Source organism: Mammaliicoccus sp. Dog046 (genome assembly GCF_034039665.1).
Lineage (GTDB): Bacteria > Bacillota > Bacilli > Staphylococcales > Staphylococcaceae > Mammaliicoccus.
In genome coordinates this window covers 749,731-807,401 of sequence record NZ_CP120131.1, presented here as the reverse complement: position 1 = coordinate 807,401, position 57,671 = coordinate 749,731, and the positions used below count along the sequence as shown (strand labels likewise).

General features: G+C 32.4%; 60 protein-coding genes (2 of these 60 only partly in view). 19 read left to right on the top strand and 41 right to left on the bottom strand.

Features of this window, described 5'->3' with window-relative positions; genetic code table 11:
- Positions 1–358, top strand: partial view of an aldehyde dehydrogenase gene (locus P3U32_RS03990; RefSeq protein WP_323704342.1) — the 3' end only. 1,019 nt of this gene lie to the left of the window's left edge; 358 of the gene's 1,377 nt are visible here — the last part of the coding sequence; its start codon lies off the left edge, out of view; the stop codon is at positions 356–358.
- 474 nt (positions 359–832) lie between these two features.
- Here the strand turns inward: P3U32_RS03990 and P3U32_RS03985 are convergent, their stop codons facing one another.
- From P3U32_RS03985 to P3U32_RS03970, 4 genes are all read right to left on the bottom strand, one after another.
- A complete protein-coding gene (locus P3U32_RS03985) occupies positions 833–1,591 on the bottom strand; it encodes an ABC transporter permease (protein ID WP_323704341.1) in 759 nt (252 codons plus the stop codon).
- Entirely contained in the window at positions 1,588–2,313 is a 726-nt protein-coding gene (locus P3U32_RS03980; protein ID WP_323704340.1) for an ABC transporter ATP-binding protein, read from the bottom strand. The genes P3U32_RS03985 and P3U32_RS03980 overlap by 4 nt, the downstream gene beginning before the upstream one ends.
- Before the next feature lie 133 nt (positions 2,314–2,446).
- Positions 2,447–3,226, bottom strand: a complete 780-nt coding sequence (locus P3U32_RS03975; protein WP_323704339.1) for a carbon-nitrogen family hydrolase — start codon at positions 3,224–3,226, stop codon at positions 2,447–2,449.
- A gap of 9 nt (positions 3,227–3,235) precedes the next feature.
- The gene (locus P3U32_RS03970) at positions 3,236–4,273 is read right to left on the bottom strand and encodes a 6-phosphogluconolactonase (protein ID WP_323704338.1); all 1,038 of its coding nucleotides are present in this window, start codon (positions 4,271–4,273) and stop codon (positions 3,236–3,238) included.
- Between the two features lie 474 nt (positions 4,274–4,747).
- Between P3U32_RS03970 and P3U32_RS03965 the strand changes: the two genes are divergently transcribed.
- The 5 genes from P3U32_RS03965 to P3U32_RS03945 all read left to right on the top strand — a co-directional run bounded on the left by P3U32_RS03965 (position 4,748) and on the right by P3U32_RS03945 (position 8,624).
- On the top strand, positions 4,748–5,323 hold the full coding sequence (locus P3U32_RS03965) for an accessory gene regulator AgrB (protein ID WP_323704337.1): 576 nt from the start codon (positions 4,748–4,750) through the stop codon (positions 5,321–5,323).
- Positions 5,320–5,460: a cyclic lactone autoinducer peptide AgrD gene (gene agrD, locus P3U32_RS03960; RefSeq protein ID WP_323704336.1), complete on the top strand. Its 141-nt coding sequence runs from the start codon at positions 5,320–5,322 to the stop codon at positions 5,458–5,460. Before P3U32_RS03965 ends, agrD begins: the two co-directional genes overlap by 4 nt.
- Before the next feature lie 22 nt (positions 5,461–5,482).
- Positions 5,483–6,799, top strand: a complete 1,317-nt coding sequence (gene agrC / locus P3U32_RS03955) for a quorum-sensing sensor histidine kinase AgrC (RefSeq protein WP_323704335.1) — start codon at positions 5,483–5,485, stop codon at positions 6,797–6,799.
- Entirely contained in the window at positions 6,796–7,512 is a 717-nt protein-coding gene (gene agrA / locus P3U32_RS03950; RefSeq protein WP_323704333.1) for a quorum-sensing response regulator AgrA, read from the top strand. Before agrC ends, agrA begins: the two co-directional genes overlap by 4 nt.
- A 173-nt stretch (positions 7,513–7,685) precedes the next feature.
- The gene (locus P3U32_RS03945; protein ID WP_323704332.1) at positions 7,686–8,624 is read left to right on the top strand and encodes an LPXTG cell wall anchor domain-containing protein; all 939 of its coding nucleotides are present in this window, start codon (positions 7,686–7,688) and stop codon (positions 8,622–8,624) included.
- Here the strand turns inward: P3U32_RS03945 and P3U32_RS03940 are convergent.
- Together P3U32_RS03940 and P3U32_RS03935 are read right to left on the bottom strand one after the other, a co-directional pair.
- Complete coding sequence (locus P3U32_RS03940; RefSeq protein ID WP_323704331.1) at positions 8,621–9,181, bottom strand: hypothetical protein; 561 nt, start codon at positions 9,179–9,181, stop codon at positions 8,621–8,623. The genes P3U32_RS03945 and P3U32_RS03940 overlap by 4 nt on opposite strands.
- 71 nt (positions 9,182–9,252) lie before the next feature.
- A complete protein-coding gene (locus P3U32_RS03935) occupies positions 9,253–9,420 on the bottom strand; it encodes a hypothetical protein (protein WP_323704330.1) in 168 nt (55 codons plus the stop codon).
- A gap of 250 nt (positions 9,421–9,670) precedes the next feature.
- Here P3U32_RS03935 and P3U32_RS03930 point away from each other — a divergent pair, with 250 nt between their 5' ends.
- Positions 9,671–10,639 carry a bile acid:sodium symporter family protein gene (locus tag P3U32_RS03930; protein WP_323704329.1) on the top strand — a complete coding sequence of 323 codons (969 nt, stop codon included), beginning with the start codon at positions 9,671–9,673 and terminating at the stop codon, positions 10,637–10,639.
- A gap of 382 nt (positions 10,640–11,021) precedes the next feature.
- The gene (locus tag P3U32_RS03925) at positions 11,022–12,059 is read left to right on the top strand and encodes a C45 family autoproteolytic acyltransferase/hydrolase (protein ID WP_323704328.1); all 1,038 of its coding nucleotides are present in this window, start codon (positions 11,022–11,024) and stop codon (positions 12,057–12,059) included.
- A gap of 98 nt (positions 12,060–12,157) precedes the next feature.
- Here P3U32_RS03925 and P3U32_RS03920 read toward each other — a convergent pair whose 3' ends face one another.
- Together P3U32_RS03920 and P3U32_RS03915 are read right to left on the bottom strand one after the other, a co-directional pair.
- Complete coding sequence (locus P3U32_RS03920; RefSeq protein ID WP_323704327.1) at positions 12,158–12,997, bottom strand: DUF4097 family beta strand repeat-containing protein; 840 nt, start codon at positions 12,995–12,997, stop codon at positions 12,158–12,160.
- Positions 12,997–13,554, bottom strand: coding sequence for an HAAS signaling domain-containing protein (locus tag P3U32_RS03915; RefSeq protein WP_323704326.1), 558 nt, complete (start codon positions 13,552–13,554; stop codon positions 12,997–12,999). Before P3U32_RS03915 ends, P3U32_RS03920 begins: the two co-directional genes overlap by 1 nt.
- A gap of 154 nt (positions 13,555–13,708) precedes the next feature.
- Here P3U32_RS03915 and P3U32_RS03910 point away from each other — a divergent pair, with 154 nt between their 5' ends.
- The 3 genes from P3U32_RS03910 (at position 13,709) to P3U32_RS03900 (ending at position 17,322) form a co-directional block, all read left to right on the top strand.
- A complete protein-coding gene (locus tag P3U32_RS03910) occupies positions 13,709–14,746 on the top strand; it encodes a S66 family peptidase (RefSeq protein WP_323704325.1) in 1,038 nt (345 codons plus the stop codon).
- An 80-nt stretch (positions 14,747–14,826) separates the two neighbouring features.
- The gene (locus tag P3U32_RS03905) at positions 14,827–15,378 is read left to right on the top strand and encodes a thioredoxin family protein (RefSeq protein ID WP_323704324.1); all 552 of its coding nucleotides are present in this window, start codon (positions 14,827–14,829) and stop codon (positions 15,376–15,378) included.
- Positions 15,379–16,083: 705 nt separating this feature from the next.
- Complete coding sequence (locus P3U32_RS03900; RefSeq protein WP_323704323.1) at positions 16,084–17,322, top strand: L-lactate MFS transporter; 1,239 nt, start codon at positions 16,084–16,086, stop codon at positions 17,320–17,322.
- Positions 17,323–17,577: 255 nt separating this feature from the next.
- On the opposite strand, the gene P3U32_RS03895 is transcribed toward P3U32_RS03900, so the two are convergent.
- The 12 genes from P3U32_RS03895 to P3U32_RS03840 all read right to left on the bottom strand — a co-directional run bounded on the left by P3U32_RS03895 (position 17,578) and on the right by P3U32_RS03840 (position 28,652).
- Positions 17,578–17,892 (bottom strand): hypothetical protein, encoded by a 315-nt coding sequence (locus P3U32_RS03895; RefSeq protein WP_323704322.1) that lies wholly within the window; start codon positions 17,890–17,892, stop codon positions 17,578–17,580.
- Between the two features lie 289 nt (positions 17,893–18,181).
- Positions 18,182–19,540: a gluconate:H+ symporter gene (locus P3U32_RS03890; protein WP_323704321.1), complete on the bottom strand. Its 1,359-nt coding sequence runs from the start codon at positions 19,538–19,540 to the stop codon at positions 18,182–18,184.
- Positions 19,541–19,552: 12 nt separating this feature from the next.
- Positions 19,553–21,088: a gluconokinase gene (gene gntK, locus P3U32_RS03885; protein ID WP_323704320.1), complete on the bottom strand. Its 1,536-nt coding sequence runs from the start codon at positions 21,086–21,088 to the stop codon at positions 19,553–19,555.
- A gap of 9 nt (positions 21,089–21,097) precedes the next feature.
- The gene (locus tag P3U32_RS03880) at positions 21,098–21,805 is read right to left on the bottom strand and encodes a GntR family transcriptional regulator (protein WP_323704319.1); all 708 of its coding nucleotides are present in this window, start codon (positions 21,803–21,805) and stop codon (positions 21,098–21,100) included.
- 204 nt (positions 21,806–22,009) lie between these two features.
- The gene (locus P3U32_RS03875) at positions 22,010–23,203 is read right to left on the bottom strand and encodes an amidohydrolase (protein WP_323704318.1); all 1,194 of its coding nucleotides are present in this window, start codon (positions 23,201–23,203) and stop codon (positions 22,010–22,012) included.
- A 38-nt stretch (positions 23,204–23,241) separates the two neighbouring features.
- Entirely contained in the window at positions 23,242–23,460 is a 219-nt protein-coding gene (locus tag P3U32_RS03870) for a hypothetical protein (RefSeq protein WP_323704317.1), read from the bottom strand.
- 61 nt (positions 23,461–23,521) lie between these two features.
- Positions 23,522–24,250, bottom strand: a complete 729-nt coding sequence (locus tag P3U32_RS03865; protein ID WP_323704316.1) for an ABC transporter permease subunit — start codon at positions 24,248–24,250, stop codon at positions 23,522–23,524.
- Positions 24,250–25,119, bottom strand: a complete 870-nt coding sequence (gene pmtC, locus P3U32_RS03860; protein ID WP_323704315.1) for a phenol-soluble modulin export ABC transporter ATP-binding protein PmtC — start codon at positions 25,117–25,119, stop codon at positions 24,250–24,252. The genes P3U32_RS03865 and pmtC overlap by 1 nt, the downstream gene beginning before the upstream one ends.
- A gap of 64 nt (positions 25,120–25,183) precedes the next feature.
- The gene (locus tag P3U32_RS03855) at positions 25,184–25,846 is read right to left on the bottom strand and encodes an ABC-2 transporter permease (RefSeq protein ID WP_323704314.1); all 663 of its coding nucleotides are present in this window, start codon (positions 25,844–25,846) and stop codon (positions 25,184–25,186) included.
- Positions 25,847–26,716 (bottom strand): phenol-soluble modulin export ABC transporter ATP-binding protein PmtA, encoded by an 870-nt coding sequence (gene pmtA, locus P3U32_RS03850; RefSeq protein ID WP_323704313.1) that lies wholly within the window; start codon positions 26,714–26,716, stop codon positions 25,847–25,849.
- A gap of 1 nt (position 26,717) precedes the next feature.
- Complete coding sequence (pmtR, locus tag P3U32_RS03845; RefSeq protein ID WP_323704312.1) at positions 26,718–27,095, bottom strand: PSM export ABC transporter transcriptional regulator PmtR; 378 nt, start codon at positions 27,093–27,095, stop codon at positions 26,718–26,720.
- A 273-nt stretch (positions 27,096–27,368) separates the two neighbouring features.
- Positions 27,369–28,652, bottom strand: a complete 1,284-nt coding sequence (locus tag P3U32_RS03840) for an aminotransferase class I/II-fold pyridoxal phosphate-dependent enzyme (RefSeq protein ID WP_323704311.1) — start codon at positions 28,650–28,652, stop codon at positions 27,369–27,371.
- A gap of 163 nt (positions 28,653–28,815) precedes the next feature.
- On the opposite strand from P3U32_RS03840, the gene P3U32_RS03835 reads away from it, so the two are divergent.
- Both P3U32_RS03835 and P3U32_RS03830 read left to right on the top strand, forming a co-directional pair.
- Positions 28,816–28,986 (top strand): hypothetical protein, encoded by a 171-nt coding sequence (locus P3U32_RS03835; RefSeq protein WP_323704310.1) that lies wholly within the window; start codon positions 28,816–28,818, stop codon positions 28,984–28,986.
- A 103-nt stretch (positions 28,987–29,089) separates the two neighbouring features.
- Positions 29,090–30,231, top strand: a protein-coding gene (locus P3U32_RS03830; protein ID WP_323702460.1) for an IS3 family transposase whose coding sequence is annotated in 2 segments (ribosomal slippage) — positions 29,090–29,360 and positions 29,360–30,231 — 1,143 coding nt in all. Because the reading frame shifts where the segments join, the coding sequence is not laid out codon by codon here.
- 68 nt (positions 30,232–30,299) lie between these two features.
- On the opposite strand, the gene rsgA is transcribed toward P3U32_RS03830, so the two are convergent.
- The 6 genes from rsgA to groES all read right to left on the bottom strand — a co-directional run bounded on the left by rsgA (position 30,300) and on the right by groES (position 36,247).
- Positions 30,300–31,349, bottom strand: a complete 1,050-nt coding sequence (rsgA, locus tag P3U32_RS03825) for a ribosome small subunit-dependent GTPase A (RefSeq protein WP_323704309.1) — start codon at positions 31,347–31,349, stop codon at positions 30,300–30,302.
- 326 nt (positions 31,350–31,675) lie between these two features.
- Positions 31,676–32,239 carry a GNAT family N-acetyltransferase gene (locus P3U32_RS03820; RefSeq protein WP_323704308.1) on the bottom strand — a complete coding sequence of 188 codons (564 nt, stop codon included), beginning with the start codon at positions 32,237–32,239 and terminating at the stop codon, positions 31,676–31,678.
- Positions 32,240–32,365: 126 nt separating this feature from the next.
- Complete coding sequence (gene merA, locus P3U32_RS03815; RefSeq protein WP_323704307.1) at positions 32,366–33,688, bottom strand: hypothiocyanous acid reductase MerA; 1,323 nt, start codon at positions 33,686–33,688, stop codon at positions 32,366–32,368.
- Positions 33,675–34,109 carry a redox-sensitive transcriptional regulator HypR gene (gene hypR / locus P3U32_RS03810; protein ID WP_323704305.1) on the bottom strand — a complete coding sequence of 145 codons (435 nt, stop codon included), beginning with the start codon at positions 34,107–34,109 and terminating at the stop codon, positions 33,675–33,677. Before hypR ends, merA begins: the two co-directional genes overlap by 14 nt.
- A 174-nt stretch (positions 34,110–34,283) precedes the next feature.
- The gene (groL, locus tag P3U32_RS03805; RefSeq protein WP_323704304.1) at positions 34,284–35,909 is read right to left on the bottom strand and encodes a chaperonin GroEL; all 1,626 of its coding nucleotides are present in this window, start codon (positions 35,907–35,909) and stop codon (positions 34,284–34,286) included.
- 53 nt (positions 35,910–35,962) lie between these two features.
- Entirely contained in the window at positions 35,963–36,247 is a 285-nt protein-coding gene (gene groES, locus P3U32_RS03800) for a co-chaperone GroES (RefSeq protein ID WP_323704303.1), read from the bottom strand.
- 173 nt (positions 36,248–36,420) lie between these two features.
- Here groES and mroQ point away from each other — a divergent pair, with 173 nt between their 5' ends.
- Complete coding sequence (mroQ, locus tag P3U32_RS03795; RefSeq protein WP_323704302.1) at positions 36,421–37,191, top strand: intramembrane glutamic endopeptidase MroQ; 771 nt, start codon at positions 36,421–36,423, stop codon at positions 37,189–37,191.
- A 266-nt stretch (positions 37,192–37,457) separates the two neighbouring features.
- Here the strand turns inward: mroQ and P3U32_RS03790 are convergent, their stop codons facing one another.
- The 10 genes from P3U32_RS03790 to P3U32_RS03745 all read right to left on the bottom strand — a co-directional run bounded on the left by P3U32_RS03790 (position 37,458) and on the right by P3U32_RS03745 (position 47,480).
- Positions 37,458–38,888 (bottom strand): phosphate--AMP phosphotransferase, encoded by a 1,431-nt coding sequence (locus P3U32_RS03790; RefSeq protein ID WP_323704301.1) that lies wholly within the window; start codon positions 38,886–38,888, stop codon positions 37,458–37,460.
- A 121-nt stretch (positions 38,889–39,009) separates the two neighbouring features.
- The gene (locus P3U32_RS03785) at positions 39,010–40,140 is read right to left on the bottom strand and encodes an SdrH family protein (protein WP_323704300.1); all 1,131 of its coding nucleotides are present in this window, start codon (positions 40,138–40,140) and stop codon (positions 39,010–39,012) included.
- Between the two features lie 191 nt (positions 40,141–40,331).
- The gene (locus P3U32_RS03780; protein ID WP_323704299.1) at positions 40,332–41,813 is read right to left on the bottom strand and encodes a sucrose-6-phosphate hydrolase; all 1,482 of its coding nucleotides are present in this window, start codon (positions 41,811–41,813) and stop codon (positions 40,332–40,334) included.
- Between the two features lie 59 nt (positions 41,814–41,872).
- Positions 41,873–42,826 (bottom strand): LacI family DNA-binding transcriptional regulator, encoded by a 954-nt coding sequence (locus tag P3U32_RS03775; RefSeq protein ID WP_323704298.1) that lies wholly within the window; start codon positions 42,824–42,826, stop codon positions 41,873–41,875.
- A 135-nt stretch (positions 42,827–42,961) separates the two neighbouring features.
- A complete protein-coding gene (locus tag P3U32_RS03770) occupies positions 42,962–43,792 on the bottom strand; it encodes a formate/nitrite transporter family protein (protein ID WP_323704297.1) in 831 nt (276 codons plus the stop codon).
- A gap of 173 nt (positions 43,793–43,965) precedes the next feature.
- Entirely contained in the window at positions 43,966–44,190 is a 225-nt protein-coding gene (locus P3U32_RS03765; protein ID WP_323704296.1) for a sulfurtransferase TusA family protein, read from the bottom strand.
- Between the two features lie 18 nt (positions 44,191–44,208).
- The gene (locus tag P3U32_RS03760) at positions 44,209–45,276 is read right to left on the bottom strand and encodes a YeeE/YedE family protein (protein ID WP_323704295.1); all 1,068 of its coding nucleotides are present in this window, start codon (positions 45,274–45,276) and stop codon (positions 44,209–44,211) included.
- Between the two features lie 479 nt (positions 45,277–45,755).
- Positions 45,756–46,538 carry a twin-arginine translocase subunit TatC gene (gene tatC / locus P3U32_RS03755; protein WP_323704294.1) on the bottom strand — a complete coding sequence of 261 codons (783 nt, stop codon included), beginning with the start codon at positions 46,536–46,538 and terminating at the stop codon, positions 45,756–45,758.
- Positions 46,539–46,611: 73 nt separating this feature from the next.
- Positions 46,612–46,836 carry a twin-arginine translocase TatA/TatE family subunit gene (locus P3U32_RS03750; RefSeq protein WP_323704293.1) on the bottom strand — a complete coding sequence of 75 codons (225 nt, stop codon included), beginning with the start codon at positions 46,834–46,836 and terminating at the stop codon, positions 46,612–46,614.
- Between the two features lie 11 nt (positions 46,837–46,847).
- Positions 46,848–47,480 (bottom strand): redox-sensing transcriptional repressor Rex, encoded by a 633-nt coding sequence (locus tag P3U32_RS03745; RefSeq protein ID WP_323704292.1) that lies wholly within the window; start codon positions 47,478–47,480, stop codon positions 46,848–46,850.
- A gap of 162 nt (positions 47,481–47,642) precedes the next feature.
- Between P3U32_RS03745 and P3U32_RS03740 the strand changes: the two genes are divergently transcribed.
- Positions 47,643–49,571, top strand: coding sequence for an ABC-F family ATP-binding cassette domain-containing protein (locus tag P3U32_RS03740; protein ID WP_323704291.1), 1,929 nt, complete (start codon positions 47,643–47,645; stop codon positions 49,569–49,571).
- Positions 49,572–50,069: 498 nt separating this feature from the next.
- Positions 50,070–50,213: a hypothetical protein gene (locus P3U32_RS03735; RefSeq protein WP_323704290.1), complete on the top strand. Its 144-nt coding sequence runs from the start codon at positions 50,070–50,072 to the stop codon at positions 50,211–50,213.
- A 111-nt stretch (positions 50,214–50,324) separates the two neighbouring features.
- Here the strand turns inward: P3U32_RS03735 and P3U32_RS03730 are convergent, their stop codons facing one another.
- The 5 genes from P3U32_RS03730 to tsaE form a co-directional block, all read right to left on the bottom strand.
- Positions 50,325–50,756 carry a VOC family protein gene (locus P3U32_RS03730; protein WP_323704289.1) on the bottom strand — a complete coding sequence of 144 codons (432 nt, stop codon included), beginning with the start codon at positions 50,754–50,756 and terminating at the stop codon, positions 50,325–50,327.
- Positions 50,757–50,822: 66 nt separating this feature from the next.
- Complete coding sequence (gene tsaD, locus P3U32_RS03725) at positions 50,823–51,836, bottom strand: tRNA (adenosine(37)-N6)-threonylcarbamoyltransferase complex transferase subunit TsaD (RefSeq protein WP_323704288.1); 1,014 nt, start codon at positions 51,834–51,836, stop codon at positions 50,823–50,825.
- Entirely contained in the window at positions 51,829–52,296 is a 468-nt protein-coding gene (gene rimI, locus P3U32_RS03720; RefSeq protein WP_323704287.1) for a ribosomal protein S18-alanine N-acetyltransferase, read from the bottom strand. The genes tsaD and rimI overlap by 8 nt, the downstream gene beginning before the upstream one ends.
- Positions 52,269–52,934: a tRNA (adenosine(37)-N6)-threonylcarbamoyltransferase complex dimerization subunit type 1 TsaB gene (gene tsaB / locus P3U32_RS03715; RefSeq protein ID WP_323704286.1), complete on the bottom strand. Its 666-nt coding sequence runs from the start codon at positions 52,932–52,934 to the stop codon at positions 52,269–52,271. Before tsaB ends, rimI begins: the two co-directional genes overlap by 28 nt.
- Complete coding sequence (gene tsaE, locus P3U32_RS03710; RefSeq protein WP_416361242.1) at positions 52,915–53,373, bottom strand: tRNA (adenosine(37)-N6)-threonylcarbamoyltransferase complex ATPase subunit type 1 TsaE; 459 nt, start codon at positions 53,371–53,373, stop codon at positions 52,915–52,917. Before tsaE ends, tsaB begins: the two co-directional genes overlap by 20 nt.
- Before the next feature lie 449 nt (positions 53,374–53,822).
- Between tsaE and ilvD the strand changes: the two genes are divergently transcribed.
- The 3 genes in view from ilvD to ilvN are tightly spaced (at most 12 nt apart) and all read left to right on the top strand, a layout consistent with a single transcriptional unit that may run on beyond the window.
- Positions 53,823–55,511 carry a dihydroxy-acid dehydratase gene (gene ilvD, locus P3U32_RS03705; protein ID WP_323704284.1) on the top strand — a complete coding sequence of 563 codons (1,689 nt, stop codon included), beginning with the start codon at positions 53,823–53,825 and terminating at the stop codon, positions 55,509–55,511.
- 12 nt (positions 55,512–55,523) lie between these two features.
- Positions 55,524–57,257, top strand: a complete 1,734-nt coding sequence (ilvB, locus tag P3U32_RS03700; protein ID WP_323704283.1) for a biosynthetic-type acetolactate synthase large subunit — start codon at positions 55,524–55,526, stop codon at positions 57,255–57,257.
- Positions 57,257–57,671, top strand: partial view of an acetolactate synthase small subunit gene (gene ilvN / locus P3U32_RS03695; protein ID WP_323704282.1) — the 5' portion only. Its footprint extends 59 nt past the window's final position; 415 of the gene's 474 nt are visible here — the first part of the coding sequence; the start codon lies at positions 57,257–57,259; its stop codon lies off the right edge, out of view. Before ilvB ends, ilvN begins: the two co-directional genes overlap by 1 nt.

Here is a 57,671-nt window from a genome sequence, read left to right as displayed (position 1 = left end):
ATTACCAATCATGACTTATGAAAGCTTTGGCGATGCTATACAATATATTAAAAGTAAACCAAAACCATTAGCTTTATATTTATTTAGTGAAGATGAAAATCATACAGATGAAGTTGTAAATCGCTTGTCATTTGGTGGAGGTTGCATCAACGACACTTTATTACATGTTGGTAACTTTAACTTACCATTCGGTGGCGTTGGTCATTCAGGAATTGGAAAATATCATGGCAAATCCTCATTCGAACTATTTAGTAATGTAAAAGGCATGATGTTTAAAACGACTAAACTCGAGACAGGAGTGTTGTTCCCTCCTTATAAAGGTAAGGGAAAATATGTACGAGCAATGTTTAAGAAATAAAGAATATAGACTATACGTTACTAACAAAAAAAATTGCGTTAACGAGATTGTTTTCTGAAACTATCCTGTTAGCGCATTATTTTTTTGGATTTCATTGCTATTTCTCACTTCTGGACACCATTTTTACCCGCTAACGAGATTGTTTTTACTTTCTATCTCGTTAGAATTTCTAAGAGGATTGTTTACTTGAACTATCTCGTTAGAGCACTATTTCTTTGGATTTTACCTCTATTTCCCTCTTCTGAATACCCTTTTTACCCGCTAACGGGATTGTTTTTACTTTCTATCTCGTTAGAATTTCTAAGAGGATTGTTTTCTGAAACTATCTCGTTAGCCAGGATCAATGTTGCTTGTCACCCCTCACTTGCAATGTTCGACCGCTCAATGTTGCTTGTCAGCCCTCACTTGCAATGTTCGACCGCAAAAAAGGAGAATCTGTAAAAAGGACCCATTAAAATTAATGGGTCCTTTCTTTTATTTAATACGACTTTCAATCAGCTGTAAGTGTTTGTTAAACAATGTTGGGTATGAAAGAAATCCTAAAATAACACTTGTCATTACTGCAGCTGTTAATAATACAAATACAATTAATATTTGGAATAGTACCGCTTCTAATGGATCAGCTCCTGCTATAATTTGTCCACTCATCATGCCGGGTAACTGTACTAAACCTATTGTCTTCTGTTGTTCAATCGTTGGTATGATACTTGACTGTATAGAGGTAATCAGTTGTTTATGTACTGCTTGTTTAGGTGTACCTCCTAAACTTAAAATAAGTTTTACTACATTTTCATTTTGTTTTATTTCAGACATAAATCGATTTAAAAACAAAATACTTAATACCATTGAATTACCGATAATCATTCCACTGATTGGAATCATATATTGAGCCGTTGCCGGTGTGATTTTAAATCCTATCAATATGCCTTGTGTAATAATTTCAACTGACACATATGCGAGCAATAATTTCCAAGTTATACCTGGAATAGCCAAACCTTTCTTTCTAGCATTTTGTGTCGCCGCCCCAATAATAAGAAGGATCATCAAGAATATAAATATATGACTATTTTGATCAAATATAAACTGCAGTATGTAACCTACAATGAGTAATTGAACAAATGACCTAACTGCCGCTATGATTGTATCTTTTTCTATGCCTATATTAAAATATTTAGAAATCACGATTGGTATAATGATAAAAATGAACATTAAAATGACTGATGTTATACTCATATGCGTTTTTCTCCTATAAATCTTCTGACATTTTGATTTGTAGAATGATTAATTTCATCGGCAGTTCCTATTTCTGCAACTTCACCATCAATCATTACCCAAATATAATCACTCATTCTCATCGCTTGATCTATATCGTGTGTAATCCATATCATCGAAACTTGATATTCTGCTTTAATCTTTAACAATAATTGTTCAATGGCATTTTTTGAATTACGATCTAAAGCAGATGTAACTTCATCTAATAAAATGACTTCTGGTCGATTCACTAATGCACGTGCTAAAGATAACTTTTGTTTCTCTCCACCGGATAAAGATTTACTACTTTTATTTAAAAAAGATGCTGGTAAATCAACACTTGTTAAAAATTTTACCACTTCTTCGTCAGTCATATTTTTATTTTGCAACTTTAAAGGCAATTCTAGATTATCCTTTACCGAACCTTCAATCATCGTTGCTTCTTGTGAAACCAACTGAACTTTTTTCCTTAACTCTATTGGATTATATGTATCTATATGTTTATTATTTATGCTTATATCACCATTTGATGGAGATTTTAATAAATTAATAAAAGACAATAATGTAGACTTCCCTGCTCCAGAAGGACCAATAATAGAAGTAATATAACCTTTATAAATAGAACCATTAATATCATTTAAAATTTTTGAACCATCTAATTCATAATTCACACGATTAAATTTTACAATTACATCGTTATCCAAAAAACCATCTCCTAAACTCAGTTACAACCTTATACATATAGATTGTAACCCTTTTATGAAATACTTCAATCATAAAAAAAGAGATATCGTGCGTTTAGTCTATAATCGCACGATATCTCTTCTTCTTTTCATTCTAATATAAATCTGTTCGCAAACTATTAAATATAGGGACTGCTTCTCTTATTTTTTCTTGAGTTTCAAAATCAAGTTCTACTTCTACTGTTCCTTCTTCATCATACAATGCATTAATTAATTCACCATCTGGTCCATACACTAAACTCGCTCCACCAAATGTATTCTCATCACAATCGCCAACGCCATTACATGCTACGATAAAGACTTGATTCTCTATTGCTCTCGCTCTTAATAATGCTTTCCAGTGATCGATTCTTGATTTTGGCCATTGTGCGGGTACGAATATGACTTTAGCATCTTCAAGTGCTAATGATCGTGATAATTCTGGAAATCTTAAGTCATAACAGATGATTGTACCCATTTCAATATCATCTAATTGGAATACAGATGGTTTCTTCTTGCCAGATGTTAAATAATGATGTTCGTTTAACATAGGGACTAAGTGTACTTTGTCATACGTATTGATACACTGTCCCTTTTTATTTATAACTAATGATCGATTATAAATGTCATCCCCTGATTTATAAGCAATCGATCCAGCAAATATATGCATATTAATTTCTTTAGCTTTCTTTTGAAGGAATGGCAATATAACCTTACCTTCTTCATCTGCTATTCTATTCAACTCGCTCAATTTATATGAGGTATTCCACATTTCTGGTAGAACAGCGATATCTATTTCATCATCTAGTTGATTAAGCCATTGTTCTACTTTATCCATATTCTTTTCTGGTTCACCTGGGATGACTTGCATTTGATAAATTGCTATTTTCAACATTTCCACCTTCTATTCAATAAATTGGACGCATACGCCTTCAGCTGCTTTTTTATCATTTTCTACTTCAGTTAATTGTCCTGTTTCTTTATTTCTACTAAATAGAACTAAATTGTACGAATGTTCATGTGCACACACAAGATAAGAATCACTTGGAGTGATATTTAAATCTCTTGGCCAAGTACCACCACTTGAAATAATTTCAACAGTTTCAATATTTGCACCATCACCTAATACTTTAAACACAGCGATACTGTTGTTACCTCTATTTGATACATAAATAAACTGTCCATCGTGACTTAATCTAACAGCACCAACTTGAGAATTCAAGTCAAAGTCTTCACGGATTGTCATTAACGTCGGACTAATTTGAGCAAATACACCATTGTTGTATGAAAGAACTTGAATCGTATTACTCAATTCATTCACTACATAAGCGTAATCACCACTTGGATGGAAGACTAAATGTCTTGGCCCACTACCAGCATGTAATTCTAATGTTTCAGTTAAGACTAAGCCCTCATCTGAGTATTTAAATGTACGAATTACATCTGCACCTAAATCGACAGTAACAAGGAAATCTAAATCTGGTGTTTGTTGTGCAAAGTGAATATGACTACCTTCTTGTCTCGCTTCATTTGGACCATGACCTTCACCACGATATGTATCAATCAGTTCAACTAATTCACCATTTTCTGTGTTACGTTTATATAATCTAACAAGACCTACACCATATACCGCTTCAAATAAATATTCCCCATCTTTTGAAACTGAAATATGACAACCCGTTCCTTCTTGAGATGCTAAACATTCATTTATGTATGTTAAACTACCATCTTCATTTATAGAAAAAGCAGCTACACCACAATCATCCCCGTCTCTTTTAATTGCATATAGATATTGTTCATGTTGTGTTAAATATGTAGAAGCTTCAATTTCGTAACCAACCTCAACTGTTTCAATCGATTGATCTTTTTCATTTATTTCAAATTTATAAATCCCTTTTCCATCTTTCTTCGTATAACTTCCAACAAATCCTTTTGTGTTCATAATAAAAAATCCTCCCTTAAATTCATCTTTATTACCATTCTACATGAAAACGCTTAATAACTATAACAAAAACGCACACCAAATGGTATACGTTTTACGATTTATTAATTAAGATTTAAACATGTACGATTTATTATTATCAACTAAAAAGATTACTAAAAAAATCTGCAAACCATGTGAAAATACCACAAATAGCATTGACGATATCGCCTGCCATAAGGAATCCTCCTTTATTTAAACGAATTCAATTTATATCTTTAATTTTATATAGTTATTATTTATCTTATATTATTTAAATTAGTTGGAATATCATTTTCCCTAAGTCATCATTTTAAGTTCTTAACTGCAAGAAAATTATGTTAAAATACAAATATAATAGATTTCAAAACAGTTAGGCATGAAAATAATACAGTTAGGCAAAAGAAGTAAAATGTAAATCAATTTGTTTTATAATTATATAGAAGGAGGCGCGCCATGTATCAACCAGTTCAAACTCAAATCGATAAGATTGCAAGTCGTCTTCAAAATTCAAATAATCTCGATCATTTAAGTTATTTAAAGGTAAAGTATGGTCTGGAAGTATTTGTAGGGAATATGATGAAGACGGTTGTCATATACGGTGTTGCCCTCCTATGCCATATATTTTTATACACACTTATTGTACATCTAAGTTATTTTGCCATTAGATATTTCGCGTTTGGTGCACATGCAAAGTCAACCTTCTTGTGTACCATACAAAGTCTCATCATGTTTGTCGGGGCACCTTTGATTATAATTAATACCAACATATCACCATGGATTTACCTCACCCTCGCAATTGTTGGTTACATCATTATTATCAAATATGCACCAATGCAAACAAAGAAGCATCCCATCTTGGGCAAATGGAAAAAAGGTCTTAAACAAAGAGCAATCATCACTGCTACATTGTTGATCGTCATTTCTTTATTCGTTAAAGAACCCTTTCAACAATTGATTAGCATAGGGTTAGTCTTTGAAGCAGTATCACTATTACCTATATTTTACAAAGAGGAGGAAACAATATCATGAATTTATTATCAGGTTTATTTTCAAAATCAGTATCAAATATCCTTTCAGCAATCGGTGAAAAAGCGGTAATTAGAGGTTGTACAGCATTTTTAGATGAAACAGAAGTACCAGCAGAATTACTTAAAGAAAAAGAATAGTCATCATAAGGAAGTGTAATATATGGACTCGCTTTCTAATTTAGAATCTTTACCTTTTGGTTTATTACAAGTAATATTATTTACTATATTATTATCAATCACACAAAATTATCAATACAACAAAAGGGATTATAGAACCTTAGCAATAGGGTTCATAATCCCTTCACTGACGTTTTACTATATTTTCGGTGTAGGTGCCATTATATACGTATGTCTATTTAATTTTGTATTTTTCTATAATAAATTTAAACTTTTTGGCGTCATTAATACGCTATTAGTAATTATAATCTCAGTAGTGTCTGACTACGTTTCTATTTTAATTACAAAATATATTATTGACGGTATTGATACATATTTGTATTTCTTAATTCTTTACGCTTTTTTCCATACATTAATTTCAGTCTCTATCGCAATAATCATTAGATTATTGATGAACAAACTTAAACTAAGTTACTTATATAATAACCGTATTTATTTACTATTATTAGCCGCTTTCTTAGCGCTATCTTTCGTTGTTTTTTACATTTACATGCCTAAATCTTATAACTCTGAAAAGGAATTTGAGTTCCAAACGTTATTTTATGTGGTTTATGTTTGTGCTGCGGCTATTTTTATTATTTTAATTTCTTTCACTATCATTCGGGAAATGGCTTTACAGCGTACAAAGAAAGAGATTAATCAATATTATAAATATACGCTTCAAATTGAGCAGATTAACAACGAGATGCGTAAGTTCCGTCATGATTATGTAAATATATTAGCGACTTTATCTGAATATATTCGTGAGGATGATATGGATGGTTTAAGGTGTTATTTTGACACACATATCGCTCACCTTCACGATGATATGAAGGTTAATGCGATTCAAATTAATGGTCTGCAAAATCTTCATGTCCGTGAGATTAAAGGTTTATTAACGACAAAGATTATTCAATCTCAGGAACAAAATATTAATATTAGTGTTGAGATTACTGAATCAATTGATCAAATTAACATGAATATTGTTGAATTAAGTCGTTGTATTGGAATTATTATGGATAATGCTATTGAAGCTTCTGAATTTGTTGAATCTCCAACGATTCAAATTGCTTTTATTAAGAATGAAGAGTCAGTTCTACTTGTTTTCATGAATAAATGTTCTAAAGATACGCCTAAAGTACATAAACTTTTTGAACATCGTTTTTCTACTAAAGGTCGAAAACGTGGTATTGGTTTAACTACTTTGAAGGAAATCACAGAGAAAACGGATCATGTTTTCCTAGACACATATATTAATGATCAATATTTTATCCAAAAGCTTGAAATTTTAAATGTTAGCACTGAGGATGTGATTCGATGAAAATCATCATTTGTGAAGATGATCCTAAACAACTTGAGCGTATGCAAACGATCATAAATAATTATATTATGATTGAGGAAAAGGAAATGTCTATTGAACTTGCAACGAGTGATCCTTATGCGTTATTAGATCATGTGAAAACATCAAACGATATTGGTTGTTATTTCTTAGATATCCAATTAGACGCTGATATAAATGGTATTACTTTAGCTAGTGAAATTCGCAAATACGATCCAATTGGAAATATTGTTTTCGTAACAAGTCATAGTGAATTAACTTATTTAACTTTCGTATATAAAATTGCAGCTATGGACTTTATCTTCAAAGATGATCCTGATCAGTTGAAGACGAGAGTGTTAGATTGCCTAGATACTGCATACATACGACTTGGAATGTTATCAAAAAATACAAATGTAGAAAAGATTGAATTAACACGAGGTAGTAATTCTGTTTATGTTCAATATGATGAAGTTATGTTCTTTGAATCGTCATCTAAATCTCATAGATTAATTGCTCACCTTGATAACAGACAAATTGAATTTTACGGTAGTTTAAAGGAGCTTGCTAATTTAGATGATCGGTTCTTTAGATGTCATAATAGTTATGTTATTAACCGAAATAATGTTGATAAAATTGATACAAAAGACCGTACTGTATACTTTCAAAATGGTGAACATTGCTTTGCCTCTGTTAGAAACATAAAGAAAATTTAACAAAAGCCAGAATCAAATATGATTCTGGCTTTTTTATGTATATATAGGTAGGTTTTAGTTATTTTAAAAAATAGATAAAATTTTTATTAAATAGTATGGAATTCAAAAAGAAGATATGCTATTATATAGGTGTTCATTGATCAATGACACATTCAAGAAAGGAGGTTTACTGAATGAGAACCATTCAATTCATTATAACCACCATCACTTGTTTTGTAGCTACATCTTTTTTCACAACAAACATCAGTAATGCAAATACTGATACTCTCCCCATCGGCTTTCAATTTATGACCGCAAATCAAACACCTATTCCTAATGAATCATTTCAACTTCAAATTGATAATGAAACTAAGTATATAACAACAAAGTCTGATGGTCTTGCTTTCATTGATGTACCAAAGAAAAGTGCACAAACGCAATACAAATTAACCACCTCAAATCAACAAAGCTTCAATGTCGAAGCGAATAAATTATATCAATTAACCTCATCAAATAATCAAATTTCTACATCCCCTATGGCTAATAATCAAAGTATAACAATTAATGTATTATCCGACACGTTTCAACCTTTAAGTAATATTGATGTAACACTCACTGCCCAAAATCAAGTTCTTGAAGGAAAAACAGACAATAAAGGTATCGCAACGATTAATATACCTACTCAAATTCCTAAAGAGTCACAATTCAATGTGAAGATACAAGGTATAGATACGCAATCTACAATTTCCGTTGGCCAGGATAAATACTATACTTATAACACAAACAATAAGACTGCCTCTCCAAATTTACAGTCTCCTGTAACAACACCTCAAGTAGATACAAACCATTCGCAACAACCTGCATTGACCCCGAACAATAGCGTTGCAGAAACGAATCTTCCTCAAAGCTATCAAATATCAGTTGCGAAAGACTTTTTAGTACCTCAAAATTCTCAAAATCAAACTCCAGAAACTGATAACAAAGACAAAAAAACCAGTACAGAAAGTAAAAATCTACCCGATACTGGTCAACATCATAACAAATATATTAAATATATCATCAGTTTCTTAATTTTAAGCATAGGTGGCATATTATTCTTCGTAGTTAGAAGGAAGAAGTCACAACAACTTTAGCGTTTTATAGCGATTATACCATTCTCTACTTTCCACGTATCACCATGGTATGTAACACCATTTACACCTTCAAAATATTTATTACCCACAATATTCATCATTGCCTGGGATAGCAATGTACTCATACAATATGTTCTCTCTGAATCCCAATCATTTAGTCTATATAATCGTTTAATCACATTACAAAAGCCAATCTGACTACCTAGAACAATCCATGCATCTGGTGCGTAGCTCATAAATTGCTTAACATATTTTTTGGAAGAGCCGACATGATTTTTCCATACGACTATATTGATGTAAATTTCTTCATTTTTTGATTCAAACCACATACGCTCTAAATAATTTTTCAATGTGAATGCAATATTAATCATCTCAATTTCATTACTCGTTCCTATTGTAATTGATTTTAAAAATGGTTGTTCATCCTCTATCAATTCAATTAAAGCTTTTATTTCTTGATCACTAGGAACAGGTTTTCCTTGTGAAAAACGTTTTAAAAGATCGGTACTGTAATAATCTAACTTTGGAGATATTAAAACATTGCCTTCAATATACATTTAATAAATTCTCCTTCTTCTTATAATAAAAAAGGGAGCAATCACACAAATACGTGATTGCTCCTTTATTTTTAATTATTAGCTTCGATTTCAGAAACGATTTCTTTAGTTTTTTGTTCTAACTCTTCAAAATCCTTTTTAAATACAAATGCTAAGACAGCAATAGCTGCACCAACAACTACAGCTGTTGTAGCAAATAAGATGAAAAAGAATTTAAATATCCCTTTAATACAATCCATTGAAGTCACCTCTATTTTCATTTTCTATCATATATATCATATCATAATTTTGAAAATACATAAAAGATATACCATCAAATTAACATCTAAAAAGCGAATTTTCTAATTATAAGTAGTATAAATTATCACTTAAATTGTATTGATTCTTATTTAATAATGAAAAGCTCATTTTTTTTCAATAGATGCTATTGCTAATAATTCATATTATTGTTAATATTCTGATTATTATATATTGAAAGGTGTTCAGAATATGCAAACGATAAAGAAAGTAAGTCATTTTATTAACAAAACATTTGTACTTTGGATGTTGATTGCTGCTATTTTAGGGTTTAGTTTCCCTTCTGTCATTTCACAAATAGCCCCTTACATTCCTTATCTATTAGGAATTGTTATGTTTGGTATGGGAATGACAATTTCTACAAATGATTTTAAGGAAGTCTTTAAGTCTCCTAAAAGTGTATGCATCGGCGTTATTTTGCAATATACAGTCATGCCAATAACAGCTTATTTAATTGCTAAAGGTCTTAACTTAAGTCCTGATGTAGCTTTAGGTGTTATCCTCGTTGGTTGTTGTCCAGGTGGTACAGCTTCAAACGTGATTAGTTATTTAGCAAAAGCAAACACAGCACTATCCGTTTCTGTTACGACAGTGTCTACATTATTGGCACCGATCGTTACACCATCTTTAATTTACTTATTTGCACGTGAATGGTTGAATGTGTCCTTCTTTGATATGTTCTTCTCAGTGATTCAAGTTGTTTTAATTCCAATAATTTTAGGATTTATTGTTCAAAAATTCTTTACGCCTGTCGCAGAAAAATCAGTAGACATCTTACCTATTATTTCAGTTGTCGCTATTTCTTTAATTCTTTCAAGCGTTGTAGCAGGAAACAAAACACAAATCATTGCAACTGGATTATCATTATTTGGTGTTGTATTACTTCACAATGTCAGTGGACTTACATTTGGATATTTACTAGCTAAACTATTCAAATTAGATAGACCTGATAAACGTGCGATATCAATTGAAGTTGGCATGCAGAATTCGGGATTAGCTGTATCATTAGCTACTGCCCACTTCAATCCGTTGTCTGCAGTGCCAGGTGCGATATTCAGTTTTGTACATTTAATCACTGGCCCAATCATTGCGATTATTTGGTCAAATCAGACGAAGAGAGTGAATACAAAAGCACAATTAATAGAAAGTGAAGCAAATTAAAAAGGGATCCAAACAGAAATCTAATTTAAATAAAGCGAGGCTGAGACATCACATTATGTCCCAGCCTCGTTTTTCTATTCAAAAATATATATATTCTAGATGCTAATTAAGTGTTCAGTACTTCTTTATGTTTATCTTCCATACCAATATTGCCATACCTTTTTTACGTAAATATATCCTTGATTCCACATTGTAACTACCCCCTTCTCACTTTTCACGTGAGATAATTGGTACTTCAACTATAACATGGTAAAAAATTACATAGGTTAAGTGATTATTACAATTTCTTTAATAACTTATTTCCCTATTACGTTTAATATTTTGATTTACGTGACAAAATGATTAACTTCGCTCAAAATAGACGTGAATAGGAGTGATTACATTGCAACAAGTAAATACGCAAGTATTTGAATTTAGAGGTAACCATTATGATTATGGTGTCGCTCATGCTAAATGGCTACAATCCACAAAAATGTTACAAAATAGAGATAAAGAATGGAAAATTAGAAGACCACGTTTCGATATCAATATATCAGAAACACACAAAATATATCAACAATTTGCACCCCAAATATGGGATGAACTAATGGGAATTCAAGATACATTGAAACTTCCTCTTGATCAAATACTACTCAATTATGGTCATTATAGGGTCTATGCTAAAGATAGCGGATGCTCTATCTTTTTAGGAAATGATTATATGGTTAGAAATTATGATTATAATCCTGCAACTTACGATGGACGGTTCACATTATTTCAACCAAATGATGGTGGCTTTGCACAAATTGGTCCGACTTCACGAGTTACTGGCCGTATGGATGGTATGAATGAACATGGTTTAGCCATGGGGTATAATTTTATGCACAGAAAAAAACCAGGTGATGGTTTCGTCTGTTATATGATTGGTCGACTCATATTAGAAACGTGTAGAAATGTAGATGATGCTGTTCAACTATTAAAAGAAATCCCTCATAGAAGTTCATTTAGTTATATCATGATGGATCAAACAAATAATAGTATCATCGTAGAAGCAACACCTCGAAATGTTATTACGAAACAAAATCATTTATGTACGAATCATTTTGAAATATTAACACATGAAAATCGAAATTATATTAAAGAATCTGTTGAAAGATATAATCGTATTGAAGATATTACAAATGAATCAATGTCACTTGAAGACGCATTTCGTTATTTTAACAATCCTCAATATGAAATTTATAGTAAATTATTTAATAGCTGGTCAGGCACAATTCATACAACTGCATATATACCTAATGAATTAACAATGAAGTTTGCACTTGGTGAGAATGGTCAAATTTATACTTTCAATTTTAATGATTGGTTAAAAGGATCTTCATTAAGCATTTCCTCTATACCCGGTCAAATAGATACAGATATTGCATTTGCAAGTGAATAAAAAGGAGCTAAGACAATATGTCTTAGCTCCTTTTTGGGTGTTGGTAGATTATATCGTGCGTTTCATACCTAATCGCACGATATCTCAGCACTACCTACTTATTTAACTACGATATCGCCATTATCTGCATAACTTTCTACAACATGTCTACCTTCACCAACACTTTCTCCTTTAAACGCTTTATTACGTATATATGTTTCTCCAGAATCTGCTTGTAAATCTAACATTGTATTTTTAGGCTTTTTCGCATAACTCATTTTAATATTACCGTCACCTGTAGATGATTTTATATTACATTCACTTTTTAGTTTGTTTATATTGATATCACCAAGTGAAGTAATCAACTCCGTATTATTCAATCGACTATTATTGATCCCGATATTACCTGTTTTAACCTCACCGTTAAATTCCGTTAATTGTGCGTTATTTACGTTAACGCTACCTAACTGCGTAATTGCTTTTGCATGTTTCAAATTAACTTTGTCATATGTAATATCACCAGTATCTGTAATGATGTTGCTATTATTGCTACTCACATTGTTTATAGAGATATTTCCTTTATTAGTCGTTATATTAAAGGACTCGTATTTTTTCTTAGGAAGTGTAATTACAAGATGATTAATTGTTTTTCTAAATGGTATGAAGTTTGCATTGAAATGATTCTTCGTATCACCTTCAGTAAAATGCAGTAAATTATTCTCTATACTCGCATTCACATCTTGTCTTCCATTATACTCAATACTTAAGTGCTTGCCTTTTTTCACTTCTACATTCGTATTCTGAGCATTAACGATGAATTGTTCAACATTATTATGTTTGAATACTTTCTTAAAAGTTTCTTGCTTTTCATATTTATTGTTAACAGTAAACCATAATATTGTTCCCGTTGCACCGAATAGGATGAAGATACTTAAACCTATTAAAAATAATTTCTTCATTACTCAGCACGCCTCCTAATCACTGTTACACTCCATCTTAAATATTTTAAAATACCTCTATAACTTAAATCCACTAATTTTAATCCCGTAATCAATAACATTAATCCTAATCCTAAAAATGAAATTGAAAATATAATGTTCGTAATATCTACCCAATTAAATCCATATAAAAATACATTCAAGATACTAATAACTGGTCCTACCATTAATAATGCACCGACGACCACAACGATTAATAGTATAAATGCAACAATTAAAAATGGAATGATAATAAATAAAATACTGAAAAAGCTTAGCCCAAGTGTTGCCATAATTGCTTGAAATACATTTTTAAAGTTTGGAGATTGTTCTGCATCATTAATTGCATATTTAGCGTATACTTTTTTAGCAATCGCTTTTGGTTCTCCCAACTCTTGTATTAAAGTTGATTCGTCTTTATTTTCATTTTGAGATTCAAAAAACTCAGCTTCATATTCATACATCACTTTATCCCGCTCTACTTTAGGTAAACGAGACAACTCATCTTCCAAATAATTAAGGAATGTTATTTTATCCATTGAACATGCCCCTTTATACTAAAATATACCCTTTATTATTTAATATTTTACCATTCTTTTCATAAACAACATCATATTATCATCTGAAAAATTTGATTTCAAGATATTCTAGTATGCTATACTTGACCAAATACATATTCAAGGGGGATTTTACATGAATGTTTTGATTAAACCACCTATGTTGCACAAAGGTGATACAGTAGCTATCGTTTCACTTTCATCAGGTCTTGCTGGTGATCAAGAGATTATATGGCGCACGCAAATTGGTATTGATCGTCTAACTGAAGTATTTGGTCTCAAAGTTAAAATTATGCCACATGCATTGAAAGGATCTGACTTTACATATAACCATCCTGAAAAACGTGCTGAAGACTTACACTCAGCACTTAAAGACCCTGAAGTAAAAGCCATCATTTGTACATTGGGCGGAGATGATTCTGTCAGACTATGGCCATACGTAGATTTAAACTTAATTAAAGATCATCCCAAAATATTAAGCGGCTATTCAGATACTACGGCACTTCACTTTATGTTTTATCAAGCGGGTGTTTCTAGTTCATACGGTCCTCTACTGCTCACAGATTTTGCTGAGAATGTTGCAATGGATGACTATACCGTACAAAGCATCAAACAAACCTGGTTTCAAAATGGTATTATCGGAAATATCCCAACATCGCCACAAATTCGAAAGTTCGGTCTTGAATGGTCGGAAGAGAATAAAGATATCAATCGTACATCCTTTGATAATCAAGGCTACGAAATATTAAATGGCCGTGGCAAAGCGACTGGTCATTTAATCGGTGGTTGTATGGAACTCTTTCATTCATTAAAAGCAACCGACGTTTTTCCTGATAAATCAGCGTTTGATGGTGCAATATTATTTATTGAGACTGCTGAAGTCCACGCACCACCTTGGTTAATGGAAGATTATGTTCGTGCATTCGGTGCAATGGGCATATTTGATCGAATTAATGGTGTCATTATCGGTCGTCCTCAAGACGATGTTTATTATGAAGAATACAAAGACGTTTGGGTTAAAATGTTAAAAGAATGGCATCAAGAAGATATGCCTGTATTCTATAATGCAAGCTTTGGTCATAATGAGCCGAAATGTATCATTCCTTATGGTGTCCAAGCTGAATTGGATGTAGATAACCAAACATTTAGCATTATCGATAACGCTGTTGAATAAACGAATTTAAGAGCTTCGTACTTTGCGAATTTTTTCGGAATTGTTATAATATTTAGTATATATAAAGGGGGATTTTTAAAATGACGAAATTAGTTACATATTTTGAACAAGCACTACCTATTAAAGATTACGTAAATGAAATGACTACAAATAAAGAACAATTACTTGATATTTATCAATCATTCCAATTACCTAAAAATGACGAACGCTTAGATAAAATAAAAGATAAAAACTATAAAGTACTCGTTATCACAGAAGATTGGTGCGGCGATGCAATGATGAACATTCCAGTGTTACTAAACATTGCTGATTATGCCAATATCGAAGTGAAAGCTTTCCATCGTGATGAAGATACAAATCTGATCGATCAATATTTAACAAATGGAACAGCTCGATCTATACCGATTTTTGTATTTTTAAATGAAAATCATGAACAAGAACATGTCTGGGGACCAAGAGCGAACACGGTACAAAAATTTGTCGAAGAAACGCGTAAAGACTTACCAAGTAAAGATGACGCTAGCTTCCCTGAAAAAGAAAAAGAAGTTCACCATATCATTCATGAAACGTATCAAAACAATACACAATTCTGGGATGATGTTTACGAATCAATTGTTAGTTCAATTGCATAATAAAAATAAAGCGCCAATGAGTTGATTACTTAACTCATTGGCGCTTTATTTAATTTAATGTAATTTTCAAGATGACATCATGAGAATAAAGTTAACATCATGCCATCTTTATATGTACGTCCCCTATTTTCACAGAAGATTTTCTCACCATCCCCATGGCTTGATAAACATAGTTTACATCATTTTAGAAAATACTAGAAATATGTGTTAATAAAGTTAACATCTAAAAATCCACAGTAGAAAAGCGCTCGTCCGGGAATTAACGAGCGCTTTTCGGGGAAGGGTTATTAATTAAGGAAACATGTATTTTTATAAAGCCGGGAAACTTTATAAAAATATCTTGAATCATATGATGATCCATTTCAACGTTACAATTACAGATAACTATCTAACACGTTCTACACAAAATCGTTTTCAATTATGAAAAACATATACGAAATAGTTTGAGGAATTGAATGCAATGTGCTTCGTGTTGTGTTATCTATGAATAAAGTATATCAGTTAAATATGGATTTTTGCCCATTCTTTCTTAACTCAAATATATAGTTTCTTAAGTGTCTTTATTCACGCGGATTTTAACAGTTAGGAATGCCTAACTGTTAAAACACTTTTCTTTTTACAGAAAATTCGTACTTCATTTGCTCAATTTAATACGTTTAGCTATAATGACATAAATTAGACACAATATTTTAAGGGGGTTCATACATGCATAATAAGTTAAAAAGCAGATGGCTTATAGCCCTTGCTGCTGTTGGTATTCACATATCCATCGGTTCAGTCTATTCATGGAGTGTATTTACTAAACATATTCAAAATGACTTAGGATTTTCATTAAGTGAAGTTTCACGAATTTTTAGTATAGCCATACTGTTTTTAGGACTATCTGCCGCTTTCATGGGACATTTTGTTGAAAAGTTTGGTCCACGTATTTCAGGAATTGTATCTACTGTCTTCTTTATATCTGGTTTATTATTATCCAGTTATGCCATTTCAGTTGAAAGTCTTCCACTATTGTATTTAGGTTATGGCGTATTATCCGGAATTGGACTAGGTATTGGCTATATTGCACCAGTTTCAACTTTAGTTAAATGGTTCCCTGATAAACGAGGATTAGCAACGGGACTTGCTATTATGGGCTTTGGATTTGCATCTATGATTGCCAGCCCTATTATAGAATTCTTAATTACACATTTTAACCTCGTATCAACATTTATCATTTTAGCAATCGTATATTTTGTCATTATGATTATTTCAAGCATGTACTTAGAACGACCACCTGAACATTATCGTCCAGGAAGTTTTAATCCAAATAAAGATAAAAAGAAAAAGCCAGATCTCGTTCAAATGAATGCCAATGAAGCAATAAAAACTAAAAGATTCTACTATTTATGGGTAATGTTATTTATAAACGTAACTTGTGGCATTGCAATATTATCTGTTGCTAGTCCGATGGCACAAGAAATCGTGCATTTAACACCTACTCAGGCAGCAACGATGGTTGGCATTATCGGTGTATTTAATGGATTAGGTAGACTCTTATGGGCTAGCGTTTCAGATTATATAGGTAGAACTAATGTATATACAATATTCTTCATTATACAAATCGCACTATTTTTATGGTTACCCGTAGTTGATCATCCAGTACTATTTCAAATCATACTCTTTATAATCATATCTTGTTACGGTGGCGGATTTGCATCAATACCAGCGTTTATAGGAGACATATTTGGAACGAAACAACTCGGAGCAATACATGGATATATATTAACAGCTTGGGCAGCAGCAGGATTAGTAGGTCCATTTATATCTGCAACCGTAAGAGAAGTGACACAAAGCTATATGGGAACGTTGTATATATTTGCTGCATTTTTCGTTGTAGCACTCGCAATATCATTATTAATTCGAGTCGATATAAAACGCATTAAAGAATTGCAGTCACAATAATAGATGAAGCATCTGAGACATTATATGTTTCGGATGCTTTTTAATTAGCATAAAAAGAAATCGTGCGATTGATACCTATTCGCACGATTTCTTCGCACTACTCCATAACTCTTCGTGCGATGTGACCCTAATCGCACGATATCTCGGCTCTATCCCACAACTCTTCGTGCGATTGATACCTATTCGCACGAAATCTTCCCAACCAGCATACAAATACAATAAAAACTGCACATAGTTGTGCAGTTAGATATAAAACTAATCTTTCTTTTTGTAAACTAAATCTCCTATATACATCTTTCCATTTTTGAATGTTGCTTTTCCGTTGTTTTCTGGGCCCGCCATTTCTAAAGTAGCGTAATCTTTCTTATATTCACGAACTTTTCCTTTCATACTTTCTTTACCATAATATAATGTTAAATCATCTCCATCAATTTTCATGGTCATTCTGTGATCTTCAGTCAACACCCATGTACCTTGTGCTTCGCTTTTAACCGTACCACATCCAGCAAGTGTCATACTTAGCATTAATATAACGCCTAAAATTAAAAGCTTTTTTTGTATTTTGTTCAAATTGCTCATCCTCATTCTAGATTTTTATTATTATGATAAAATTTTATAAAACGTAATTATATCTTTATATTTATATTATCATAAATTATAATCTCTAAAAAGGTCATTTAATAAAATTTTATTATCTAATTATATAGATAAACTTAAATCTTTTAAAAATATCCGAATGTACAATTCTATTTTATATAAATATTTACATTTTTTAATATCTCCACTTCCTTCATATCCCTACACAACAAAAAAGCTAGGACACTTATGATAAAGTGTCCTAGCTTTCTTTTCTATAATATTAAACAAATAAACTAATGAATAAGATAAAGATGATACCTGATACAGAAATGACTGTTTCTAGTAATGTCCATGATAAGAATGTTTCTTTCATTGTTAAACCAAAGTACTCTTTGAACATCCAGAATCCTGCGTCATTAACATGTGATGCGATTACACTACCTGCACCTGTTGCTAATACAACTAATGCTAAGTTAACATCTGATGCTTCTAATAGTGGCATTACAATACCTACTGTTGATATTGCTGCGACTGTTGCTGATCCTAGTGCTAATCTTAATACAGCAGCTACAATCCATGCTAACAAGATTGGTGACATTGCTGAATCTGTAAATAATGATTCAACTGTTTTACCAACACCGCCATCAATTAAGATTTGTTTAAATGCACCGCCACCACCGATGATTAATAGCATCATACCGATTGGATAGATTGCATTTGATAATGTGTCCATAACTGCAGTAATTTTGTATCCTCGTTTAAGACCCATAGAGTAAATTGCGAATAATACAGAGATTAACATTGCTGTACCCGCTTCACCTATAAAGCTAATAAATCCTAAAATACCTGTCGGATTCTCTGGTGATCCTGTCAATAAATCTACAATTGTAGAAATCAACATAATAAATACTGGTAATAATGCTGTTAATGCTGAAATACCGAAACCTGGTGTATCTTCAATTTTAAATGTTTTTTGTTTACCTAATGATGCTAAGTCTCCAGATTTATTAAATGCATCTGGAATGACTTTTTTCGCAAACATTGTAAATAATGGACCTGCAATAATTGTTACTGGAATTGCTACAATAAATCCAAATAATAATACTTGTCCTATATCTGCGCCAAATTCTTTCGCAATCATTACTGGACCTGGATGCGGAGGTAAAAATCCGTGTGTCACAGATAATGCTGCTGTCATTGGAATACCTAAGTATAATGTTGATACTTTTGATTCTTTCGCAATTGTAAATACAATTGGAATTAATAATACTAAACCTACTTCAAAGAATAATGCAATACCGATAATAAATGACGCTGTAACAACTGCCCATTGGATACGTTTTTGACCAAATTTATTGATTAACGTATCTGCAATTCTAGTTGCGCCACCTCCATCAGCTAATAACTTCCCTAACATTGCCCCTAATCCAAATATCAATGCGATATGGCCGAGTGTAGATCCCATACCTGTTTCAATTGTGCCAATAATTTTACTTAATGGCATCCCTAACAGTATACCTGTAACCATTGCTGTAATAATTAATGAAACGAACGTATTTAATTTTAACCACATAATCAAACCTAGTAATAGTACGATTGCTAATGCGACAACTAATAATGGTGCGATTTCTGAAAACATATTAACATCTCCCTATGAATGTGTTTTTTGAAATTCCGTAATCAAATCATATTCTTCCGATAATTTACGACTCAAGTTAATATAGATAGGAATAAGTGATTGATAAATATCAACATTTTCTTGTTCTGGTTCGTGCTGATACGTATTACCTACCATATTATCTAATACATCGAAGCTATCAATTTCTCCCAGTGCTTTAAGTCCTAACACGCATGCCCCTAAACAAGAACTTTCATAACTTTCAGGTACCTCAACTGAAGTATCAAAGATATCTGCCATCATTTGTCTCCAAACTTCACTCTTGGCAAAACCACCTGTTGCTTTAATTTGTTCTGGTGATTTATCCATCACTTCAATCAGTGCAAGGTATACCGTATATAGATTCAACAACACACCTTCTAATGCTGCTCTAATCATATGTTCTTTTTTATGTGAAAGTGTTAAACCGAAGTAACTACCACGCGCGTTCGCATTCCATAAAGGTGCACGTTCTCCAGCTAAGTATGGATGGAATATCAGTCCATTCGCACCTGGTTTCACACGACTTGCAATTCTCGTAAGTACATCATAAGAATCAACACCTAATCGTTTAGCTGTTTCAACTTCACTTGCTAATAATTCATCTCTCAACCATCTAAGTACAACTCCGCCGTTATTAACCGGTCCACCTATACAATATTTATCTTCAGTTAGTACATAACAAAAGATTCTTCCTTTGTCGTCAGTTTTTGGTTTATCAATGATGGTTCTAATCGCCCCACTTGTACCGATAGTGACTGCAACTTCGCCTTCTTTGTAACTATTCACCCCTAAATTAGAAAGTACACCATCAGATGCACCGATAACGATTGGTGTTTGTTCATCTATGCCCATAATATCTGCGTATTTAGGTGATACATTCTTCATTATATGCGTCGTAAATACAAGTTCAGGTAATTGTGATTCATCAACACCTAATAATTTCATCACTTCTTTATCCCAACTCAATGATTCTAAATTCATCATTCCTGTCGCTGATCCGATTGAGTGATCCATCACATATGTATCAAACAATTGGTAAAATACATATGTTTTAATGTCTATCCATTTAGCTGTCTTATCAAAAATGTCTTGATGTTCATGTTTTAACCAGAATATTTTTGATAATGGAGACATCGGATGAATAGGTGTCCCTGTTCTCTTATATATTTCTAGACCTTGATGTTGTTCATTAATCATATCTGCGTAATCACGTGCACGATTATCTGCCCAAGTGATACATTCTGTTAATGGCTGATTCTTCTCATCCATAGCAATTAAACTGTGCATTGCACTACTGAAACTCAATAATTTAATTTCATTTGGCTTTGCTCCTGATTCTCTAATTACTTTTTTAACTGTAAATAATACAGCATCAAATATTTCTGCAGGATTTTCTTCTGCTACACCAATCTCATGCGTGGACATTGGATATTCTATACTATGTTTGTTTAAAAAGTTGCCCTCTTCATCGTAAATGACAGCTTTCGTACTTGTTGTTCCTATATCTATTCCAATCATGTATTTCATTTTAAAATCCTACTTTCTTTCAATATTTGTTTGAGAATTCCATAAAACATCGATTTGTTCATCTACATCATCGAAGTTTAAATGAAATGCCTCTTTCATTTTATTTCTATCTTTCGTCTCAATTGCTTCTATGTACACTTTATGATTATGGATCACTCTATCAAAATCATCTGGATGATGTTCCATTCGTTGTCTCATAGACACTAAAATCAAACATTCCATAACAGGTGTTAAGTTATGCCAAATCATTTTAATATACTGATGATTAATTGCGGTAATCATAGATTCATGAAAAAGTAGGTCCAATCTTGTAAATTCATCTGCATCTTCAAATTCAACAGCTACTGTCATCATTTTTAAAATTTTATTCAATTGCTTAATGACTTCATTATTGTTTTCGATTTGCAGTCTTTCAAATACGAATGATTCAAGCATCAATCTAATATCATATATCTCTTTCTGACTGTGATCTGATAAGCCATTCACTAATGCACCCATTCTTTCTAAAGATATGAGTCCATCTTGTTGTAATAATTTAAGTGCATCTCTCACTGGTGATCGACTGACTTCAAATTGTTGAGCAATTTTATTTTCACTCAATTTTTCTCCAACAGCAATTTCCTGACTGATAATCGCTAATCTTAATTCACTTGCGACTTGTTCCCCTGTCGATCGATGTTTCAACCATTCTATCGGATAGTGATATTGATATTTCATACGATACGTCAACCCCTTCGTATACTTGTATACAAGTTATTGTAAACGTTTTCTGTTATTTTGTAAACGATTTCTTTATATTTTAATTGTATAATTACACAAAAATACCTTAGCTTAATTTGCTAAGGTATTTTTAGAGTGTTTGCAAAGTCTATGACTTTGCCACCAATTTTTACGCGCATGCTTTCCGCGGGCATGTTCTTATTATGTTCTAACTTCTAACCTATTTAAAACGACTTCACCTAATGCTTTACTTGCTGTTAATAAAGCATCAGGATTTACAATAAATTTAGGACTGTGATTGTAGAATACTTCGCCTTCTTCATACGCTCGACATCCTATAAAGAAGAATGTACCTGGTATACTCTCTAAATAGCTTGCGAAGTCTTCTGAACTTGTTAATTGGCCATGTTCTTTCAATGTTTCAAAGTATTCTCCCTGACTTAGCGTTAAAATATCAACTAAATAATCCGTCTGTTTCTCGTGATTAATCAGTGGGATACAGTCTAATTCATAGGTAAATTCACATTTCACATTGAATGTTTCCTCTAATCCATGGACTAAACGTTCTATTTCTTCATGAATCAGATGACCAACACGACTTTCCATATATCTTACATCACCAGCTAGTTCTACACTTTCTTGAATGACATTCAATGAACCTATACCATTAAATGAACTAATCGTCACAACTCCCATATCGAAAGGATTTAACCTTCTAGAAATGACTGATTGTACATTTGTTACAAATGTACTTGCTGCTACGATTGCATCATTTGCTAAATGTGGACTTGAACCATGCCCACCTTTACCTTTTACTTTCAAATGGAATAGTGAACGACCTCCCATTGTTGGACCTTTTCTATAAGTAATCACATCTGGCGTATAATCTGGAAATAGATGGATCCCGTAAATCTCATCTACATTATTTAAATATCCTGATTCTAACATATCGACTGCGCCACCTGGTGCGAGTTCTTCTGCATGTTGATGAATAATGATAACTTTACCAGGCAATTGATCTTTTAATTCAATTAAACTTTCGGCAAGAATCATTAAATAAGCAGTATGTGCATCATGTCCACATGCATGCATCCAACCTTCATGCTTTGATGAAAATGGTAATCCAGTGTCTTCTTGAATGTTTAAAGCATCAAAATCTGCTCTTAATGCAATTGTTCGTCCTGGCTTTGATCCTTCTATTTCAACAATGAGACCATAGTTACCGCCTATGCGCGTATGTACTTGAACACCTTTATCTTTATAAAAATCTTCTATATACTGTGATGTCTTTTCTTCTTCAAATGATGGTTCTGGATATTGATGTAAATATTGATAAATATCAATCATTTTTTGTTCTTTTTGTTCTAATTTTTTAAACAATAAACTTCGTAACATGATTTCACCCCAATTTCATAAAACGAAGTCTGAGACATTTATTTATGTCCCAGACTCTTTTTATCTTTTTCATTTGTATTTTCATCTGGTTGTTCGTCAACTTTATCTTCTTTTTCTAACTTTGCTAACAATGCTGTTAAGAAGAATCCTAAGCCCGCGCCTATTAATAAAAATTTAGGTGTATCATCAAAAAAGATACTTAAAATGATACAAAACATACCAATCATCAAATAATACTTTATAAATCGCTTACCCAATCGTATCCCTCATTCTTATAGTTAATACTCTAAATTTAACATAGATATGAGGTAGAAACCATTATATATTCTTATTTCTAATAATGTAGTGATTAATCGCTACAAATACAACGATACACGCTAACGAAATCAAAATTTGTGTGCCAGTCATTGATAGCGAACCTGCATTTAATTTTGCCGGTAAGAAGTCAAATGGATTATACTTCATCATTTTGGCTAATGTTTCACCTATTTTTGGAACCAATATAGATGCAGCAAATATTGTTGGTAAGAAGAACATCAATAGAATAGCAGTTGTATATACAATTGCTGGTTTTCCATTTGTTAAATTTATGATATTCAATAAGCTAATAAAGAATCCTATAACTAACGTAAAGATACCTAGTGTTTTCAAATAATCAAGTGCTTCTAATTTACCACTATCCATGATTGTTGTAGAAAATAGTGTAAATATCGTACCTATAATTGTAAAGATAATAATAATGCACAGAACAGAGAGTAATTTACCGTATAAATATTTCGTTCTATTTCTTTTAGAATTTAAAAATAGTTGAATCGTACCATATTGTATATCTCTTGTAATCGTTCTTATTGAAAACATCAATAATACAAGTCCGCCAAATGCAATGAACATTGTTAAAACCATTGATGCACTATATTGAATTTCTAAAGTTTTTGTAGCAATAATTACACCAATGCCTGGTAATAATGATATTAATATACCTAAATATCCTAAAGGACTTTTGAATATATTTGTTATATCGTATTTGATAAGTTGTCCGATGTTCATTATGCTTCAACTCCTTTGTTGATATTAAAGTATTGATCTCTTAATGTCGTTTTATTATTTTCAATATATCTTGGGAAAATAGCTTGTTCAGACAATGCCATAAGTACGCTTTGATAATCATCTAAAGCTTCTACTAAGATTTCTCCATCGTGTTTATTACTTGAAACGACTTTATAATTCATTGTTAATACATTTAAAGCTTCATTATATTGATTTGCATCGAATGTAAAACGCGTCACATCTGTTGACTTGTCATTCATATTGTAGTCTTCAACAATTGCGCCATCTTTCATAAATACCGTACGATCACAAATCAATTCAATATCTTCAAGTTTATGACTTGAAATTAAGATTTTAATATTGAGTTCTTGGCTCACACGTTTAATCGTTTTTAACACATCAATAGAACCATCTGGATCCATACCATTTGTCGGCTCATCCAATATTAAATATTGAGGTTGATTCATTAATGCTACGGCAATAGAAAGTTTTTGTTTCATACCCATTGAATATTTTTTAACCTTCTTATTAATATAAGGTTTAATACCAAATGCTTCGATTAATTCATTTACAAATTTATCGTCTACATTTGAACCTAGTACTTGTTTGAAGAATTTCAAATTAAAGTAACCTGATTTATTTAAATATAGTTTTGGATTTTCAATTAAGTACCCTACTTTTGCATTATTATCCATACGATAAGATCCGTCGAACTTCACAATATTGCTGTTCATAATCTTCATTAATGTTGTTTTACCAACACCATTTTTACCAATCAATCCAACAATTTGACTATCTCCAAAATCAAAGTCTATATTTTTTATAACTTGTTGTCGTCCGTAATTTTTATTTATTGATGTTAATTTCAAACTTTGTCACCTCTTTTTAAATTGTAATGCTATTTGTTTTTTTACTTTAAATATCTATGTCAATTCACTTACTTTTCCTAACGCCATATATCGTTAATTCATCTAATTTTGCTCGTTTAATAGCCTTTGTAAATTTTCTTATCCACAAAATCACTGTAAGCACTGAAAATATGGATGGTGTGCAATACAAGAATATTTTCCAACCAAACATTTCGTGAAATGGGTAAGCTCTATTATTATATATTGAGAAATAGTACATACCAAAAAATGCTAACATAAGGATTAATACCCATGCAATAAATTTAAGGCTATTAAGATGAACGTGGTATGGATAAATCGTACTAATTGTTAATAAATTAGTTCCAACAATAAATATTGCTGCTTGTACAAAAATTGTATCTTTATAAATTACTGCAATGAACATTACCATGAGGAATGAAATTCCTGTAAGCATGAGATTGTATAAATAATGTGCTTTGACAATTTCTATTTTGGAAACTGGTAAGCTATTAAATAGTATCGTGTTATTCTGTTTGGATAAAAATTCACCAAGACTGGATGCATGCATAGAAACAATTCCAATAAATATTGCAGGTGTAAACCTTAAAATTTCAATTCCTTTAATTGAAATACCAAAACTAGTAATACATGTTAATATAAATAAAATGAGATACGCTAAGTAATACCATTTTTCAAATTGAAAATTCCTATAAAAGATAGCTTTCATTTAAACCACTTCCTTATAGGTATTTTCAATTCTTACCATCACATCTTCTATACTAGGTGTTTCTACTACAATTTCATTTCCAAATAATTCTACAAACACACTGCTCTCTTTTGATAAACCAGAAAATCCAGTTTGTGTTTCTTTTATATTTATTAATAACGATCTTAATTCTTCATCAAGTATAGCCTTATCACCTTTTACAATTTTATATGTCTCAGTTAAAGACGCGACACTTTCATTAATGATGATTGATCCATCTTTTAAATAAACGATATAATCTGCAATACGTTCCAAATCTGAAATAATATGTGTTGAGAAAAATACAGATTTCTCTTCATCGATTAATTCTTTCTGAAGTATATCTAAAACTTCATTTCTAACAACAGGATCTAAACCAGCAGTTGGTTCATCTAGTATGTACAGTTCTGCATGATGACTAAGTGCAATTGCTATTGAAAGTTTCATTTTCATCCCTGTCGAGAACTTTTTTATTTTTTCATTAAATGGTAATTTAAATCGATTAATATATTGAGAAAATATTTCATGATCCCAGTTATCATAGTATTTACTAATTACCGACTCTACCGTCTTAATATTCCATTTATCGTACATATACAATTCAGAATATACAAAGCCTATTTTATTTTTAATTTCCTTTGGATGTTCTGCTAAATATTTACCTAGTAATTTTAAATCACCACTTTGTTCTTTCAATAACCCCATCAGTATTCTTATAATCGTTGTTTTCCCTGAACCATTTGCACCTATAAATCCTGTCACATATCCTTTTTTAACGTTAAAATTCACATCGTTTAATTCGAAATTTCCCGTCTTATAATTTAAGTCTTTCACTTCAATAGCGTTCGTCATCTCACTCACCTTCCTCATAAATCAAAGTAACTATTTCATTAATTTCTTCTAAACTCATACCAATTAATTTAGCTTGTTTAGTTAATTCTTTGGCTAAATCTTCAATCACAATGAATTGTTTTTCTTTCATAATTGAAGGATCTTGTGATTTAACAAACGTCCCTTTACCTCTAATTGTTGTAACAAAACCTTCTTGTTCAAGATCTACATAAGCGCGTTTTGTAGTAATCAGACTGACACCTAAGTCGCTCGCTAATTCACGCATTGAAGGCAAAGTAGCTCCTGGTTGTATATTTCCTTGAAGAATGTGCGCCTTAATTTGCTCTTTAATTTGTTCATATATGGGTTGATTACTATTATTTTGTAAAAGAACCTTCATATTAAACCTCCCTCAATAAGTGTATATAAACAGTATATACACTATACATACATATGTCAAATTGCCATATTAATTTGTGGTTTTTCAACTTCATTAAAATAAAAAGAATTGAGACTTCTAATGTCTCAACCCTTTTACTATGTATAAACAAAAGATATCGTGCGTTTCATACGTAATCGCACGATATCTCTGACTCTTATTCGAATTTCTATTTCAAAGATTATAAAAAAGGCTTAAACAACATTTTTCAATGTGTCTAAGCCTTTAATCATATTATTTCAAATCTTTAATTGCTTTTGCGATTGTTTCGAATACGTATTCAATGTCTGATTTCTCAATACAGCTAAATGCAATTCGAATGTCTGTTTTATTTAAAGCAATAATTCCGATACTATATTCTTTAATTAAATGTAATCTTAGTTCTTCTGGATCAACGTCTGCTAATTTAACAGCCATAAAGTAACCTGAGTTAAATGCATATGGTGTCCAAAGTTCTTTATATTCATCACGATATGAGACTTCTTTTGTTACTTCATATCTTTCTTTTAATATATTAATATTGTGGTCAACTTGTGATTGGAATTCTGGATCTTCCATCGCATGTATCACAGCTGTTTGACTTGGAAGTGAACCACTTGATAAATTACTTCTAATTAATCCTTTTAATTTAGCTACTAATACATCTTTTACTGTTTCATTTTTACTACCGAATGTTAAGAAACCAACACGGAATCCCCATGCGAAGTATTCTTTTGTAGCGCCATCGATTTTAACTGGCATTACATTTTCGTGATTCAATTGTGTTAATGCAGTAAATACAGATTGTTTATATACATCTTCAAAGAATAATCCATAATATGCATCGTCTACTAAAGTAATCACTTGTGTTCCTTTATCAGCTAATTGTTTAATAGATTCTACAAGTGTTTTCACTTCTTCTTCAACTGGTGTATATCCAGTTGGGTTATTCGGGAAGTTTAATACAAGAATGACTTTTTCTTTATTAAAGTTTTCTAATGCTTGTTTGAAGTAGTCTAAAGTAAAGCTTCCGTCTTCTTCAAATGCTTGATAAGTTTCAATGTTAGCACGATGTCTCACACCGAAAGTTAGCTTGTAATTTCCCCAGTTATGTTCTGGCAATAGAACAGTATCTCCAGGATTTACAAACATATCTCCTGCTAAAGACAAACCGTGTGTTAAAGCATTTGTTACGACTGGTTTAGAAATATCTTCTGCAACTAATTCAGGATTATCTTTTAAGATTTTTTTCTCCCATAATGCACGCAATCTTTCGTCCCCTTGTGGCGGTGCATAAGGGAAGATATCACTTGGATCTTGGTCCCCAAATTGATTGTATACTGCATCCGTGTACATAATACCTTCATCAGTTGTTGCCATACCAATTGTTGCATTGTATTTTGTACTTTTCGCTTCACCTGATTGTGATAAAATACCTTTAGGATAATACATTGATTGTCCTAAATCAGAAAGCATATTTAATAACGCTGGATATTCTTTGTCTAATTTTTCGTTTAATTCTAAAGCTAGTGGGTTCATAGAAAGTCATCCTCTTTCAAAGTTTTGTTACCTCTATACTAGACGAGAATTATGAAAATTAAAAGTGTGTAGAGTAAATTTTATGATTTATTTTTTTACAGTTATTTATTTGGGATGACGTAATTTATATTGATATAATAAAAGTAAGAAAAGGAGAATATTCATGTCTAAAATTACTAAAGTACTCGTTGGATTAGCAATCGTTTGTTTAGTCATTGGTATTGGCTTTCAAATTAGTGGCCATCCAGGTATTAAATTTACATTAGCATCCATATTGTTCCTAATCGCTGCATTTATAAATCGAAGTAGCGACAGAAAAAAATCCAATAAATAAAAGAACTGGACCAAATTTGCACTAACCCCAGGATGTGGGAGTAAAATAAAAACACTTTCGTTGAATTCATATTAAAATGAATTTATACGGAGGTGTTTTTTCTATGAAAAGAGTGGCATATTCAGTTGAAACAAAATATAAAGTAGTAGAAATGAAACTTAAAGGATATAGCGCAAGAGAAATAATGGATGCTTTAAATATTAAAAATGAATCTCAAGTTAAAGTGTGGTGGAAATGGTATAGAAATGGGGAAACACATAGATTCAATCAACAAGTAGGTAAACAATATTCCTATGGAAAAGGAAATGAAGAATTTAGCACTGTTGAAACACTAAAAATTGAATTAAAGCGCAAAGAAGTAGAAAATGAAATTTTAAAAAAGTACAAGGAATTGGAAAGGAAGTGGTCCCAGAAGTAGTTGTTGAATTAGTAAATGAATTGAAATCTAAATATACAGTGAAAGTCATTTTAGAAGCTTTAGATATTCCAAAATCAAATTATTACAGATGGAAAAACAAAGATTTCAGTATATCTGAGGATGAACGAGAAATTATAGAACTATGTAAGAAACATCGTTTTACATATGGTTATAGAAAAATAACTGCCTTGTTAAATAGAAAAAATAATAAAAAAATTAATCACAAGAAAGTACAAAGGATTATGCAAAAACATAAATTAAATTGTAAAGTACGCGTGAAGAAATCGAAAAGACCAGGAAACCCATATTATAAGACACATAATCTATTGAATAGAAATTTCAAAGCAGAGAAACCTTTAGAAGTACTTTTAACAGATATCACTTATTTACCCTTCGGGAATACAATGTTGTATCTTTCATCTATCATGGATGCTTACAATGGTGAAATTGTGGCATATAAAATTGGTAAAAACCAAAATCAAGAATTAGTAAATGAGACATTAAAACAACTTCAATTGGAACCAGGAGCTATATTACATAGTGATCAAGGAAGTGTGTATACTTCTTATGAATACTATGCCCTATGTACAGAAAAAGGCATTACCAGAAGCATGTCCCGTAAGGGAACGCCAGCTGATAATGCCCCAATAGAATGTTTTCATGCCTCTCTAAAGTGTGAAACATTCTACTTAAACAGTGAGCTTAGAAGCTCTAATACTATTGTAATAGATATTGTCGAAAATTACATTGAAAACTATAATAAAGTTAGAATTCAACAAAAACTAGGCTACTTATCCCCTATAGAATATAGGAAATTAGCAGCCTAGAAAATAGTGTTTTTATTGAGCTCCCTTAGTAAGGGTGCAGTGCCAATTATATGGTCCAGTTCTTTTATTTAATATTTTACTTTATTTCTATTTCGGTTTTGCTTTGTTTGCTTTTTCCAAACTTTTTTCATATCTGAAGAAGCCTTTTTAGATGTTTTAGATTCACTATGTGCAACTTCTCTTAGCAATTTCAAATAATTATTGAATCTTAGTTCATCTAACTCTCCATTTTCAATTGCATCTTGAACATTACACCCTGGCTCATCTTTATGGGAACAGTTATTAAACTTACAATTTTTCGCTAGTTCAAAAATATCTTCAAAACTATTTTGTACAGTTTCTATATCTGTCGATAAAGATAGACTTCGCATTCCTGGTGTATCTATAATAATTCCATTTAGTTCGATGAGATACAATCCTCTATGCGTCGTCGTATGTCGACCTTTACTATCATTTTCTCGTGTTTCGTTAACTTTCAATTGTTCTTTACCAATTAATTTATTAGCGATACTTGATTTACCTACACCAGAAGAACCAACTATTGTTGCTGTCATTCCTTCATAAAATCTATCTTTTATTTTTTCTATATTTATATTTTTTATGACACTTGTAACAATTACAGGAATATCAATGATTCTTTCCTGTACCAAGTTCACTTTATCCATATAATCTTCTACAGCATCCATTTTGTTTAAGATGACAACTGGATATGCTCGACTTTCTATGATTTGCGTAATATATCGCTCTAGTCGGTTAATATTGAAATCTCCATCAAGTCCCATAACAACAAATACTTCATCTAAATTGGTCGCTATATATTGATTTAAAGTTTCATGCTTTTTAGATTGTCTTTTTAATTCACTGATTCGAGGCAGAATATCTACAATCAAATAGAAATCATCTATTTGATTTAACACTACCCAATCTCCAATTGCTGGTACAGAATCATTTAGCACTAACTTTTGTGAAATTTCAGCTTTAATTTCACGATCAATCATCGTTGCTTTAAAATGATTTTGTGCAACAAAAGAAATACGTCCGAGTTGAAAGTTGGCAGTATAATGTTCATTAAAATAATCATACTGTTCTTGCTTAATGCCTAGTTGAAATAAATTCATTTAATTCCCCTTTAAATTATATTAGGAATTATGACCACCTATGCTTAAGTTACTTTGAAACAATATTTTAAATTCATTCATCATACATCACCCTTTCAACTTTATTAAATTTATTGTAAGCGATTAACCTACTTTTATCAATGTTATAAAGGGAGCGGGACAGAAATCTAATTTATTCAAAAAGATTTCGTAGTCCCGCCCCGGCAAGGATGACTAGAGTTGAAAAAAGCTTGATACAAGCGCATTTTTAACTCAGTCATCTACTGCCAAGATACTGAAAGAGACTGAGACATGCATTATGTCCCAGCCTCTTCTTAATTATTCAATTATACTTGTTTCCCTAAATATTTATACGCATGACCACTTAATATACGATCGTGCAATGGTTCGAATCCTAGTTTTTTATATAATTTCATTGCACCTTCATTATCAACTTCACAGTTTAATGATACTTGTTTATATCCTGATTCTTTTGCTAAATCAAAAATATACGTCATTAATTGTGAAGCAATTCCTTTACCTCTAAATTCTGAGAATACAGCAATGGATTCAATATATAAATCACCATCATCCGCTTCTCTCTCTGGTAACGGTGTACCTTCTAATTCAAATGATTCTTCAAAATCTATATTCAACCAGTTTTTTTCAAGTTGCTGTTCTTTATCACCTGCATAACAATTAATAAATCCTGCAACTTCTCCTTCTTCTTCATACACATGAATATGTTTATAATGATTTCTATAATCACCATCTACAATACTTTGTTCTATCACTTTCAACACTTTATCTTCATCATTATTTACGATAAATGGTAGCTCCATATCATTCCATATAATAAACATCAGTTTACTTAATTGTTCTGCATCTTTAACTTGTGCTGCTCTAATCATTAGTCATTCCCCTTTATTACTCATTAAATTCATTTTATCATAGTACTTACATATTGATATTAACTTTTATTCCCCATTTAAAACAGCAGTTACTCATTTTTTCAATGAGTAACTGCTGTTGATTAATTAAATATTAAATAAATCATTAAAGGATTCAATCATTGTAGGGTGTGTGTATATATTATCTCTTAAAACGGTATAATCTATATTTTGGTCTATCGCTAATTTTACAATATTGATTATTTCTTCTGATTGCACACCATATAATGTTGCACCTAATATTTTATTTGTATTAGCATCAATAACAACTTTAAATAATCCTCTCGTATCGTTATTTATTTTGTGTCGTGGTATTTGATTAACTGGTAACTTACCTTCTTTAACTGAATAACCTTGTTCTTTTGCTTCTTCAGCTGTTAAACCAACACGTGATAATGGAGGATCGATAAATACTGTATATGGTACGGTACCTCTATTTTCTGTTGAGCGTTTTCCTTCTCCAAAGAATTGATCTTTTAAAATTCTAAAATCATCTAAAGAAATGTAAGTGAATTGAGCGCCACCTTTAACATCGCCAATCGCATATATATGTTCAACAGTAGTTTGTAATTGTTCATTTACTTTAATTTCACCGTGTTCTCCAATTTCAATATCTGTTTGTTCAAGTTTTAAATCAGTATTTGGTTTTCTACCTATTGCAAGTAACACTGCATCTGATTCAAATTCACCTTTATTTGTTTTTACAACCGTATAACCATCTTGGTCTTTAAAAGCTTGAGTTTCCGCTTCAAGTACAAGGTTTATATTTTTATCTTTCAAATCAGTGATTACTTGTTCTGCAACTTCTTTATCTTCTTTAGGCATAATCGTATCTTTCGTTTCTAATACTGTTACTTTAGTACCGAAATTAGCAAACATCGAAGCAAATTCTAATGCGATATAGCCACCACCGATAATTGTTAATCTTTCAGGCTTATCTTTCAAATTCATAATGCCAGTTGAATCATATAAATATTTTGATTCATTAACACCTGTAATTTCTGGTACAACTGGTGTTGCCCCTGTATTAATTACGATGTGTGGTGCTGTTAAGCTATCTACTACATTACCTTCTTTATCTAATAAATCGATTACTTCATTATTTTTGAATACACCTTTATTATCAAATACTGTGATATTTTCATCATCGGCTAATAAATGATAATTCTTGCTATTTAATGCAGAAACGACGTCATGTTTTCGATTAATCGCTTCATCAAAACTGCCATGCGCTAGTCCTTCATGTACTAATGTTTTTGATGGAATACATCCTATATTAATACACGTTCCACCATACATCTCTTGTGACTGTTCAATTACTGCTACTTTTTTCCCTTGTGCAGAAGCAACTTTCGCTAAAGTTTTACCACCTTTACCAAATCCAATAATTATAAAATCAAACTTTTCCATTGTATCCCTCCATAATTATTTTATTAAGTACATCTCCAATTGAAATGTTTTGATAAAATTTCTCAAGAACTTCTCGTTCCTGTTGATGATAATCTGTCATTACGTTTGTCATTTCTCTAGAAATCTCACATTCACTTTCCTGTTCACCGGTGTAGATTCTGCCATAAGTACGTTGATCATTAAATAATTTAAACAAAGCAGATAATTGTATCGTTAAACCATTCCCATTAATACTATACCCACCATATTTACCCATAGTTGTGATGACATAACCTTCTTCTAATAACTTAGACATAACTCTTCTCAACTGAACAGGATTGACGCAAATCTTTGCTGCTAGTTCTGAACTACTATATCTCTCTGTCGAATGTTTACTTAAAAACGTTAATGCATGTACAGCAATATTAAATTCTAGATTCAAATCATCACTCCTTTTAAATGTAATTATTATAGTTACATTTAATCAAAAAATACATTTCTTTTCAAGAGAAGTGCTAATATTTGGATAAAAAAACGCTTATCATAAGAAACTAATCTCATGACAAGCGTTTTGAAATTTAATTAAGTTGTGATGATACAGTGATTGCTCACTATATTACATCATACCAGGCATTCCGCCCATGCCACCCATATCTGGTGCGGCTGGTGTTTCTTCTGGTATATCTGCAACTACTGCTTCTGTTGTTAAGAACATAGCTGCTACTGATGCTGCATTTTGTAATGCTGAACGTGTTACTTTTGTTGGATCGACAATACCTGAATCTAACATGTTTACCCATTCATCAGTTGCGGCATTATATCCAATACCTTCATCTGCATTTTTAAGTTTTTCAACGATAATTGAACCTTCTAAACCTGCATTTTCTACGATTTGACGTAATGGTGCTTCTAATGCTTTCAATACAATGTTAACACCTGTTTTTACGTCGCCTTTAGCTTCTACTTCTGCAACTTTATTATAGATAGATACAAGTGCTGTTCCACCACCTGCAACAATACCTTCTTCAACTGCTGCACGTGTAGAGTTTAATGCATCTTCTATTCTTAATTTACGTTCTTTTAATTCTGTTTCAGTTGCTGCACCTACTTTAATTACTGCAACGCCACCTGCTAATTTAGCTAAGCGTTCTTGTAATTTCGTACGATCGAAGTCAGATGTTGTGTCTTCAATTTGTGCTTTAATTTGACCAACACGTGCATCAATATTAACTGAATCTCCTTGACCTTCTACAATTGTAGTGTCATCTTTCGTTACTTGTACTTTACCAGCTTGACCAAGCATTTCTAATGAAGCTTCTTTTAAATCTAAACCTAAGTCATCTGTGATTACTTGACCACCAGTTAGGATAGCTAAATCGTCTAACATTGCTTTACGACGGTCACCAAAACCAGGTGCTTTAACAGCTACTGCAGTAAATGTACCGCGTAATCTGTTTAATACTAAGTTTGTTAATGCATCGCCATCAACATCATCTGCAACGATTAAAATTGGTCTATTTGTTTGTAATATTTTTTCTAAAACAGGTAATATATCTTGGAATGAAGAAATCTTTTTATCTGTAATTAAGATATAAGGATTCTCTAATTCAGCAATCATTTTATCTGAATCGGTAACCATATAAGGTGAAGTATATCCTCTATCAAATTGCATACCTTCAACAACTTCTAATTCAGTACTGAACCCTTTAGATTCTTCAATAGTAATAACACCGTCGTTACCTACTTTTTCCATTGCTTCAGAAATGAATTTACCGATTTCTTCATCTGCTGCTGAAATCGCACCAACTTGCGCAATTTCTTCTTTCTTCTCAACAGGTTGTGAAATGCGATGTAATTCTTCTAAAGCAACTTTAACTGCTTTATCGATACCTTCTCTGATTCCGACTGGATTAGCACCACTTGTAACGTTCTTTAATCCTTCTTGAATCATAGCTTGTGCTAATACTGTAGCTGTTGTTGTACCGTCACCAGCAACATCATTTGTTTGGTTAGCTACTTCTGCTACTAATTTAGCACCCATATTTTCATATGCATCTTCTAATTCGATTTCTTTCGCAATTGTTACTCCATCGTTAGTAATTAATGGAGAAGTGAATTTCTTATCTAATACGACGTTACGTCCTTTAGGTCCTAACGTTACTTTAACTGCATTAGCTAATTTATCTACGCCAGCTAGCATTGAACGACGTGCATCTTCTGAAAACTTTAATTCTTTAGCCATTTAAAAATACCTCCATAATTTATATATCATTAACGAATTTAATTTAAATTTATTTATTCTATAACTGCTAAAATATCATCTTCTGAAAGGATAATATATGTTTCTTTATCACGTTTAACTTCTGTACCTGCATATTGTTGATATACAACTTGATCACCTACAGCAACCTCTACAGTAAGTCTTGTTCCATCTTCTAAACGCTTACCTGGTCCAACAGCTACAACTTTACCTTCGTTTGACTGCTCTTTAGCTGAATCTGTTAATACAATTCCGCTTGCTGTAGTTTGTTCTTTTTCTGTTTTCTCGATAATAATTCTATCTCCCAATGGTTTTAACATTTATAAAATCCTCCTTGAAACGTTTAATATTAGCACTCTAATTCTTTAAGTGCTAACCACATTTTTATAATAATCAAATTTGGTCAAAATTACAAGAGAAATACCTTAATTTTTCTCTTTTACCTATATATAAGGTACAATATGGACATGATTATTTTTGGAGGAATGACAAAATGCAATTTAAACGCCTAACAGTCAACCTTGCTACGTTAATACTTTTTGCTGTTGTTCAAACAATAGCAATAGTACCAACTAAGCTTTATGAGGGCGCTGGTTTATCACAATTAAAAATGTTAGAAATCACAATTTCTTGGATGGCAGTAACATCAATTATAACGATTTTAATTCTTTGGTATATGCATAAGCATATTAAAAATCCAACAAGTCTAGAACAAGGAAAGAAAGAACCATGGCTAAACGTTATCATTTGGAGTATTGCTGGTATCTTCCTTGCTATATTTGGTCAAGCTATTGCATCACTAATCAATATTCACATCTTAAATCAACCAGTTGAGAGTGGTAATACACAAAGATTGATGGGGCTAGCAAGACAATCTCATTTACTAATTATATATATTGTACTCGCTGGACCAATATTAGAAGAATTGATTTTCAGAAAGCTTATATTTGGTGAAATCTTCAACTTAATAAAAGCACCGAAATGGATAAGTTTCATCGTTGCTGTGTTAGTAAGTTCTTTCACATTTTCATTAGCACATTCTGATCCTCAACACACACTTATATATGTAGTAATGGGTTCAATATTCAGCGGACTATACGTATTAACCAAACGAATTATCGTTCCAATGATTGCTCATATGGGTATGAATGGTATCGTCGTATTATCGCAAATTGTATTTAAAGGTTCAATTGAAAAAGAACTTGAAAAGCAATCGCAAGTCACTCACTTAATATATAATTCAATCGTACATATATTGAATTAATCTTGATATATAGATAAAAATAACCCGTTCAAGCTGAATTAATATTCAACTTGAACGGGTTTTCTATTGATTGAAGTGTTGTTTTATTCGCATGTTCGCTCAGTCTTGCTAATAACGGCATCCTTATTTGCACGTTCACTTATTCTTGCTAATAACGGCATCATTATTTGCCGTTTCCTGTCAAAATGCTAATATAACATCTCTTATTTGCAGTTTCCTGTCAAACTTGCTAATAACGGCATCATTATTTCTTCAACCATTGTTTATCAATACTGCTTAACGCCCCATAATACTTCTTCACATTTCTTAATGATGTATTTCAACACTTCGATTCTTGCTGTTTTCTTATCATCTGCAGGTACAACGAGCCATGGTGCATTATCCGTATTTGTATACTTAATCATGTCATGACTTGCTTCAATATATAAATCCCACTTTTCTCGATTTCGCCAATCTTCGTCTGTGATTTTCCATTGTTTTTCAGGTCTCTGTTCTCGTTCTTTAAATCGTTTCAATTGTTCATCTTTATCTAATGTTAAAAAGAATTTTAATACGATTGCACCTTCGTCTGTCCACATCTTCTCGAATTGATTGATTTCATTATATGCGCGTTTCCATTCTTCTTTCGTTGCAAACCCTTCAATTCTCTCTACTAACACGCGTCCATACCAACTTCGATCAAATATTTCGATATGACCGCTTCTAGGCATATCTTTAGCAAATCGCCATAAATAATGATGATTCAATTCAACGTCTGTTGGTGCACTTATGGCATTAACTTCATAACCCGTAGGATCTAATTTTTCTCTCACGCGTTTAATGTTTCCGCCTTTTCCAGCAGCATCCATACCTTCATAAACTAATATCAATGGTATCTTTCTTTCATACAATGCAAACTGTAATTCTTTCAAACGATTTTGTAATTCAGTTATCATTGATTTATATGTCTTTTTAACGATTTTATCAATAGACTTTTGAAGCAGTTCTGATTTGAATTTTTGATTAAACGCACCATCTACAACTTTATCTTTCTTTTTATGTAATTTAATCGCATGTTTTAATCTTTCGATAATATGCGTATACATCGTCGTTAATGCTTCACTCTTCTCAGTGTAGTCAATCACTTTCCATTCATCTTCAGGCGCCTCTTTCAAAATTTGAAGCATCTCTTTTTGATAAACTTCATCATCAATGGCACTTTCATATTCTTGCGCTTTCCAACTTGTTAATGGATTTTCTTTCATTTCTTTTAAATGGTCTTTTCGTTTTTTCTCGCTGATTTCAATATAAAATTTAATTATTTCATATCCATCGTCTTTAATCATAGATTCAAAATCATGAATCTGTCTCTTTAAATGATTATATTTACTAAAGAAATCCGCTTTGATTTTATTTTCTTGATACTCAATAAAATACGCATACCAACTTCTAAAATAAATATTAATATCTCCTTTTGATGGTAGACTGTTCCAATATTTTTGTAGAAATTGATATCTTAAATCTTCGCTCGTTGGTGATTTAGTAGGAATAAAATTTGTATATTTAGCATCCAGTGTAAGTAATAATTCGTTGGATAATCGTGTCTTACCAGATGCTGATACCCCTTCAAATACAATCATCAATGGAATAACCAATTCCTTAGTCTTTCTTGTTAATGCTGCCACTTCTAAAGATAATTTTTCATTATTTTTAGTCATTTTTTACACCCCGTTTCACTTATTATTATATGTCTACTGGCACATTATCGCAATTTCAAATCTATTCTTATCAATTAAAAAAGAACATAGGACTGAGTGTCCTACGTTCTTTTTAAAACTCTTATGAATTTATAAATTTTCTCTTAATAAACAAAATTAAAAGTCCTAATATGATTAATATACCTGCTGATACACCAAAAATAAGTGGCTTAGATATTTCTTCTTTGCTTTTTGTATTTTCTATACTTTTCGTTGTTGTATCTGTATTAGATGAATCATTATCACTCATTGATGTTGCTTCAGCTGATTTGGCAGTTTTCGAAAATTTAGTCTTTGCTAAATCTGGTCTTGTTCCGACTTTACTTGTTACAAGTGCTAACATATCTCTGTCCATTTTCTCATAATAAGCTTCGGCTTTACCTGGTATAAACTTTGGAGCATCCACTTCAACATTTGTTTCAGCGTCTGCATAACTTCCATAGTCTGTATTTGCTTCTGGATACGTTGGTAATGTTGGTACATATTGATCTATATTTTGACTATTATAGTTATTTGTATCATTTGATTTCCCGGATGTTGATGGTTCTTCAGTTGGCTGTTCTTTACTTGGCTCTTCCGTTGATGGTTCTTCGGTTGGCTGTTCTTTACTTGGCTCTTCCGTTGATGGTTCTTCAGTCGGCTGTTCTTTACTTGGCTCTTCCGTTGATGGTTCTTCAGTTGGCTGTTCATTACTTGGCTCTTCCGTTGATGGTTCTTCGGTTGGCTGTTCTTTACTTGGCTCTTCCGTTGATGGTTCTTCGGTTGGCTGTTCTTTACTTGGCTCTTCCGTTGATGGTTCTTCGGTTGGCTGTTCTTTACTTGGCTCTTCCGTTGATGGTTCTTCGGTTGGCTGTTCTTTACTTGGCTCTTCTGTTGTTGCTTCCTCTGTCGACTGCTCTTCACTTGGCTCTTCTGTTGTTGCTTCCTCTGTCGACTGCTCTTCACTTGGCTCTTCTGTTGTTGCTTCCTCTGTCGACTGCTCTTCACTTGGCTCTTCTGTTGTTGCTTCTTCTGTCGACTTCTCATTACTAGGTTCTTCTGTTGACGCTTCTTCCGTTGAATTTTCTTTATCAGTTTCCTCAGTACTTGGAGAAGTTACTTTTAAGTTAGTTTTCGCTATATCTACCGCGTGTGCATCATGCCCATAAGACGCACCTAAAACCACTGAAGATAATAATATTGATGATAGTATAGAATTTTTTAATATCTTCATAAATGTCCTTCCCCTCTTCCACATTTATTAATATTACAAGTATAAATCATACAAACGTTGATTTCTATGCATTCTATGGATATGTTACATAGAATTAATATTTTGTAATAAGCTATTCATATTTATCACAACTATTATATTCATAAAAAAAGACACCTGTTGTAACAAACCAACAAGTGTCAAAGATCATATTAGTCATTTGATTGAATATCATATTTAGTAAATTTCAAATATACTTGTCCAGATTCAGTCGATGTTCTGAAATTCACTGCATCCTCATCCGGGAATATTCTTGTTGTTAATACACGTTCACCATCGTTAACAAAAATTTCTAAGCTTGATGTATCGCTGTATATTCTTAACTGTTTTAAATCATTGTCTAGTTTTGCTACTCTTGTAGATTTCTCTACAGCTTCACTGACAACACCACTTTCAAATCGATCTAAAGTGATTGTTTTTTCTTTTGTATTATAAATAATTTGAGTTGAACATTTTTTAAAGACTCTCACATCAAAATAAATTTCTGTTGCTTCATTCTCTATAATATCAATGAGTAATTCAAATTGTTTACCTTCATAAGGATATAATTTAACTGAATGTTTATTGGCATATCCTTCAGCTGTTTCTTTATTTGTTCTGAGTTGCTTCAGCGCTTCTATTGGTCGTTGCATTAGCTGACCATTTTCAATACTTAATTCACGTGGAAGTGTTAAACAATGCGCCCAATCTTCTTGATCCGTTGCGTAATCTATTTCTGGCAGCCCCATCCAACCGATTAAGATTCTTTTACCATGTTCATCAATAAATGTTTGAGGTGCATAAAAATCAAATCCATGATCTAATTCTTTAAAAGTTTGATGATCAAATTTAAGTGTATCTAACTGAAAATTACCAATGATATATCCTGATTGATATATATTTTCAAATTGATCGTCAGTTGCTTCTATGCCTTGCGGTGAAAAAATAAATATGTCTTGATTGTCTAACTTAAATAAATCTGGACATTCCCACATAAATCCAAAGTCATTCAGTTGTGTGTCCATTTCACCTTTCAACTTCCAAGTATGTATGTCATCTGATTCATATATAACCGCAGCGCCAGTTTCATTTTCTCGTTGAATACCAAATATTGCGTAGTATTTGCCTTTTTCTTCCCAAACTTTCGGATCTCTAAAGTGTTCAGTATATCCTTCTGGTTTATCAGCAATTGCCGGTTGATCAAACTTTTTAAAAGTACCATCTTCTTGTTCAACAGCAATCATTTGTGTTGATTTACGATTCCAGTCTTTATCTCTCGCATTTCCTGTATACATTAAATGTAATTGTCCATCTACTTCAAATGCACTACCTGAATACACGCCATGACTATCAAAAGTAGTATCTGGTGTTAATGCAACACCTTCATCTTTAAATTGAATAAGATCTGTACTTGTATAATGATACCAATACTTCAATCCATGAACAGCGCCAAGCGGAAACCATTGATGAAATATATGATATTTGCCATTATGATAAATTAATCCATTAGGATCATTGAGTAATCCTGATTTAGGTTGAATATGAAATGTTTGTTTCCATTTTGATTGATTCACTTTTTCTTGTAATTCAGTATACTCCTCAGCTGTTATATCTGAGAGCTTTTTATATCGTTCTTCACGTGTCCAATTCGTCATTTTTATTCTCCTTACTTCTATATTAAACCGGTTCCATTATATATGTTATTTTAACATACTTAATGATTTATAAATTCAAAGTGTGTACTAATTGTACTTTGTTTTTTTACTGCAAGATTATTAATGCATTTATTAAGTATTTCAACAGCAGTTTCACCTGCTAATTGATATTGAAAATTGACAGTTTGTATCGTTGGCGCAACAATATTGGTAATTTTATTGCCACCAAACCCTATAATTGTAGGTATTTCAATATGCTTTGTTAATAATGAATGGTAAATACCTAAAGCAATATTATCAGTAGCAGCTACAATAACTTCATCTGCTCTCACTTCAATTGTCTTACCTAACTGTTGTGCATCTTTAATACTAAATGTACTTTCAATAAACTTTGGTTCGATATTATTTTTTAATAATAAGTCGAATAAGCCTTCTTTTCTCGTTTTACCAACAGCAATGTCGTGTTCACCTACACCAATATAAGTAATATGATGTTTATTATTTTTGATAAGCCATTCAGCAACTTGTTCTCCTGCATTGTAATCATCATGAATGATGGAATATAACGCATCATGTGTTTGACCAACGATAACAACAGGACAGTCTATTGCTTCAATCGCTTGTAAATGTTCATCTGATATATACGTCGCCATTAAAATAATGCCATCTACTTTCCGCTTCGCGAGCATATAAATAGAGTCGATTTCTCTTTCAATCGACAAATCTGTATTCACAATCATCGTTTGTATATTTTGCTTCAAGAGACTTGTTTCAATTCCCTTTAGCGTTTCAGTCGTCGCATAAGAATCTAATCTAGGTACAATCGCACCAATTAAACCCGTTCTCTTCGCTTTTAAACTTTGCGCAAATTGATTCGGCTTATATCCTGTTGTTTCAACAACTTGATGTATTTTATCTCTTGTATCTTTACTAATTGATCCACCATTTAAATATCTGGAGACCGTACTTTTAGAAACACCTGCCATTTCGGCAATATCTTTAATCGTCTTCATGCATACACCTCTTAATCACATATTTTATCATAAAACCGTTTCCAATTCTCATAAAAAAAGGAGCAGGACAGAAATCTAATTGATAAAAAAAGATTTCGTAGTCCCACTCCGGCAAAGATACTAAAAGTATTAAATTTATTGTAATCGTTCATTATGATATTGATGATGGTCATTTAAATACGCATAGAATAAACCAATAATTAAGCCACCACCTATATAATTACCGATACCTGCACCTATTAAATTAATCAATGCTGGAACGAAACTTAATTCCTCACTTTGGTATATTAATCCACCTGTAAATAATACAGTATTATAAACGACGTGTTCATATGCCATAAATGCAAATATAGTAACACCAAACATCATGACAAACATCTTCGCTAATATATCCTCAATTTGCATCGCAATAACTAATGAAATATTAATAAAGAAATTAGCAAATATGCCTTTTACAAGAATAGCAATAAATCCAGCTGTTAAAGTCTTATGATGAATACCATTCTCTAATTGAACTAACATTTCAGGCGTCATCACATCTGAAAAACGTAATAATAAAAAGAGGATCAGTCCGCCCAATGCATTGCCTATAAAGCAAAGCGTGAATATCTTTAAAACACGCATCGGACTTATAACTCGATAATACAATCCAACAGTAAAGTACATAAAATTACTGGTCAATAGTTCTGAATTGGTAAACAGAATTAACACTAATGCAAAACTAAATGCAACTGCCGCAATCAAATTGGTCATGCCACCTGGTAAATAGGAATCTAAAGACGCTCTAATCATTAATACAAAAACAGTAATTAACCCTAATATAAAACCAGCCATAATTGCACGTAGTAAATAACGCTTAAAATAGAAACTTTGAAGTATGTCCTTCGTCTTAATCGTATCTACAACATGTTGAACCCAAATCCTACCATAAAAGACTTTATCCCATTTCACATTTTTATTGTTCAAGTTTGTAACCACACTTTCAATTGATATGGATTAGTATACTATGAATCATTTCATTTGTGAATATTTTCACAATAAAAATTTGATTAATTTTTTCGAAAAATAATTACCTATTTAAGTAAATAAAAAACCAGCCATTAAAACGGCTGGTTAATATATTTATATATTCTATTTAATTATTGTTTCTCTACAGTAATCGTCCATGAAGCGTCACCAAGTTGTTCATAATTTGTTACAGGATAACCATTATCCGCTGCCCAATTTGGTAAAGCTTCTGTCGCTTGTGTACAGTCGAAATCAATTTTCAATTGATCACCTATAGCTAATTCGTCCATTTTATTTTGTGCTTCTATTAATGGAAATGGACAAACCATTCCAACAGTTCCTAATTCATGTACCATATTCATACACTCCTTTAATTAAATACTTTGTGTAGTGACTTGTGTTTTTGCTTGTCTTACTTTTCTTGGTCTAATAAAGATAAAGTAACTCATAAACCAAGCACCAAATATCATTGATGGCAACGCAATCCAACCTTGCCAACTCATCATTGCAGTTGATACAAGTCCATTACCAATTGAACATCCTCCTGCTAATGATGCACCTATACCCATACAAGCACCACCGATAACACTGTTTCGGATCGTTTTCGTATCTGGCATACGCCATTTGAATTCACGTGATCCTTTAGCTGCAATATAAGAACCTACAAAAATACCTAATACTAAGAATACACCCCAGTTGAGTAAAGACACATCTCCAGTTACTAAATATTGAACGATATTTGCTGAAGGTGTTGTTATTCCTAGTCCTGCAATTCTTCCAGTTGAAGCACTCATTGGCCAAGCAATTAATGCAATGACACCTACCGCGATTGCTGCAACAAATGGATGATATCTCTTTTCAAATAACATATGACGAATACCTGTATATTTTTGTTTTAATTGAGGTATTGCCACTTTAGGTTTTTTCAAAGTTTTCGTTACAAAATATACAGTCACGATAACTAAAATCCCGATTAATATCCACACAGGAACATTTAATGTTTCTGACATACTTGCATTCATTACAGTATATGAATTTATACTTTCTTGTAACGGGTTTAACGGTCCTGACTTCATAATTGCTGCAGTCACACCATATAATACAAGTGCAATCCAGCTACCAATCAATCCTTCACCAGCTCTGTACCAAGTTCCCGTAGCACAACCACCGGCTAAAATAATCCCGATTCCAAATACAAATGAACCAATTATTGTCCCGATAAGTGGAAATGTAGATGCTTCTAATTTAATCACACCTAAACCAACTAACGTAAATAGACCTATACTTTGTACAGTAATAGCAATTAAAAGTGCATAAAACATTTTATTATTTTTTTGTACGTACATATCTCTAAATCCGCCAGTTAAACAAAAACGTGTTCTTTGCATAACGAAGCCAAGTAGAATTCCGACAATCAGTCCACTTATAATCATCCAAATCACGTAAACAACCCCTATCCTTATTATCTTGATAGGAATAATGGTATATGATGACAATAGTAATTTCAAGTTACTTTTATATTACAGATATTAGAAAATTGAAATTTATTGTATTGGCAGTTGCTTATTTGCACGTTAGCCCAGTCTTGCTAATATGGCACCTCTTATTTGCACGTTCACCTAGTCTTGCTAATATAGACACTCTTATTTGCACGTTCACCTAGTCTTGCTAATATAGACACCCTTATTTGCACGTTTACCCAGTCTTACTAATAACGACGCTCTTATTTGCACGTTTGCCCAGTCTTGCTAATAACGACGCTCTTATTTGCACGTTTGCCCAGTCTTGCTAATAACGACGCTCTTATTTGCACGTTTGCCCAGTCTTGCTAATAACGACGCTCTTATTTGCACGTTCCCCCAGTCTTGCAAACATAAAAAATAAAACCCAACGTTATATGGTATCCATACATGGCTGGGTCTTATTTTTGATCTGTTGTTTCTTCTACATCCATTCCAAGTTCTTCTTCCATTAATTTCTGTTCAGCTTTTAAATATTTCTTATAGCCTATTTTCGAAATTAAAATACTAACTTCGTACAATAATATCATCGGAATCGTAAACAACATATGCGTCATAAAATCTGGTGGTGCGATTAATGCTGCGACTACTAATAATATGAAGTATGCGTATTTTCTATTTTTCTTTAGAAACATCGGTGTCACGATGCCTAACCTTGTTAAAAATAATAACAAGATTGGTAATTGGAATACAAATCCGAATGGTATTGTAAATTTAAATAATTCACTAAAATACTCTTTAATCCCTATTGTCTGTTTAATTCCCATATCATCCGCTAAGTTCATTGTAAAAGATATTAAATACGGAAATATAATAAAGTATGAAAACAACAAGCCGCAAATAAATAATATCAAACTAAACGGGATATAACTTAACGTCACTTTCTGCTCTTTAGGATGTAATCCAGGAGAAATGAAAGCCCAAAGTTGATATAAAATTACTGGAGATACAATTATAAATGCGATGATAATAATCATTGCTATGTATATTGTAAGTGGATCGGTTATTCTAAATGCATTTAATTCTAATGTTTGGGTAAAGTCATCGTTTGTTATATAGTATATGGTTGGCTTCGCAAGGAAGAAACCAATTAACAACCCACCTATTAGAAAGTAAGCAACGATCATCATTCGTCCACGTAATTCTTCCAAATGTTCAACAATAGTTAAATTGTCCTTATTCAAATTCTTACCTCCAATCTAAAAAAATGTGGCAGGAAACCCGCCACATTAATGGGAACATCTGTTAAATAAATTTCTATTTAACTTCTTTATCTTTGCTTTCTTCTGGTTTACTATTCTTCTCATCAAAGTTTGTCATCCCATCTGTAGCATCTTTAAATTCTTTCAAAGTTGAACCCATCGCTCTACCAAATTGAGGTAATTTCTTTGGTCCAAATATAATTAATGCAACAACCCCTATAAATAACAAACTAACTGGTCCAGAAATACCAAGCGTATTCACAAAAACTAAAGCTTCCATTTGATACCCTCCTATTGATTCTTCATAAAGAAGATTAAAGATTGTAATTCAATTCCTAAATCTATATGATGAACCTGTACTTTATCAGGTACATTTATTCTTTGAGGTGTAAAATTCAATATTCCAGTTATTCCTGCAGAAGTTATACGATTTGCAACGGTTTGTGCAACACGTTGTGGTACTGTTAAGATTACCACTTCTATACCTAAATCTTCAAGTATCTTCTCGAAGTCATCCATACTATCTACATTTAATTTCCCGACCATTTTCCCAACGATATCTTCAGATTGATCAAACGCTGCAACAATCTGCATTCTATCATTAACTGTAAAGTTATAATTCACGAGTGCCGTACCTAAATTACCTACACCAACGATTGCGACTTTTGTCATATCATCTTGCTCAAGTGTCGTTCTGAAGAACTTCAATAAATAGCTAATGTTATAACCGTAGCCCTTTTTCCCTAATTCACCGAAATAGGAAAAATCACGTCGTATTGTAGCTGAATCAATTTTAAGACCTTCACTTAATTCTTTTGAAGATACACGATCTACTCCAGAATTATGCAACGTACTCACAAATCTATAATACAATGGCAAACGTTTCAAAGTTGCTTTAGGGATCTTCACATCATTCTTTGCCAAAATCCTCACCTTTTCTACTCTAAAATAATGTGATTGTGTTCACATCTATTGGATTAATTATATCAAACTTCGCTTAAAATAACTATATAAATATTGTAGATGATTTACATACAACTATTCGGTATTTTCATGTAAAATAATAACTAATAGAGAGGTGTAACTATGATACTTTTACAAATAAATAAATTAGAAAAATCATTCGATGGTGACATTGTATTTTCTGATGTAGACTTCGAAGTCAAAACTGGCGAACGAATTGCTATCGTCGGAAGAAATGGCGCTGGCAAAACGACATTGATGAAAATTATTGCCGGTGTCGAAAATTACGATACTGGGAATATATCTAAAGGTAAACAGGTATCGATGGGATATTTAACGCAACAAATGACTTTAGATTCCAACGATACGGTTATGAATGAAATGAGAAAGCCTTTTGAAGCAGTAATCAATATAGAGAGAAAGCTGCAAGGTTTAACGACTTGGATGAGTGATCATGCAGAAGATTATAATAGTCATGATTATCAAGAAAAATTAGCGCAATACGAATCATTATCCAATCAATACGAATCAATGGATGGATATAATTATGAAAGTAAAATAAAAACTGTACTTACTGGTTTAAGTTTTACTGAAGCGGATTTTGATAGAAAGATCCAATCATTTAGCGGTGGTCAGAAAACAAGATTATCTATGGCACGCATGTTGTTAAGTGATCCTGATTTGCTACTACTGGATGAACCGACCAACCATTTAGATATGGAGACGACTGAATGGCTTGAAAACTATTTAACACATTTTAAAGGCGCGATCGTTATTATCAGTCATGATAGATACTTCTTAGATAAAATTGTAAATCAAGTCTACGATGTCGCATTAGGTTCAGTTAAAAAATATGTCGGCAATTATAGTAAATTCTTAAAAGAACGTGACGCACATTACGAAAAAGTAATGGCAGAATATGAAAGACAACAAAGTGAAATTAAAAAATTAGAAACTTTCGTTGAAAAAAATATTACACGTGCCTCAACAAGTGGCATGGCCAAAAGTAGACGTAAAGTGCTTGAAAGAATGGAAAGAATCGATAAACCTCGTTTAGATGCTAAAAGTGCACAAATTGCATTTGAAATCAATCGTGCAACTGGTGAAGATGTTATGAAAGTAAACAATTTATCAATCGGATACACAAATAGCATTACCCCACCAATCCATTTAGATGTTAAGCGACACGATAGAATTGCCATTATCGGTCCAAATGGTATTGGTAAATCGACATTGATTCAAACGATTGCACAAAAGCTACCAGCATTATCGGGTGAAGTCGTATATGGTACAAATCTACAAATTGGATACTACGACCAAAAACAAGCCGAGTTCAAATCAAACTTGACCGTCCTCGATTATGTTTGGAATCAGTATTCACATATGCCTGAAAAAGATATTAGAACTATTTTAGGTAGATTCTTGTTCACTCAAGATGAAGTTAAAAAGATAATCAACGATTTATCAGGTGGCGAAAAAGCAAGACTACAACTCGCATTATTAATGTTAGAAAAAAATAACGTCCTCATACTAGATGAACCGACCAACCATTTAGATATCGATTCTAAAGAAATGCTTGAACAAGCATTAAAAAATTATGAAGGTACCCTTCTGTTTGTGTCTCATGATCGTTATTTTATCAATGAACTTGCTAATAAAATATTCCATATCACAGCTGAAGGTAATGAATCGTTCAATGGTGATTATCAATATTATTTAGAAAAGTTAGAACAACGACTTGCCCTTAGCGAATATGAACAACAATCTACAGAAAATGCGACATCAAATAATGTAGATAATTTATATACAAATCAAAAGCAATTCAAAAAAGAAAAAAGAAAAATAGAACGTCAACTTGAAGAAGTTGAACAACATATATCAACGTATGAAAAACAAATTGCTGATTATGAACATCAACTTACCTTGCCAGAAATATTTAACGATATAGATAAGAGTAATGAAATCAATCAATCTAGAATTGATTCAGAAACTGCACTTGAAGAAAGCATGGAAAAATGGGAAGAACTAGAACGTCAATTAAACGAATTATAGAAAATGACTAAGGTGACTTTTACACCTTAGTCATTTTTATTTATTATTTTAATCACAAATTTATTCACATTAAAAACACTGATTTTCCAGCAATCCACAAAGTTATCCTAGTTATCCACAGGTAAAATAACTATTTTCTGTATTTATCCTATAAGTTATGCACAAATTAAAGCAATGATATACAAAAGTTATCCACACTTTGTGGTTAACTTGTGCACAAGTACAAATGTTCTGTATTGACTTTACAAAACGCTCATGCTTTATTTACTTTATGTAAATATTATTAAGGAATTATGTTCTTACTTTTAAAATATTTGAATCTTTTCAATTATTGGTAGATTTAATATAAAATAAGACATATACTTTAAATAACCAATTTTCATAAATTTTACAATCAGATTCGTAATACTGTTACTAATATTTTTAGTTCCTATAGTACTTAGCGTTAAATTTCATAGAGTAATTGGTCTCGTAAAGAAATAGAAGGGATGATCATTTATGAATAATTCAAACATCGAAAGTTATACAACTAAAGCTAAAGAACTACTGAAACTCAAGATTATTACGAAAGAGGAATATGACCAACGTATTAAAGATTACACAGACTATACAAATAGCGTTGGCAAGTATTCTAGAAAATAGTTGCTTACTTAATTGAATTAAGCAACCTTAACAAAATTTTATCTACATTCTACATAAAAAAGCACGGCACTTTAACTATTTCTATAGTTAAAGTGCCGTGCTTTTTTTATTTTATTCAGATACTGCGTTTGCCATCCAAGTCACACCAAATGGATCATTAAATGAGCCAAACATTGGTGACCATTCTACTTCTGATAATGGCATTTGCATTTCACAACCAGCTGATTTTGCTTTTTCAAACAAATCAACAATAGCTGCTTTATCCTCTTCATTATTATAATCAAATTGGAAACAGACTTGCGCGCCTTCGTTATCAATATCTTTATTTTCCCATGTATCACTACATAAGAATAATTTACCTAATATTTTAAAGCTCGCATTCATCGTAAACGACTCAGGCATTTGAAATTCAGGTGGTGCATCCTTAAATAGTTCGTCATTACCTGCTACTCTCATTATATCTGTAGCACCTAACTTTTCTTCATAGAACTTTAATGCTTCAATACTATTTTTAAAATTAAAATACGTAATTACTTCCACCATTTCCGCCTCCTCTTTTTCTCTTAAATCATGTTTATTATAATGACTTTTGTTAATTTTTTCAAATTATTAGAGGTTTTCAATATCGATTGAACTTTTACCGTTTAGTTTCATATCAGCAAAGCGTCCTTCTTCATATAAGAAATGTGCTACAGAACCAATCATTGCTGCATTATCTGTGCAAAGATTTAACGGCGGTATACTTAAATTAATATTAAGACGTTCAGTTTCTGATTCTAAAGCTGCTCGCAATCCTTTATTTGCAGCAACGCCACCTGCTACTATAAGTTGATCTACATCATATTCTTGAACTGCTGCGATTGTCTTACCTACCAATACTTCAACGACACTATTTTGAAAACTTGTAGCAACATCTTCTTTAATGATTGCTTCGTTTTTCTGTTTTTTGTTATGCAATGTATTGATAACAGCACTTTTTAGTCCACTAAAACTAAAGTCATAACTTCCTTTTTCTAACCATACTCTTGGGAATTTTAAAGTGTCTTGGCCAATATGTGCAAGTCGATCAACTTCTGGTCCACCAGGATATGATAATCCAATTGTTCTTGCAACTTTATCATACGCTTCCCCTACTGCGTCATCTCGTGTTTCACCAATAATTTCGAAGTCTAAATGATTTTTCATATAAATCAATTCTGTATGTCCACCGGAAACGATAAGTGCCATTAATGGAAATGATAGTGGTTTAACAAGATGATTTGCATAAATATGACCAGCAATATGATGAACAGGAATCAGTGGTTTATTATAACTAAAAGCCAACGCCTTCGCACTTGCTACACCGACCAATAAAGCACCAATTAATCCTGGTCCTTCAGTCACAGCAACGGCATCTATATCATCCATTGTCATGTTTGCATTTTTTAAAGCTTCATCTATCACATATGTCATCACTTCAACATGTTGTCTACTTGCTACTTCTGGAACAACGCCACCAAATTTTTTATGAGTCATCATTTGTGTAACGACTTCATTACTTAAAATCTCTGTTCCATCTTTAATAACACTTGCTGCTGTCTCATCACAACTTGTTTCAATACTTAAAATTATAGATTTAGACATGATTTAAACTCACCCACATTACTTTTGCATCCTCTCCGTCACCGTAATAATTCTTTCTTATACCACCATATGTGAACCCTGCTTTTTCATATACATGTCTTGCCGCTTCGTTTTCAATTCTTACTTCTAAACTCATCGTTGTACATGTCGTACTCGCAAAATTCATTACATATTCTAATAGCAATTGGCCGACACCATTATTTCTATATGCATCATCAACTGAAATAGTTGTGATTTGTGCTTGATCGATAACAATCCATAAACCACAATATGCAATGATTCGATCATTCATTGAAACTACAAAGTAATGTGCAAATTCATTCTTCTCTAACTCATGATAAAATGCGTCCAGTGACCATGAACTGTGATCAAAACTTTGTTTTTCAATTTCATAGACTTGGTTTACATCGTCAATTGTCATTTCTCGAATTTCTAATGCTTCTTTTGATTGTTTTTCCAATTTTGTTCCGCCTCTGATAATTTTAAATATCGTGGTTTTAATTCATGTACATTAGACACCGGACTTTCTTTCAAATCAAACATGAGTGAAGCATCTGGTAAGTTTGATACGATAGGTCCTTCTAACTTTTCTGCTAATTTTAATGCATCTACACCTACAAATACGTAATCTTGCTGATGCTCATTTAAAATTTCTTTAAGTTCTTGTATTGAGATATAGCAATCTTCCTTCATTTCTATTAACTTTGATGCTTGATATTGATAAATGCCTGTAAACACAAATTCTCGTCTCGCATCAAATATAGGAACAATCCATTTATCATCATTAGAAACAGTATGTGCAAGTGCTTTAAGTGATGACACTTCATAAATAGGAATATTAAGCGCATAAGCTAATGTCTTTACTGTAGTAATGCCAATACGTAATCCTGTATAAGACCCTGGTCCATTTGCAACAACAATTTCTTGTAAATCACTAGGTTGGATACCAGCTTCATTCATCATTGATTCAATAACTGGCATCAATTGTAATGAATGATTCTTTTTAATATTTGATTGATAGTTTAATAGTACTTCTTTATCTTTAACAAGTGATACAGCTAATGGTTGGTTTGAAGTATCAATCAGTAGCGTCGTCATCTTTTAACACTTCCTTTAATTGATTATAATGTTGTCCAACTGACTTAATTTCAAACACTCTTTTATTTTCTTCTATATATTTAATGTTAATTTCTAAACGTTCCTCTGGTAAATAGTCTTGAATAAATGTACTCCATTCAATTAACGTTACCGCATCTGAATTAAAGTATTCATCAAAACCTAAATCCTCATCACTATGTTCTAATCGATAACAATCCATATGGTGGAATGGCAATCTGCCTTTATATGATTTAATGATATTAAAGGTTGGTGAGTTAATCGTTCGTTTAACTCCTAATGCCTTTCCAAAATATTGGCTAAATGTTGTCTTTCCAGCACCTAAATCACCATTTAATAATATAACATCATTCTCACTTACGACTTGGGCAAGTTTTTCGGCAATTCTTTTCGTCGTTTCTAGTGATTCAACTTGTATAATCATACTTCGGTACCTTCCTCCACTTTTCTTTTAACTAACTGAATTATTATAACAAATAATTAAAAAATTGGGTAACGAATGATTTTTCACGAAGGAAAACGCTTTCATTATCTAAATTTTTAGAAAACTCTAAATCTTCTGTTGACATGCTCTATTTTATGCGTTAAATTAAGTACATAAATTTTTTAACTATTCAAAAATCTTAACAAAAAATATAGTTCACATTTAAGCAGAAAGGAAGAGTTGTAATGAAATACAATATGACGGCAAAACAACCTACAATCGAATACGGCATATTAGCAATTTTATTACGCTCAGAAGGACTCGAACAACAGTAATTGATTCATTTACTGTCAGGTTTAAGTCCTATTTCTACTTGAATGGGACTTGAAAGCAGCGTCCCATTAATATTGGGAGGCTGCTTTTTTATTTTATAGAGGAGTGTAATTATGAGAAGTGACATGATTAAAAAAGGTGATCAACAAGCGCCAGCAAGAAGTTTATTACATGCGACGGGACAAATCCAAAGCCCTACAGATATGAACAAGCCATTTATCGCAATTTGTAACTCTTATATTGATATCGTCCCTGGACATGTACATCTAAGAGAATTAGCAGATATTGCTAAAGAAGCTATTAGAGAAGCCGGCGGTATTCCATTTGAGTTTAATACAATCGGTGTCGATGATGGTATTGCAATGGGACACATTGGTATGCGCTACTCATTACCTAGTAGAGAAGTCATTGCAGATGCAGCTGAAACAGTAATCAATGCCCATTGGTTTGACGGTGTATTCTACATGCCAAACTGTGACAAGATTACTCCGGGAATGCTTTTAGCATCAGTTAGAACTAACGTACCTGCTATCTTCTGTTCAGGTGGTCCAATGAAAGCTGGATTATCTGCAACTGGTAAAGCATTAACACTTTCTTCTATGTTTGAAGCTGTTGGTACATTCAAAAGTGGTTCAATGTCAAAAGAAGAATTCTTAGATATGGAACAAAATGCTTGCCCTACTTGTGGTTCATGCGCTGGTATGTTTACAGCAAATTCAATGAATTGTCTTATGGAAGTATTAGGCTTAGCTCTTCCATATAACGGTACAGCAATCGCAGTCGGAGATGAAAGAAAAGAATTAATTCGCGAATCAGCATTTAAACTCATGGACTTAGTTAAAAAAGATATCAAGCCTAAAGATATTATTACTAAAGATGCTATCGATGATGCTTTCGCACTTGATATGGCAATGGGTGGTTCTACAAATACAGTTCTACACACATTAGCTTTAGCCAATGAAGCAGGTATCGAATACGATTTAAATAGAGTTAATGATATTGCGAAACGTACACCTTACCTATCAAAAATCGCGCCAAGTTCATCATATTCAATGCACGATGTTCATGAAGCTGGTGGTGTACCTTCTATTATCGGTGAATTACTTACTATGGATAATGTATTACACCCAGATCGTATTACTGTATCAGGTAAAACATTACGAGAAAATAATCAAGATAGAGAGATTTTAAATACTGATGTTATTCATAAGAAAGAAAATGCATTCTCAGAAACGGGCGGTTTATCCATGTTATTCGGAAATATTGCCCCAGACGGTGCAGCGATTAAAGTCGGTGGTGTAGATCCTTCAATTAAGAAATTTGTCGGTAAGGCCATTTGTTTCAGTTCTCATGATGAAGCTGTTGAAGCAATTGACAACCATACTGTACGTGAAGGACATGTCGTCGTTATACGTTATGAAGGTCCAAAAGGTGGTCCAGGAATGCCAGAAATGTTAGCACCTACTTCTTCAATCGTCGGTCGTGGATTAGGTAAAGATGTTGCCTTAATCACTGATGGCCGCTTCTCAGGTGCCACTCGTGGTGTAGCCGTTGGTCATATTTCACCAGAAGCTGCTGCTGGAGGTCCTATTGGTCTTATAGAAGATGGAGATGAAATCATCATTGATTTAACTGAACGTACATTAGACGTCAATGTTTCTGAAGCAGAATTACATGCTAGAAAACAAAACATTGAACCATTTAAAGCTAAAGTTAAAACGGGTTACCTTGCTAGATATACTGCCCTTGTTACAAGTGCAAATACAGGTGGCATTCTGAAAGTACCAGACGAACTAATTTAAGGAGTGATTTACATGGCACTAACTACTAAATCATACAAAGAACCAGATGAAGCTACTAAAGAAAAAACGATAACTTATACGGGTGCTGAACTACTCGTACAATCGTTTATTGATCAAAAAGTCGATTATATCTTCGGATATCCTGGTGGTGCAGTTCTTCCATTATATGATGCATTCTATGAAGGAAAAGTGCCTCATATCTTAACAAGACATGAACAAGGTGCCGTACATGCAGCTGAAGGATATGCAAGAGTAACTGGTAAACCTGGCGTTGTTGTTGTTACAAGTGGTCCAGGAGCAACGAATACAATCACTGGAATTGCAGATGCGATGAGTGACTCAATTCCTTTAATCGTAATAACTGGTCAAGTTCATCGTCCAGGTATTGGTAAAGATGCATTCCAAGAAGCAGATTTACTTTCAATGACAACACCAATTACTAAGCATAACTATCAAGTAACTGATGTTAAAGATATTCCAAAAATCATTGACGAAGCGTTCCATATTGCTTCAACTGGACGTAAAGGACCTGTTGTAATAGATTTCCCTAAAGATATCGGCGTACTTGAAACTGTTGAAGTTTCACCTAGAGCGTTAGATCTCCCAGGTTATCAATTAGATTTGAACCCTGAAGATAAAGAAATTGAACAATTGATTCAAATGATTAAATTAGCTGAAAAGCCTATTATCCTTGCTGGTGCTGGTGTCAACCATGCAAAGGCATCTAAAGAACTTACAGAATTTGCGAATAAGTACAAAATTCCAGTAGTAAACACGTTATTAGGTTTAGGTTCTATCCCCTACTCTGATCCATTATTCCTAGGTATGGGTGGCATGCATGGTTCGTATGCAAGCAATATGGCTTTAACCGAATGTGATTTGTTAATTAATTTTGGTAGTAGATTTGATGATCGCTTAGCAAGTAATCCCGATGATTTTGCTAAAGACGCTAAAGTGATTCATGTCGATATCGACCCATGTGAAATCAATAAGATAATCCCTACAGATTTAGGTATTATCGCCGACGCGAAAGTGACTCTGGAAGCATTACTTGAATATGAAACACATGATATTGCACATCATGATTGGTATGAACATTGTCTTTCTAATAAAGCAACGTACCCATTTAAATACGAACAACCAACTGATGATTATATTAAACCCCAACAGGCCATTGAATATATTGGAAAAATTACAAATGGCGATGCACTTGTTGCGACAGATGTTGGACAACATCAGATGTGGGTAGCGCAATATTATCCATTTAAGACACACGGTCAAATTGTTACAAGTGGTGGTTTAGGAACAATGGGCTTTGGTATTCCAGCTGCTATGGGTGCAAAGTTCGCATACCCTGACAAGACAGTAGTTGCCTTTGTTGGTGATGGTGGTTTCCAAATGACCAATCAAGAAATGGCAATCCTAAATGAATTTGGCAATGATATCAAGATTGTGCTTATCAATAACGGTGCATTAGGCATGGTAAAACAGTGGCAAGATAAGTTTTACAGCCAACGCTTTTCACACTCTGTATTTTCAGGACAACCTGATTTCATGAAACTTTCTGAAAGTTACGGCGTTAAAGGATTTATGATTGATTCTAATGAGCAATTAGAATCAAAACTTGATGAAGCATTTGCCCATAAAGGACCAGCGCTAATCGAGATTAGAATTTCACCTTCAGAACCAGTACTACCTATGGTTCCAAGTGGACAACCAAACTATAAGATGGAGGGCGTGGAATAATGAAAAGAACGATTCAGACACAAGTACTCGATCGCGCGGGTACACTCAACAGACTTACAAGTATCTTTGTAAGAAGACAATACAACATTGTTTCTCTTTCAGCGACGCCTACTGAAACTGAAGGTATTTCTAACGTAACATTTATTGTCGACGTTCAAGAAGAAAGTAGTTCAGAAACAATCATTAAGCAATTAGAGAAACAAGTGAATGTTATTTCTGCATTAGATATAACTGAAACAAATATTTTCAATAGAGAGCTCATACTCATTAAGTTAGGTCACCCTACTGACTTTAAATCTTTTGAAAAATTAATTAAACCATATGAAAATCAACTCACAATTTTAAAAGATGTTGAAGATCATATATATTTACAAGCGTTTGGAACCCATCAAACAATAGAAAATCTATTGGATG

Bases quoted from the DNA above. Each gene is read 5' to 3' on its own strand.
- P3U32_RS03985 (WP_323704341.1), bottom strand. From the start codon at position 1,591: ATGAGTATAACATCAGTCATTTTAATGTTCATTTTTATCATTATACCA.
- P3U32_RS03975 (WP_323704339.1), bottom strand. From the start codon at position 3,226: ATGTTGAAAATAGCAATTTATCAAATGCAAGTCATCCCAGGTGAACCA.
- P3U32_RS03970 (WP_323704338.1), bottom strand. From the start codon at position 4,273: ATGAACACAAAAGGATTTGTTGGAAGTTATACGAAGAAAGATGGAAAA.
- P3U32_RS03965 (WP_323704337.1), top strand. From the start codon at position 4,748: ATGTATCAACCAGTTCAAACTCAAATCGATAAGATTGCAAGTCGTCTT.
- agrD (WP_323704336.1), top strand. From the start codon at position 5,320: ATGAATTTATTATCAGGTTTATTTTCAAAATCAGTATCAAATATCCTT.
- agrC (WP_323704335.1), top strand. From the start codon at position 5,483: ATGGACTCGCTTTCTAATTTAGAATCTTTACCTTTTGGTTTATTACAA.
- agrA (WP_323704333.1), top strand. From the start codon at position 6,796: ATGAAAATCATCATTTGTGAAGATGATCCTAAACAACTTGAGCGTATG.
- P3U32_RS03945 (WP_323704332.1), top strand. From the start codon at position 7,686: ATGAGAACCATTCAATTCATTATAACCACCATCACTTGTTTTGTAGCT.
- P3U32_RS03940 (WP_323704331.1), bottom strand. From the start codon at position 9,181: ATGTATATTGAAGGCAATGTTTTAATATCTCCAAAGTTAGATTATTAC.
- P3U32_RS03935 (WP_323704330.1), bottom strand. From the start codon at position 9,420: ATGGATTGTATTAAAGGGATATTTAAATTCTTTTTCATCTTATTTGCT.
- P3U32_RS03930 (WP_323704329.1), top strand. From the start codon at position 9,671: ATGCAAACGATAAAGAAAGTAAGTCATTTTATTAACAAAACATTTGTA.
- P3U32_RS03920 (WP_323704327.1), bottom strand. From the start codon at position 12,997: ATGAAGAAATTATTTTTAATAGGTTTAAGTATCTTCATCCTATTCGGT.
- P3U32_RS03915 (WP_323704326.1), bottom strand. From the start codon at position 13,554: ATGGATAAAATAACATTCCTTAATTATTTGGAAGATGAGTTGTCTCGT.
- P3U32_RS03910 (WP_323704325.1), top strand. From the start codon at position 13,709: ATGAATGTTTTGATTAAACCACCTATGTTGCACAAAGGTGATACAGTA.
- P3U32_RS03905 (WP_323704324.1), top strand. From the start codon at position 14,827: ATGACGAAATTAGTTACATATTTTGAACAAGCACTACCTATTAAAGAT.
- P3U32_RS03900 (WP_323704323.1), top strand. From the start codon at position 16,084: ATGCATAATAAGTTAAAAAGCAGATGGCTTATAGCCCTTGCTGCTGTT.
- P3U32_RS03890 (WP_323704321.1), bottom strand. From the start codon at position 19,540: ATGTTTTCAGAAATCGCACCATTATTAGTTGTCGCATTAGCAATCGTA.
- gntK (WP_323704320.1), bottom strand. From the start codon at position 21,088: ATGAAATACATGATTGGAATAGATATAGGAACAACAAGTACGAAAGCT.
- P3U32_RS03880 (WP_323704319.1), bottom strand. From the start codon at position 21,805: ATGAAATATCAATATCACTATCCGATAGAATGGTTGAAACATCGATCG.
- P3U32_RS03875 (WP_323704318.1), bottom strand. From the start codon at position 23,203: ATGTTACGAAGTTTATTGTTTAAAAAATTAGAACAAAAAGAACAAAAA.
- P3U32_RS03865 (WP_323704316.1), bottom strand. From the start codon at position 24,250: ATGAACATCGGACAACTTATCAAATACGATATAACAAATATATTCAAA.
- P3U32_RS03855 (WP_323704314.1), bottom strand. From the start codon at position 25,846: ATGAAAGCTATCTTTTATAGGAATTTTCAATTTGAAAAATGGTATTAC.
- pmtA (WP_323704313.1), bottom strand. From the start codon at position 26,716: ATGACGAACGCTATTGAAGTGAAAGACTTAAATTATAAGACGGGAAAT.
- pmtR (WP_323704312.1), bottom strand. From the start codon at position 27,095: ATGAAGGTTCTTTTACAAAATAATAGTAATCAACCCATATATGAACAA.
- P3U32_RS03840 (WP_323704311.1), bottom strand. From the start codon at position 28,652: ATGAACCCACTAGCTTTAGAATTAAACGAAAAATTAGACAAAGAATAT.
- P3U32_RS03835 (WP_323704310.1), top strand. From the start codon at position 28,816: ATGTCTAAAATTACTAAAGTACTCGTTGGATTAGCAATCGTTTGTTTA.
- rsgA (WP_323704309.1), bottom strand. From the start codon at position 31,349: ATGAATTTATTTCAACTAGGCATTAAGCAAGAACAGTATGATTATTTT.
- P3U32_RS03820 (WP_323704308.1), bottom strand. From the start codon at position 32,239: ATGATTAGAGCAGCACAAGTTAAAGATGCAGAACAATTAAGTAAACTG.
- merA (WP_323704307.1), bottom strand. From the start codon at position 33,688: ATGGAAAAGTTTGATTTTATAATTATTGGATTTGGTAAAGGTGGTAAA.
- groL (WP_323704304.1), bottom strand. From the start codon at position 35,909: ATGGCTAAAGAATTAAAGTTTTCAGAAGATGCACGTCGTTCAATGCTA.
- groES (WP_323704303.1), bottom strand. From the start codon at position 36,247: ATGTTAAAACCATTGGGAGATAGAATTATTATCGAGAAAACAGAAAAA.
- mroQ (WP_323704302.1), top strand. From the start codon at position 36,421: ATGCAATTTAAACGCCTAACAGTCAACCTTGCTACGTTAATACTTTTT.
- P3U32_RS03790 (WP_323704301.1), bottom strand. From the start codon at position 38,888: ATGACTAAAAATAATGAAAAATTATCTTTAGAAGTGGCAGCATTAACA.
- P3U32_RS03785 (WP_323704300.1), bottom strand. From the start codon at position 40,140: ATGAAGATATTAAAAAATTCTATACTATCATCAATATTATTATCTTCA.
- P3U32_RS03780 (WP_323704299.1), bottom strand. From the start codon at position 41,813: ATGACGAATTGGACACGTGAAGAACGATATAAAAAGCTCTCAGATATA.
- P3U32_RS03775 (WP_323704298.1), bottom strand. From the start codon at position 42,826: ATGAAGACGATTAAAGATATTGCCGAAATGGCAGGTGTTTCTAAAAGT.
- P3U32_RS03765 (WP_323704296.1), bottom strand. From the start codon at position 44,190: ATGGTACATGAATTAGGAACTGTTGGAATGGTTTGTCCATTTCCATTA.
- P3U32_RS03750 (WP_323704293.1), bottom strand. From the start codon at position 46,836: ATGGAAGCTTTAGTTTTTGTGAATACGCTTGGTATTTCTGGACCAGTT.
- P3U32_RS03740 (WP_323704291.1), top strand. From the start codon at position 47,643: ATGATACTTTTACAAATAAATAAATTAGAAAAATCATTCGATGGTGAC.
- P3U32_RS03735 (WP_323704290.1), top strand. From the start codon at position 50,070: ATGAATAATTCAAACATCGAAAGTTATACAACTAAAGCTAAAGAACTA.
- P3U32_RS03730 (WP_323704289.1), bottom strand. From the start codon at position 50,756: ATGGTGGAAGTAATTACGTATTTTAATTTTAAAAATAGTATTGAAGCA.
- tsaD (WP_323704288.1), bottom strand. From the start codon at position 51,836: ATGTCTAAATCTATAATTTTAAGTATTGAAACAAGTTGTGATGAGACA.
- tsaB (WP_323704286.1), bottom strand. From the start codon at position 52,934: ATGACGACGCTACTGATTGATACTTCAAACCAACCATTAGCTGTATCA.
- ilvD (WP_323704284.1), top strand. From the start codon at position 53,823: ATGAGAAGTGACATGATTAAAAAAGGTGATCAACAAGCGCCAGCAAGA.
- ilvB (WP_323704283.1), top strand. From the start codon at position 55,524: ATGGCACTAACTACTAAATCATACAAAGAACCAGATGAAGCTACTAAA.